Here is a 41,599-nt window from a genome sequence, read left to right as displayed (position 1 = left end):
TTCTCCTTTAAAAATTACGTGATTGCTGGATTAATAAATGGCAACAAACCCGACGCGCGCCGACCCGTCGGGTCGGCGCTCTTCGTGTACGGACGGGGACCGGCCCCGGCTGCTACTTCTCCTGCTGCTTGCGCCAGCGGATGCCGGCCTCCAGGAAGCCGTCGATCTCGCCGTCGAGGACCGACTGCGGGTTGCCGACCTCGAACTCGGTGCGGAGGTCCTTCACCATCTGGTAGGGGTGGAGGACGTACGAACGCATCTGGTTGCCCCAGGAGTTGCCGCCGTCGCCCTTGAGGGCGTCCATCTTGGCCTGCTCCTCCTGGCGGCGGCGCTCCAGGAGCTTGGCCTGGAGGACGTTCATCGCGCTCGCCTTGTTCTGGATCTGGGAGCGCTCGTTCTGGCAGGAGACGACGATGCCGGTCGGGATGTGCGTGATCCGGACGGCGGAGTCGGTGGTGTTGACGCCCTGGCCGCCGGGGCCGGAGGCGCGGTAGACGTCGATCCGGAGCTCGGACTCGTCGATCTCGACATGGTCGGACTGCTCGACGACCGGCAGCACCTCGACACCGGCGAACGACGTCTGGCGGCGGCCCTGGTTGTCGAAGGGCGAGATACGCACCAGGCGGTGGGTGCCCTGTTCGACGGAGAGGGTGCCGTAGGCGTAGGGGGCCTTGATGACGAAGGTGCTCGACTTGATGCCGGCCTCCTCCGCGTACGAGGTCTCGTAGATCTCGGTGGAGTAGCCGTGGCGCTCGGCCCAGCGCAGGTACATCCGCTGGAGGCGCTCCGCGAAGTCGGAGGCGTCGACGCCGCCCGCCTCGGCGCGGATGTTGACGAGGGCCTCGCGCTCGTCGTACTCGCCGGACAGGAGGGTGCGGACCTCCATCTCCTCGACGGCCCGGCGGACGGCCCCCAGCTCGGTCTCGGCCTCGGCGAGGGTGTCGGCGTCGTCCTCGGCCTCGGCCAGCTCGAAGAGGACCTCGAGGTCGTCGATCCGGCCGCGCAGGGCCTCGGCCTTGCGCAGCTCCGCCTGGAGGTGGGAGAGCCGGCTGGTGATCTTCTGCGCCGCCTCCGGGTCGTCCCACAGGGACGGGGCCGCGGCCTGCTCCTCGAGCACGGCGATGTCTGCCCTGATCCTGTCGAGGTCCAGAACGGACTCGATCGACCCCATGGTCGCGGAGAGGGACTTCAGCTCTTCGGATACATCGACGACTGCCACGCGTCCAAGCGTAACGGCTGGGCGCGCCGACCCGGGCCGCCAGGTCGGGCACCGGCCCGCCGGGCCGGTACCGGGGCGGGCCGCGGCAGGGGCGGGGGCGGGTCCGGGGACCGGCGCGGGCCGGCCGGGTGCGGGGTGTTCCGGGGCGGGTCCCGCGGGCTAGCGAGGTGTCCCGGGGGACGGGACCGGCGGGTGCGGCGTGGCGTCCGCGTCGGAGGTGGCGAGCCAGCCGCCGACGCCCAGGACCACCGCCAGCAGCAGCACGGCGACCCTGCGGCGGATCCGGACCGAGCGGCGGCTGCCCTTGTTCCGGGCGGAGCCGGGGCGGCGCTGGCCCGGTGTCCGGGGGGCGCGGGCGGTGCCGTGGGCGCCGCCGGAGAGTTCGTCGGGGCCGGGGACCCGCATGGAGGTGTGGGTGTCGCGGTTGGCGTCCGCGGGGGCGGCGCCCGGAACCAGCGGGACCGCTCCCCGGCGGCGGGGCGCGGCCGCGGCGGGCTCCGCCGTACCGTCCTCGTACCGCAGCGTGGCCGGACCGTCGCCTTCGGCGCCGTCGTCGGGGCCGTCGACGTCCCGGACGTCCAGCGGGGGCAGCCCGGCGAGGCCGGGCAGGATCTCACGGAGCCGGGTGCCCAGCTCGGACGCGCGGAGCCGGGACGCGGGGGCCTTGGCCAGGCACTGGACGATGAGCTGCCACAGCTCGTCCGGGATGCCCGGGAGCGGGACGACGGTCTCCGTGACATGGCGGCGCAGTACGGCCCCGGGGTGGCCGCCGCCGAAGGGGGTGAACCCGGCGAGCAGCTCGTAGAGCACGGTGGCGAGGGCGTAGATGTCGACGGCGGCGCGCGGCGGCAGCCCCTCGACGATCTCGGGCGCCAGATAGTCCGGAGTGCCGATGATCTTCGTGGACTTGGTGCGCCGGGCCGTGTCGATCAGCTTGGCCACACCGAAGTCGGTCAGCAGCGCCGGATGGGAACCCGCCGGGCCGAGCGGTCCCTGCATATCGAGGAGGATGTTCTCGGGTTTGACGTCCCGGTGGACCACCTGGGCGCGGTGGGCGGCCGCCAGCCCGTCGGCGACATCGGCGACGATCGCGACGGCGGCCTCGGGGGCCAGCCGGCGCTCCCGGTCGAGGCGGGTGCGGAGATCCGTACCGCGGACGAGGTCCATGACCAGTGCGAGGTCGTTGCCGTCGACGACGAGATCGCGGACGGAGACGATCCGGGGGTGGTCGAGTCCGAGCAGGGCCGTGCGCTCCTGGACGAAGCGGCCGACCAGCTCCTGATCGGCGGCGAGATCCTCGCGCAAGAGCTTGATGGCGACGGGCCCCTCGGGGCCCTCCCCGGCCCAGACCGTGCCCGCGCTGCCCCGTCCGAGAATCTGATGGGCCGTGTACCGGCTGCCGATATTCCGTGCCAAGACTGCTCCCAGAAGCTGGCGTTGCCCATAACGTACGCGGCTGACGGGGGCGGATGTGCCCCGGATGGCGCCCGGCAACGCCCTCCCGGGGGAAATTCGGCATCCATTACCGGACATACCGGGGAGAACCGCGGCTGATTTCACCCTTGGGGAAGTCGATAAAGAGATTCGGCGGTGATCGGGACGAGTCCCGGGGCAGCGGGGACGGGTCCTGGACCGCGCGCCGGCGGCCGGAACCCGCCCCCGTGCCGGGGCTATCCGCCGGTGCCCGGGTTCGACCCCGTACCGGAGCTGGTGCCGGTCTCGGTGCCCGAGCCCGAACCGCTGTCGGCGGCGCCCGCCAGATCGGAGATCCAGTCGGAGACCTTGGCGACGCCGTCGCCGATCGCCTCCCAGTAGCCCTTGCCCTGGGCCACCCAGTCCTGGAGCGGAGTCAGCTCCCAGACCAGCCAGCCCGCGACGAAGAGCATCACCACGGAGAAGAGGCAGCCCTTCAGACAACCCAGACCGGGGATCCGCATGGGGCTGGAGCTGCGCTGCCGCGGCGGGCGGGGCTCACGCGGCTGCCGTGCCGGGGGCTGGGGCTGCTGAGGCTGTTGCGGCTGCTGGGGCGGGGAGTACGGCTGCACCTGCTGCGGAGGGGGCGGCGGGGGCGCGTACTGCTGCCGCTGCGGCGGCTGGTGCTGCTGATACGGCTGCGGCGCGTACTGCTGCTGGTGCTGGGGCGGGCCCTGCGGGTGCCCCTGGTGCGGCGGGCCCTGCGGAGGCCGCTGAGGCTGCAGGGGCTGCCGCTGGGGCCTGCGGCGCAGCGGGTCCTCACCCGGGTCGAGGTACTGGACCTGCGTCTGCTCGTTGCGGTCGCGGGCGGCCCGCAACTGCGACTGCCAGGGGTGCGGGTCCTCCGGCCCCGGGGCGCCGGGCTGCCCGTCCGGGCGCGGCGGCACCGGCGGCATCACGGCCGTGGGGTCGGCGGCACCGGTGTGCGGCAGCACGCTCGTGGCATCGGCGGCGCCCGCCGGTCCCGAGGTGTGCGGCAGCACGCTGGTCGCCGCCGACGGGTCGTATCCGGCGGGGGCGCCGTTGTGCGGCAGCACCTGCGTGGGGTCGGCGGCGCCGGGAGTCTCCGGGACGGGAGTCGGCGACGGGTCGGGCGCCAGCAGCGCGCCGACGCCGAGGGCCGCGTCGATCTGGGCGGGGGTCGAGTGGACCCCGATTCCGGCCGCGACGACCCGCAGGCCACGGGCGAGGTTCTCGGCGCTGGGGCGGCGGCCGGGCTCCTTGCTCAGACACCGCTCGATGACGGTCCAGAGCGGCTCGGGCACGGTGCTGGGGCGCCGGGGCTCCTCGCTGAGGTGCCGGTGCAGCACTTCGAGGGCGGTACCGCCGGCGAACGGCGGACGGCCGGTGACCAGCTCGTAGAGGAGGATGCCCGCGCCGTACATGTCGACGGCGGAGGTCTGCGGGCGGCCCTCGGCGGATTCGGGCGCCACATAGGCCGGCGTACCGACGAACTCATGGGTACGGGTGAGGCCGGGCGAATCCGCGAGGCGGGCGATCCCGAAGTCGGTCAGCATCGGGTGCAGCTGCCCGTCGGGGTCGGTCCGCAGCAGGACGTTCGCGGGCTTCAGATCGCGGTGGACGACGCCGTCGGCGTGGCTGGCGGCCAGGGCATCGGCGATCTGGGCGGTCAGCAGGGCGGCGGCAACGGGGGTGAACGGACCGTTCTCCCGCAGCTGCCGGTGCAGGTCGGGGCCGTCGATCAGGTCCATCACCAGGGCGAGGAGATCACCCTCGACGACGAGGTCACGCGTCCGCACGATATTCGGGTGGGTCAGGCGGAGGAGCACGGAGCGCTCGCGCAGGAAGCGCATGACGATGTCCGCGTCGTTCGCCAGCTCCTCCTTCAGAACCTTGATGGCCACGGTCTCGCCGGGCTGGCCGGGCACGGCCGCTTCGGCCCCGGCGGTCTCCCGCTGCCGGGCGCGCCAGACGGTGCCCGTGGCTCCGCGCCCGAGCGGCTGCTCCAGGAGGTACTTGCTGCCTACAGGCCGCACGTCTTGCGCTCCCTGCTGATCGTGGTCCTTGCCCGGTCCGGCACCGGGTCCCCGGCTTCCCCGGGGTCCGGGCCGCCGGAAGGTCGGCGTTCCGACCCACTTTAGTGGGGCCGACCGATATGACGTTCGGTTGTCCACAGGCGTCGCGGGGCCGGTACGGGAACGGAATCCCCCGGCCGCGTACGCACGCCGTTCGAGTGCAAGACGCGACCGGGCCTCACGGGGTTGCGGCCACCCGCTGTGACCTCCCCCGCCGCGGCGCCGGACACGGCCCGTGGCCCGAAGGCACGGCCCGGGCCCGGAGCGGACCGGGAGCCCGCCGGGCCCGTGCGACCGGGGCTGCCCGCGCCGCCGCCGGTTCAGCCCCCGGTACTCCGTTCCACGGTGCCGGAAACTCCCCCGCGCCTGCGGCCGCGCGCCGCCGGGTCGGGCCACGGCCCGACCGGCCGGGGCGCAGGTGCCCGTACCGCCGCCGTGCAGGAACCCGCCCCGCACAGCCGCCCCGGGGCGACCGGCCCGGCGCGGCCGCGGCGAGCGTCCGGGCTCGCCCGGGCCCGTGCGGTCCCGTGCGGTCCCGTGCGACCGGACCGGTCCGCCCGCCGGGGCGCAAGGGCGCCCGCACCCCCGCCCAGGGGCGCCCCCGAGGCGCTCCGGGCCGGGTCGCGGCGGCCGGTTGAGTGCGTAACCACGCATTTTTCCGGCCGGAGCGGACCAATCATGATCACTTCTTGGCGATACCCGGGCGTGTTGTCAGTAGCAGGTGCGAGGATTCCCCCAGCACGCGTACGCGGGGCGGGGAGCCCCGGGCGTGCCGACCGGCCGGGTGGGGTGACGAGGCGGTTTCCCCGCCGGCATCCGTGCAGAAGGGATTGCTGACGGCGATGCAGATCCGGCTGACCGTTCTCGCGCCGCGCGGCGGGCAGGCCACGGGCGGGGCGCGGGCGTGCGACGTGCTGGTCACCGCTCCGGCGGGGACCGCGCTGGCCGCCGTGGCGTCGGGTCTGGCGGCGGCCGTCGCGGGGCCCGAGGCCTCCGGTCCCGCCGTGCTGTACGCGGGCGGGGAGAAGCTGGACGCCCAGCGCCGGACCCTGGGCGAGCCGCCCTTGGTGGACGGCGCGGTGCTGTCGCTCCAGTCGCCCGGTGCCGAGGGCCCGTCGGACGCCGGAGCGGAGCCGCAGCTCCATGTGGTCTCCGGGCCGGACGCGGGCGGGGTCCATCTGCTGCACGGCGGCCCCGTCGGTATCGGCCGCTCGGCGGACGCCGATGTCCCGCTGGACGATCCGGACGTCTCCCGGCTGCACTGCGCGGTCACCGTCGCGGACGACGGCCGGGTCACCGTCGCGGACCTCGGCTCGACCAACGGCACCACCCTCGACGGCCGGGCCGTCGGCGAGCGGCCGGTCGCCCTGCGCCCCGGCGCGCTGCTGCGGCTCGGCGAGTCCACGCTCCGGCTGACCGCCCCCGGCGCCCTGCCGGAGCCGCTGCCGACCTCCTCCGACGGGGAGGGCCACCTCCGGGTCCCGGCCCGTCCCCCCGGGGTGTACGCGGCGGTGCCCGGGGACCCGGTGCCCGCGGCGGAAGCCCCCGCCCCGGCGCCTCCGCCGACACCACCCGCGTTCGCGCCGGACCGTGAGCCCGAGCCGGAGCCGGAGCCCGCCGGTGCCGGAGCGCGCCGCAAGGGCGGCATAGGCGCCTGGGCCCGCCGCTTCAAGGACCGCGACCCGGGCGGCGAGCAGCCCCCGGCCGGGCCCGGCGCGGCGGACGCGCCGCCCGCCCGCGCCGTCTCCGAGAGCCGGCCGGACCCCGCCGCCCTGCTGCTGACCGCCCTGGGCCCCGGGCCGCGGCTGTGGGAGCGGGACCCGGGCCACCCGGAGTCCCTGGTGCTCCGGCTGGGCACCACCGACCGCGACGGTCTGCCGTCCGTGCCGGTCACGGTCGGGCTGCGGGAGGCCGGTTCACTGGGCCTCGCCGGTCCGCGGGCCCGGCTCTCCGGCGCCGCCCGCTGGGCCGTCGCCCAGGCGGCGGTGCTGCACGCGCCCGCCGATCTGGAGATCGTGCTGATCTCCGCCGACCGGAACCGCCCGCTGGAGGCCCGCCGTGCCGAGTGGGCATGGCTGGGCTGGCTGCCCCATCTGCGCCCGGGACACGGCCAGGACTGCCGTCTGCTGCTGGCGTACGACCGCGACCAGGCGGCCGCCCGTACCGCCGAGCTGACCCGCAGGCTGGACGACGGCCCGCTGGGCCCGGGCTGGCCGAGCGCCGACCCGGCCGCCCTGGCGTCGGCCGCCGCGCGGTACGAAGGACCGCGTTCGGTGGTGATCGTCGACGGCGACCCCGGGTCGGCCGCCCTGCGGGAGACCGCGGCCCGGCTGGCGGGCGCGGGCCGGGCCGCCGGGATCCATCTGATCGTGCTGGCGGAGACGCCCGCGGCCTCCCCGGCGGCGCCGGTCGCCGCGGTGTACGAGACGGCCTGCGCGGCCTCGCTGCCGTTCCGCGAGTGCGGGGCGGTCGGCATGCTCAGCGGGGATGTGGCGACCGCCCTGCGGGTACTGCGGACCTCCGGCGGGCTGCCCTCGGGGCAGGGTGTCTCCGCCGTGGTGGACGCGGTGTCGGCGGCCTGGGCCGAGCGGTTCGCCCGGGCTCTCGCCCCGCTGCGTACGGAGGAGACCGACGAGCCGGCGGGGGCCCGGGGCGCGGCCCGGGCGGTGGCGCTGCCCCGCTCCTCCCGGCTGCTGGACGAGCTGGGCCTGGCCCGGGCCACCCCCGCCTCGCTGATGGCCCGCTGGGCGGCCACCGGGGACGCGCCCGCGCCGGTCGCGGTGCTGGGCGCCGGGCCGCGCGGCCCGCTGGCGGTGGATCTGACGGCCGAGGGTCCGCATCTGCTGATCGAGGGACCGCCCGGCAGCGGCCGTACTGAGCTGCTGCGCTCGGTCGCCGCCTCGCTGGCCGCCGCCGGGCGCCCGGACCATCTGGGGCTGCTGCTCGTCGACGGCGCGGGCGGCGGGGAGCGCGGTGCCGGGCTCGCCGCCTGCACGGACCTGCCGCATGTCATGGACCATCTGCCGGCCAGCGACCCGGTGCGGATGCGGACCTTCGCCCAGTCGCTGGGCGCCGAGCTGAAGCGGCGGGCGGAGCTGCTGGCGGGCACCGACTTCGCCGACTGGCACGCCCGCCGGGCCGCCCCGGACCGTACCGCCGCGCCGCGGCAGACCGGTCGGGTGGTGGCCCCCCGGTCACCGAGCCCCGCCGAGCAGGGCGGCGGCTCCGCCGGAGCGCGTACGGCCGCCCGCACGCTCCACCCCGGGGCCGCGGCCGGCCGCGGCGATCTCGAATCCCCGCCGAGCAGTACGCTCCGGCTCCGCCCCGGCGGCCGTACGCGGCCCGCTCCCGTGCCCGGCCCGCTGCCCCGGCTGGTGGTGCTGGTGGACGATTTCGACGCCCTGGTCGCCCCGGCCCTCGGCAGCACGGGCCGCCCGGCGGCCGGTTCCGTCGTCCGGGCGCTGGAGGCGGTGGCACGGGACGGCGAGCGGCTGGGGGTTCATCTGGTCGCCGCCTCCGCCCGTCCGGACCGTACGGCCGATACGGCGCTGGCACGCTCCGCAGGGCTCCGTGCCGTCCTCGACCCGCCGCCGCCCGCGCAGGCCACCGGGCCGGACGCGGTGCTGCCGGGCCGCGGCAGACTCGGCCATCCGGACGGCCGGGTGACGGAGTTCCAGGGCGGCCGGGTCACCGGGCGTATTCCGCGGACGGCGACCCAGCGGCCCACCGTGGTCCCGCTGGAGTGGGAGCGGATGGGGGATCCGCCGACCCGCAGACCGGTCCGGGAGCTGGGCAACGGGCCGACGGACCTGGCGCTGCTGGCGAGTGCGCTGGAACGGGCGGCGGGCTCGGTGGACGCGGTCCCGCTGCCGCCGCTCTCCCCTGTGCCGTCGTGAGAAGCCGTGCCGTCGTGAGAAGCCGTCCATCGTGAGGGCCGGGGTGTCGTGAGGGGCCGGGGTGTCCTAAGGGGGCCGGGGAGGGGCGTGAAGACCCCGGCGTTTTGACGACTCGGCCGTCCTGTCGAGAACCCGGCCCGCTCCCGGGGCCGTCATGCCCCGGGCACCCGGCCCGCCCCTCGGGCCGTCGTGTCCCGGGACCGGCCCGCCCCGGGCGACCGTCCCTCACCGGACCGCTTTCCGCACGGAGTGCCCCGGCCCTCCCCCGTACCACCCGGCAGCCCCGAACCGCCGACCGCTCCCGCGCCGTTCCTTCGCCCCGACCCCACCCTTCCCGCCCCGGAACAACCCGCTTCCTTCACGGCGACGACGTTTGCCCTGACATCACGTCACAGAGGAATCACGAAAGGGGTGTCCGCTCCGCGCGACGGATTGCGGGCCCCCCGCCCCAGGCATAGACCTGACACGCAACGTGTCAGTGCCGAGCGAGAGAACGGGGCAGCGATGCATACACCTCTCCGCATGAGCAAGACCGTGAAAGCGACGGTGGCCTGCGCCGTCGTCCTCGCGTTCACCGTCGCGGGCTGCGGTGACGACAAGGGCGACGACGACGGCAAGGGCAAGGACACCGGAAAGAACACCGGCAGAAGCAGCGGCCCGGACTCCGCGGCCGCGCTCGAACTCCCCAGGCTGAACGGGCAGACCGTGCAGGTCGCCGCGGTCTGGAGCGGCAAGGAGCAGGAGAACTTCGTCAAGGTCCTCGACGAGTTCGAGAAGCGGACCGGCGCGGAGGTCACGTTCGTGCCCGCGCAGGACCCGATCGTCAACTTCCTCGGGACGAAGATAGCCGGGGGCAGCCCGCCGGACGTGGCGCTGCTCCCGCAGCCCGGCGCCATCCGCCAGGCCGTGGAGCGCAAGTGGGCCAAACCGGTCGGCCCGGCCGCAAAAGCCCAGCTGGCGAAGAACTACTCCGCGGGCTGGCAGCAGACGGGCCAGGTCGACGGCGTGCAGTACGGCGTCTACTACAAGGCCGCCAACAAGTCGCTGGTCTGGTACAACACGGCGGTGTTCGAGGCGGCGGGCGTCCGGCCGCCCGGCACCTGGAAGGAGTTCCTGGCCGCCGCCGAGACAGTGTCGGCGTCCGGCACCACCCCCGTCTCGGTCGCGGGCGCCGACGGCTGGACCCTCACCGACTGGTTCGAGAACATCTATCTCTCCCAGGCGGGCCCGGCGAAGTACGACCAGCTCGCCGAGCACGGCATCAAGTGGACCGACCCCACGGTCACCCGGGCCCTCACCACCCTCGCCGAGCTGTTCGGCAGGCCCGAGCTGATCGCGGGCGGTGCGGACGGCGCGCTGCAGACCGAGTTCCCGGCGTCGGTCAGCCAGACCTTCACCGGGGGCGACCGGGCCAAGGCGGCGATGGTCTTCGAGGGCGACTTCGTGGGCGTCGTCATCGGCGAGACCAAGGCGAAGATCGGCACGGACGCCAAGGTGTTCCCGTTCCCGGCGGCCGGGTCCGCGGCCCCGGTGGTGAGCGGCGGGGACGCGGCGGTGGCGCTGAAGGACAGTGCGGGCGCGCAGGCCCTGCTCACCTTCCTCGCCTCGCCGGACGCGGCCCGTATCCAGGCCGCGGCGGGCGGCTTCCTCTCGCCGAACAAGGCGCTGGACCCGGCGGCGTATCCGAGCGACGTCCAGCGCGATATCGCGAAGGCGCTGATCGCGGCGGGCGACGACGTCCGGTTCGATATGTCGGACCAGATGCCGCAGGCGTTCGGCGGCACCCCGGGCAAGGGGCTGTGGAAGCTGCTCCAGGACTTTCTGAAGAACCCGAAGGACATCGCGGGCATCCAGGCGAAACTGGAGTCCGACGCCGCGAAGGCGTACGCGGGCTGAGGCGGGTGTCCTCCGCAGTGCAGGCGGGGGGCCCGGCCCGGCCGGCGCCCCCCGCGGGTCCGCGCAAGAGCGTGACCGGCACCCGGAAGGCACTGGTGGCGGCGTTTCTGCTGCCGGCGCTGGTGCTGCTGGGCGCGCTCGTGGTCTACCCCATCGGGTACTCGGTGCACCGTTCCTTCTTCGACCGGGCGGGCACGGGTTTCGCCGGGTTCGCCAACTACCGGGAGATCTTCACCGACGAGGCGATCTTCACTGCCGTGCGGAACAACGCGGTCTGGGTGGTGGTCGCGCCGGCCGTGACCACCGCCCTCGGGCTGATCTTCGCGGTGCTCACCGAACGCGTCCGCTGGGGAACCGCGTTCAAACTGGTCGTCTTTATGCCGATGGCGATCTCGATGCTGGCCGCGGGCATCATCTTCCGGCTGGTGTACGAGCAGGATCCGGACCGCGGTCTGGCCAACGCGGTCTGGGTCGGGGTCCACGACACCTTCACGGAGTCCTCGGCCTTCCCCCGGGCCAGGCCGCTGCCGGTGCATCCGCTGGAGCCGGGCGGCGGCGGGGCGTTCGTCACCCGGGCTCCGGTGTCGGCGGGGACCCCCGTACTGCTGCCGCTGGTCGGGGTGCCGCCGGGGGACATGCCGCCGGACGCCCGGCCGGCCCGGACCCCGGCCCCGGCCGCGGACGGCGCGATCACCGGTACGGCGTGGCTCGACTTCACCCGGGGCGGCGGCGGGAAGCCCAATGTCGCCGACGCCCGGGAGCTGGGCCTGAAGGGCCTCCGGATCGAGGCGGTGAAGGACGGGAAGGTGGTGGCGTCGGCCCGGGCCGGGGCGGACGGGGTGTTCACCCTGCCGCCGGAGGCCGCGGGCGCGGTGCTGCGGCTGCCCGCGGCCAACTTCCGGGAGGCGTACAACGGGGTGAGCTGGCTGGGGCCCTCACTGGTCACCCCGGCGATCATCGGCAGCTATGTCTGGATGTGGGCCGGATTCGCGATGGTGCTGATCGCGGCCGGGCTGGCGAGCGTGCCGCGGGAGCTGCTGGAGGCCGCCCGGGTCGACGGGGCGGGCGAATGGCAGGTCTTCCGGCGGATCACCGTGCCGCTGCTGGCACCGGTCCTGGCGGTGGTACTGGTCACCCTGATGATCAACGTACTGAAGATCTTCGACCTGGTGTACGTCATCGCGCCCGGTTCGGCGCAGGACGACGCCAATGTGCTGGCGCTCCAGCTGTACCGGTCGTCCTTCGGTACGGCGGCCGATCCGGGCGTCGGCAGCGCCATCGCGGTACTGCTGCTGTTGCTGGTGGTGCCGGTGATGGTGGTCAATATCCGGCGGATGCGGAAGGAGGGCCGCCGATGACGGCGACGCGCCCGCGGACAGCGGGCACCACCGCCGGGAGCGCTCCGGCCCGGCGGCCGCTCGGGACCCGGATCGCGGCCCGGGCGGCCTCCGGCGGGGTCCGGGTGCTGCTGGTCCTGGCCGGTCTGTTCTGGCTGCTGCCGACCGTCGGGCTGCTGGTGTCCTCGCTGCGCAGTCCGGCCGATATCGCGGCCGACGGCTGGTGGTCGGTGTTCACCGCGCCCGCGCAGCTCACCACGGAGAACTACGGGAAGCTGCTGGAGAACGAGGTGATCACCGACTCCCTGCTCAGCAGTGTCATGATCACCGTGCCGTCGACGGTGCTGGTCGTGGCCGTCGGTTCGCTGGCGGGCTATGCCTTCGCCTGGCTGGACTTCCCCGGCCGTGACTGGTGTTTTCTGCTGGTCGTGGCGCTGCTGGTGGTACCGGTGCAGGTGGCGCTGGTCCCGGTCGCCGAACTGTTCGGGACGATCGGGATCTTCGAGACCACCCTCGGGGTGATCCTCTTCCACACCGCCTTCGGACTGCCGTTCGCGATCTTCCTGCTGCGGAACTTCTTCGCGGAGATCCCGCGCGAGCTGCTGGAGGCGGCCCGGCTGGACGGCGCGGGCGAGCTGCGGCTCTTCACCCGGGTGGTGCTCCCGCTGGGCGGGCCCGCCATCGCCTCGCTGGGGATCTTCCAGTTCCTGTGGGTGTGGAACGACATGCTGATCGCGCTGATCTTCGCGGACACCGACAGCGCGCCGGTGACGGTCGCCCTGCAGCGGCAGGTCCGCCAGTTCGGCAACAACATCGACGTACTCGCGTCGGGCGCGTTCCTGTCGATGGTCGTCCCGCTGGTGGTGTTCTTCGCCTTCCAGCGGCAGTTCGTGTCGGGGGTGATGGCCGGGGCGGTGAAGTAGCCGGCCGTACGCCTTCCGGGGCGGCGGCGGTACGTCTCCGGAGGCACCGTGCGTGTTCCGGGCCGTACGCCTCCGGGGGCGGCGGTACGGGGAACGGGTACGAGGGCGGCCGTACGAGGGCGGGCCGGGGCCGTACGGGCTCCGGGCCGCCCCGTACCCGTACCCCCCGGGCCGAAGCCGGGCTCCGCAGCCGGACGCGGACCCGCGTCAGACCTTCAGCGCCGCGACCGCCCCGCGCGCCAGCACGTCCAGATAGCCCTTGGGCAGCTTCTCCCGCACCACCACGAGCCGCCAGTACAGCGGGCCGACCGTCACATCGAGCAGCCGGTAGGCGTCGGTGCCGGGCGGCAGCTCGCCGCGGGCCACCGCCTCCCGCACGATCGCCGACGCCATGCCCCGCTGGCTGTCCACGAGCGCGGCCTTGATGGCGTCGGCGATCTCCGGGCTGCGGGCGGACTCGACGATCAGGTCCGGGATGATCTGCGAGGCCACCGGGTGGCGCATGGCGTGCGAGGCGACCTCCAGCAGCGCCCGTACGTCCCCGTACAGCGAACCCGTGGACGGTGCGGGCAGACCCTGTACGGCGAAGGCCGAAAGCAGGTCCACGACCAGGGAGAGCTTGGACTTCCAGCGGCGGTAGACGGCCGTCTTGCCGACTCCCGCGCGGCGCGCGATGCCTTCGATCGACATCCGGGCGAAGCCGACCGTGGCCAGCTCCTCGAAGACGGCGGCGCGGATCGCCTCCGTCACTTCCTCGCGGAGCACTGCGGCACCCGCGGGCGCGCGTCGTGGTCGCGGGTCCGGGTCGGTGGTCATGGCGAGGAGCATACCCGTCACGACGAAACGGTTGCGTTGCGACGCACATACGCCCTAGTCTCGCCGTAGCGACGAAACGGACCCGTCCCGTCGTCACGCAAACGGTTCCCCCGTCGCCCCCACCGGCGGGCGGACGGCAACCGGCGGAGCGGCGGTCCGTTCCGGGCCCGGCGGGCCCGGTCCGGCGCGTACCCGCCCGGTACGCCCGCGGTCCCGTCAGGTCCCCCCAGTCCCGCCCCCTGCGGCCAGTCCCCCTTCCCCACCACTCGGCCCCCGGCGAAAGCGACCAGAGTGAGCAGCCAGACGATCTCCCCACCGGTGCCGACGGGCATCGGGGGTCCTTCGCGAGCCCGTGCCGAATCCCCCAGTGAGCTGGCCCTGCGCCATGGGCTCACCGTCAGCGGGGAACGCCCGACGCTGCCCGGCTATGTACGGCAGCTCTGGGCCCGGCGCCACTTCATCACCGCGTTCGCCACCGCCAAGACGTCGGCCCAGTACAGCCAGGCCAAGCTGGGGCAGCTGTGGCAGGTGGTGACCCCGCTGCTGAACGCGGCGGTCTACTACTTCATCTTCGGCATCCTGCTGGGCACCAGCAAAAATGTCCCGGACTTCGTTCCGTTCCTGGTCACCGGGGTGTTCATCTGGACCTTCACCTCGAATTCGATCATGGCGGGCACCCGGGCCGTGACCGGGAACATCGGGCTGGTCCGGGCGCTGCACTTCCCCCGGGCGTCCCTGCCGATCGCGCTGGCCCTCCAGCAGTTCCAGCAGTTGCTGTTCTCCCTGGGCGTCCTGGCCGTGATCCTGCTGGGCTTCGGCCAGGTCCCGGGGGCCGCCTGGCTGCTGGCCGTGCCCGCGCTGGCGCTCCAGACCGTGTTCAATACGGGTATCGCGATGGTGGTGGCGCGGATCTCCGCGCACACGCCCGATGTGGCCCAGCTCATGCCTTTCATCCTGCGGACCTGGATGTACTCGTCGGGTGTGATGTGGAGCATCTCCACCGTCCTGAGGGGCCATGACCTGCCGGAGTGGGTCATGCTTGGCCTGCAGTACAACCCGGCGGCGGTCTACATCGACCTGGTGCGCTTCGCACTGATCGACAGCTACACCTCGGCCCAGTTGCCGCCGCACGTCTGGGCGGTCGCCCTCGGCTGGGCCGCGCTCTTCGGGGTGGGCGGATTCATGTACTTCTGGAAGGCGGAGGAGCGGTACGGCCGTGGCTGAGAACCTGATGACGACAGCGGACCGAGTGACCCAGGCCGGTTCGGTCCCGGAGCGGGTCCCGACGGTCGTGGTGGACGGGGTCCACATCAAGTACCGGGTGAACGGCGGCCGCGCGGGCCGGGGCAGTGCCACCGCCGCCCTGAGCCGGATGATCTCCCGCAAGGAGCGCAAGGCCCGCAAGGCCGGCAAGCCCTCGCCGGGCGTACGCGAGGTGCATGCGGTCAAGGGCGTGACCTTCACCGCGTACAAGGGCGAGGCCATCGGGCTGATCGGGTCCAACGGCTCCGGCAAGTCGACCCTTCTCAAGGCGATCGCCGGACTGCTGCCGACCGCCGAGGGCCGGGTCTACACCCAGGGGCAGCCGTCCCTCCTCGGGGTGAACGCGGCGCTGATGAGCGACCTCACCGGCGAGCGGAACGTCATCCTCGGCGGCCTCGCCATGGGGATGACCCGCGACGAGATCCAGCAGGCCTACGACGGCATCGTCGACTTCTCCGGGATCAACGACAAGGGCGACTTCATCTCGCTGCCGATGCGGACGTACTCCTCCGGCATGGGCGCCCGGCTGCGGTTCGCGATCGCGGCGGCCAAGAGCCACGACGTCCTGCTGATCGACGAGGCGCTGGCGACGGGTGACGCCAAGTTCCGCCGCCGCAGCCAGGCCCGGATCACCGAGCTGCGCAAGGAGGCCGGCACGGTCTTCCTGGTCAGCCACAGCAACAGCACCATCACGGAGACCTGCGAGCGGGCCCTCTGGCTGGAGGCCGGCACCCTGCGGATGGACGGTCCCGCCAAGGAGGTCGTCGCCGCGTACGAGGCCTTCACCAGCGGCAAGAAGTAGCCGCCCCGGAGGACGGGGGAGGCAGAAGCGACGGCCGGCCGGGAGACCGGTGGCCGGACCCGGGGCCGGGGACCGCATCGAGCGGACCCCGGCCCCGGGCGCGTCCGGCCCGGGGCGCAGGTCCGGCCCCCGGCCCGGCGGGCCGCCCGGCCGCCCCCCCAGGGTGGCGAACCTCACCAACCGCATCAAAGCGGACTAATGTACCGGGCGATGACTCCGCAACGGATCACCCCCCTGCCCGCCGGCCACCGGCTCTCCCCCCGGCCCTCCCTGCGCGCCCCGGACGACCACGACGCCCCCGGGCCCCGGGACACCGTCGCCCTGGCCGCAGTCTGGGCCGTCACCCGCGCCGGAATGCTCGCCCTGCTGGTCGTCGACCGGCTCGGGGACAGCGGGGTCGCGGGCGAGGTGCACACCCTCTACCGGGGCTGGTTCGAGCAGCTGGTGCACGGCACCTTCCCGCTGAACGACGTCACCTGGCAGTACCCGCCGGGCGCCGCGCTGGTGCTGCTCTCCCCCGCCGCCCTGCCGTGGCTGACGTACTTCCAGGCCTTCGTGGTGATCGTGCTGGCCGCCGACGCGACCATCACCCGCGCCCTGGCCCGCGCCGGACTCCCCGGCGCCTGGCTCTGGGTCTGCGCGCTGCCGCTGCTGCTGAACCTGCCCCTGGCCCGCTACGACGTCCCCGTCACCGCCGTCGCCGTCCTCGGGCTGCTCGCCCTGGCCCGGAGCCCGGGGACGGCCGGGGCGCTGGCCGGGCTCGGCGCCATGATCAAAGTGTGGCCGGCGCTGATCCTGCTGGGCACCCCCCGGGGCCCGCGCACCCGCGCCGCCTGGGGCTCGGCCGCCGCGACGGCCGTCGCGCTCCTCGCCGTACTCGTCCTCTGCTTCAGCCACACCCTCGGCTTCCTGCGGCAGCAGAGCGCCCGGGGCGTCCAGATCGAGTCGCTCGGCGGCACCGCGCTCCAGCTGGCCCGCGCGGTGGGCTGGCCCGGCGAGGTCGGATACCGGTACGGCGCCTTCGAGTTCACCGGGCCGTACGTCTCCTCCGTCGCCGCGCTCTCCCTGGCCCTGACGGCCGCCGCCTTCGGCTGGCTGCTGCTGTGGCGGATCCGGGCCCGGCGGTGGAGCCCGGCCACCCCGTACGACGCCGCCTTCACCGCCGTACTGCTGTTCACCGTCACCAGCCGGGTGATCAGCCCGCAGTATCTGATCTGGCTGCTGGGGCTGGCCGCGGTCTGTCTGACCGCCCGGACCACGGTGCAGCGCCCGGCGGCGCTGCTGATGGTCCCGGCGGCGGCCGTCAGCGCCCTGGCGTACCCCCTGCACTACGACGACGTGGTCGCCGGGACCCCGCTGGGCTGCGGCCTGATGCTGGTCCGCAACGCCCTGCTGCTGGCGGCCGCCTTCCTGGCCTGCCGGGCGCTCTGGCGGGCCGCGGTGTAACCGGCATCACCGGTACGACCGGTACGGCCCCCGGGGCCGGACGGCGGGACCCGCCCCGGCCGCCGTAGAACCCCCCGCGCGGACGGCGAGGGCCGTCGCCCGCCGCCGTGCACCCCCGCTCCCGCACGGCGAGAGCCCGCCCCCGGACGACCGGGAGCGGGCCCTCGTACCGCCGTGACGCGGTACCTCCGTGACGCCGACGCCGTACGTCAGCTGTGGGTACGCAGCAGCTGGCGCATCGTCCGCATGGCCACCGACAGGTTCGCCAGGTCGAAGGTGTCCGAACCCTGGATCTCGTCGAGCGTGGCCCGGGCCCGGCCCAGGATCGAGGCGTTCTCGATCTCCCAGTCCTTGAACCGCTCCTCGGGAGTCGAGCCGCCGTTGCCGACCGAGAGGACGTCCGCGGTGAGCATCGCGTGCGCCGCGTACAGGTCCTCCCGGATGGAGGCGCGCGCCATCGACTGCCAGCGGTCGGCCCGCGGCAGCTCGATGATCCGGTCCATCAGCTGGGTGATCCGCAGCCGGTCCGCGAGGTCGTAGTAGACCTCGGCGACCGCCAGCGGCTCCTGGCCGGTGCGGTCGGCGATGGCCACGATGTCCAGCGTCGGGAAGGCCGAGGAGAACCCGGCGACCCAGAGCGCCAGCTCCTCCGGCACGCCTTCGGACGTCAGCTCGTCCATGATGCCCTGGTACCACTCCAGGTCCGCGCCGCGCAGCAGCTTCGGCAGCTCACCGCGGACCAGCGCGACCCGCTCGGCGAAGAACTCGACGGTCTCGGCGAGCTGGAGCGGCTGCGGGCGGTTGCCCAGCAGCCAGCGCGTGCCGCGCTCGACCAGCCGGCGGGAGTGCAGCCGGATCCGGGTCTGGACGCTCGCCGCGACCTCGTTGTCCAGTGCCTCGACGGCGTCCCAGACGGTGGCCAGGCCGAAGATCTCCCGGGCCGCGGCCTGGGCCCGGACGACCTCTTCGGTGGAGGCCCCGGTCTCCTCCCGCAGCCGGTGCAGGAAGGTCGAGCCGCCGGTGTTGACGGTGTCGTTGACCAGGACGGTGGTGATGATCTCCCGGCGCAGCGGGTGCCCGTCGACGGCCTCGGCGAACTTCTTCCGCAGCGGCTTGGGGAAGTAGGCGTGCAGCAGCCGGGCGAGATACGGGTCGTCCGGCAGCCCGGTCGCGATCAGCTCCTCCGCCACCGTGATCTTGGTGTACGCGAGGAGGACCGCCAGCTCGGGCTGGCTCAGCCCGCGGCCGCCGTTCAGCAGCTCCCGGATCTGCCGGTCGTGCGGCAGGAACTCCAGCGACCGGTCCAGCGCCCCGTCCCGGCCGAGGCGGCGCATCAGCCGCTGGTGGGCCTGGAGCAGCGACGGTGCCTGGGCGACCGCGTTGGCCAGGGCGACGTTCTGGGCGTAGTTGTTCCGCAGCACCAGGACGCCGACCTCGTCGGTCATCCGGGCGAGCAGGGCGTTGCGCTGCTTGACGGTCATATCGCCGTCGGCGACCAGCCCGTTGAGCAGGATCTTGATGTTGACCTCGTGGTCGGAGGTGTCGACCCCGGCGCTGTTGTCGATGGCGTCGGTGTTGATCCGGCCGCCGGTGCCCTCGGGCCCGCCGGAGCGGGCGAACTCGATCCGGCCCAGCTGGGTGAGGCCGAGGTTGCCGCCCTCGCCGACGACCTGGACCCGCAGTGCGTCGCCGTTGACCCGGATGGCGTCGTTGGCCTTGTCGCCGACGTCCGCGTCGGTCTCGCCGGACGCCTTGACATAGGTGCCGATACCGCCGTTCCAGAGCAGGTCCACCGGGGCCTGGAGGACCGCCTTCATGAGTTCGGCGGGCGTCATCTTGCCGATCCCCGCGTCGATGCCGAGGGCGGCCCGCATCTGCGCGTTCACCGGGATCGACTTGGCGGTACGGGGGTGGATGCCGCCGCCCGCGGAGAGCAGCTTGGTGTCGTAGTCGGCCCAGCTCGACCGGGGCAGCTCGAACAGCCGGCGGCGCTCCGCGTAGGAGACGGCGGCGTCCGGGTCCGGGTCGATGAAGATATGCCGGTGGTCGAAGGCGGCGACCAGCCGGATGTGCTCGCTGAGCAGCATGCCGTTGCCGAAGACGTCACCGGACATGTCGCCGACGCCGACGACGGTGAAGTCCTCGGTCTGGGTGTCGTGGCCCAGCTCCCGGAAGTGCCGCTTCACTGACTCCCAGGCGCCGCGGGCGGTGATGCCCATGCCCTTGTGGTCGTAGCCCGCGGAGCCGCCGGAGGCGAAGGCGTCGCCCAGCCAGAAGTCGTAGGCGACGGCGACCTCGTTGGCGATGTCGGAGAAGGACGCGGTGCCCTTGTCGGCGGCGACGACGAGATAGGTGTCGTCCTCGTCGTGCCGGACGACGTCGGCGGGCGGCACGACCTCCCCGGCCACCAGATTGTCGGTGATGTCGAGGAGCGCCGAGATGAAGGTCCGGTAGGAGGCGATGCCCTCGGCCAGCCAGGCGTCGCGGTCGGCGGCCGGGTCGGGGAGCTGCTTGGCGACGAAGCCGCCCTTGGCGCCGACCGGGACGATGACGGTGTTCTTCACCATCTGCGCCTTCACCAGGCCGAGGATCTCCGTACGGAAGTCCTCGCGCCGGTCGGACCAGCGCAGCCCGCCGCGGGCGACCTTGCCGAATCGCAGATGGACGCCCTCGACGCGGGGCGAGTAGACCCAGATCTCGAAGGCCGGGCGGGGCGCGGGCAGGTCCGGGATGGCCTGGGGGTCGAATTTCATCGACACATAGCCGTGGTGGCCGCCGTCACCGGTCCGCTGGAAGAAGTTCGTCCGCAGGGTGGCCTTGATGACGGTGAGGAAGGAGCGGAGGATGCGGTCCTCGTCGAGGCTGGCGACCTGGTCCAGGGCGCCGTCCAGCTCCTCCAGGAGTCCGTCGGTCAGCTCGGTGCCCGCGCTCTGGCGGCCGGGCGACATCCGGGCCTCGAAGAGCGACACCAGCAGCCGGGTGGTGTGGACGTTGGTGCGGAGGGTGTTCTCCATGTACTCCTGGGAGAACGTCGACCCGGCCTGCCGCAGGTACTTGGCGTAGGCGCGCAGCACCATGGCCTGCCGCCAGTTCAGCCCGGCGCGCAGGACGAGGGCGTTGAAGCCGTCGTTCTCCGCCTCGCCGGTCCAGACCGCGGCGAAGGCGTCCTGGAAGCGTTCGCGGGCGTCGTCGGCGAGATAGTCGCCGTTGCCGCCGCCGTTGCCGCCGTTGCCGAGGACGGGCATCCGCAGACCGAAGTCGTAGATCCACGCGTTCTTGCGGTCGGTGGCGCGCAGCTCGTACGGCCGCTCGTCGACGACCTCGCAGCCCAGCTGCTGGAGGACGGGCAGGACGGCGGAGAGGGAGACCTGCTCGCCGGTGCGGTAGATCTTGAAGCGGCGCTCGCCGGGGCCAGCGCCGACGGGCTCGTAGAGGGAGAGCGAGAAGTCCCGGCCGGAGCTGGTCAGATCGTCGAGGTGGACCAGGTCGGCGACGGCGGCGCGCGGCGAGTGGTCGGCCTTGTAGCCCTCGGAGAAGGCGGAGCCGTAGCTGCGGAGCAGTTCGGCGGCGCGCTCCTCGCCGAGTTCGGCGGTGAGGGCCTCGGCGAAGCCGTCGGCCCAGGAGCGGGCGGCCTCCACCAGCCGGGCCTCGATGCGCTCGGTGTCGGCGTCGGTGAGGTGCGGCAGCTCGGTACCCGGGGGCACCCGGACGACGAAGTGGATCCGGGAGAGGATCGATTCGGTGTTCCAGGCGGTGAAGTCGACGCTGGTGCCGCCCAGCTCCTCCTTGAGGATGTCGATCAGCCGCAGCCGGACGCCGGTGGTGTAGCGGTCGCGGGGCAGGTAGACGAGGGCCGAGTAGTAGCGGCCGTACTCGTCCTGGCGGAGGTAGAGCCGCAGCCGGCGGCGCTCCTGGAGGTAGAGGACGCTGGTGACGATGGACCGGAGCTGGTCGACCGGGGTCTGGAACAGCTCGTCGCGGGGGTACGTCTCCAGGATCTGGAGCAGGTCGCGGCCGTCGTGGCTGTTGGGCGAGAACCCGGCGCCGTCGAGGACCTCGGCGACCTTGCGGCGGATCACCGGCACCCGGCGCACCGACTCGGTGTAGGCGGCCGAGGAGAAGAGCCCGAGGAAGCGGCGCTCGCCGATCACATTGCCGTCGACGTCGAACTTCTTCACCCCGACGTAGTCGAGATAGCTCGGCCGGTGGACGGTGGAGCGGCTGTTGGCCTTGGTGAGGACGAGGAGCTTGTGCTCGCGGGCCTTGGCCCGGGCGTCGGCGGGCAGCCGGCTGAAGGAGGGGCTGACGGGGTGGGCCTCGTCCTCGCTGTGGTGCGGGTCGGAGCGGAGGATGCCGAGACCGGTACCGGCGACGGCGGCCAGCGCGTCGCCGTCGGTCAGCTCGTACTCCCGGAAGCCGAGGAAGGTGAAGTGGTCCGCGGCGAGCCAGCGCAGCAGCTCCCGGGCCTCGTCGACCTCCTGGCCCGCGATATCGCCGGCGACCGGCTCGGCGGTCAGGTCCTCGGCGATGCGCAGCGCGGCGTCGCGCATCTTCTCCCAGTCCTCGACGGCCTCGCGGACGTCGGACAGGACGCGCTGCAGATCGGCGGCGATCTGCTTGAGGTCGGCGCGGTCGGTCTCCCGGTCGATCTCGACATGGATCCAGGACTCGACGAGCGCGTCGTGCGGCCGGTCCCGGCCGGAGCGGGCCTCGGCGGAGAGCACTTCCAGCAGCTTGCCCGTGACATCGCGGCGGACGACGACCTGGGGGTGGATCACGACATGGATGCCGCGGCCCTGGCGGGACAGCTCGTTGGTGACGGAGTCCACGAGGAAGGGCATGTCGTCGGTGACGACCTCGACGACGGAGTGGCTGCACGTCCAGCCGTTCTCCTCGACCGTCGGGGTGTGCACCCGGACGCTCGCGGTGCCCTGGGGACGGTTCTCGGCCAGCCGGTAGTGGGAGAGCGCGGCACCGAAGACGTCGACCGGGTCGCGGTCGGTGAGGTCCTCCGGCGCGGTGTGCAGGTAGTAGCGCTGGAGGTACGCGAGGAGGGTCGCCTGGTCGGGACGCCCGCCCTGCTCCGGCCCGGCCTGGTGGTGACCCCCGCCCGGACCGTTCCCCGCTACCCGTGCCGCCCGTGCGAGCAGCTCGGCCTTGGCTTCGTCCAGCTTGGTCTGCATGTCCTCTGGCTCCTGTCGCGCGCCGTTGCGTGACGTAGGGGAAAGAAGCGACGCAACGCCACGGCCCGGGGTGTCCGGTCGGGTTCGACGTTATGCCGCGATGAGAGTGCTCCGAGCCGCAATCGAAAGAATTCGGCAGAACTCGACGAACTCGACGAACGGGCCGGTACGCGGGGACCAGCGATCGCCCGGGCGCGGTGGCGCTCCGGGCGAGTACCGGGGGCTGCTCTGCCCCCAGGGCATATCGCGCTGATCACGGCTCCAGGCTATCTCCCCCGCCCCGGGTGCCGTCATGGTCCTTATGTGTACAAAAGCGGGGTCGGAAGTTTGACACTCTGCACAGCGACAGGGGGCGGGCCGCGCCCGGGGGGTAGGTAGCCGGGGAGGCCCCGTCCCGGTGTCTCGTACCGCCCCACCACGGGAGCAGCAGAGATGGCTACGAAGGTCCTGATCGTCACGGGCGACGCCGCCGAGTCCCTGGAGGTCCTCTACCCCTACCAGCGGCTGCTGGAGGAGGGCTACGAGGTGCATATCGCGGCGCCCAGCAGGAAGAAGCTGCGGTTCGTCGTCCACGACTTCGAGGAGGGCTACGACACCTACACCGAGAAGCCCGGCTACACCTGGCCCGCGGACCTGGCCTTCTCCGAGGTCGACCCCGGGGAGTACGCCGCTGTGGTGATTCCGGGCGGGCGGGCGCCCGAGTATCTGCGGAACGACCCCGAGCTGCGGAAGCTCGTCAAGGCGTTCTTCGACTCCGACAAGCCGGTGGCGCAGATCTGCCACGGCCCGCTGCTGACGGCGGCCGTCGGCGGTCTCGAGGGGCGGCGGGTGACCGCCTATCCGGCGCTGGAGCCGGATATGCAGTCGGCGGGCGCGGCCTTCCAGGACACGGAGGCGGTCGTCGACGGCACCCTGGTCTCGTCGCGCGCCTGGCCGGACCATCCGGCGTGGATGCGCGAGTTCCTGAAGGTACTGCGCGCGGCGGGCTGACGGGCGGGAGGCCGCGGCAGGGCGGGCGGGCCGGGGCAGGCGGCCCTGCGGCCGGGCGCGGTCCGGCCGGGCGGCTGCGGCCTCGCAGAGCCCCGGGCCCGGGCGGTGCCGGGCCCGGTGCGTCCGGGGGCTGGGCCCGGTGCGGAGCACCGCGCGGGTCCGGGAAACCGCGGGGGCGGCCCGCCGCGTCCTTCCCGGTGATCCGGCCCGGCGTCCCGCGGGGCCGCCGACCGGTGGAGGCCCTCCGTGCTGCGTTTCCTGAAGTGGGCCGGCGGTATCGCCGCGGCGTTGTTCACCGTGCTGCTGCTGATCGTCTTCGTGCCCGCGATCCGGACGGAGCTGCTGATCGGCCTGGGGCTGGCCGCCCTGATCGGTTTCATCGTGTTCATGATGTGGTCCGAGCGGGACGCCCCGGTGCAAGAGGCCCCCACCCGCCCCCGCCGGGCCCGCGAGGTCCGCAGAGGCGACGGCCCGGACGGCATCTGACCCCGCCCGCGGGCACGAGGCGCCGGGACCGTTCACCGGGTACGGGCGTACGGACGCCGGGACCGGGCACCCCCGGCCCCGCTACCCCGCCCCGGAGGGGCTCAGGCCGTCAGCTCGGCGGCCAGGGCGACCGCCTCCGCCAGCGAGTCCACCACCGGCACACCCACCGGCTCCAGGTTCTCCCGGATATGCGAGCCACCCGTGTAGAGCACCGCGTGCGCGCCCACGTGCGCCGCCGCGAGGGCGTCGTCCGCCGCGTCACCGATGACCACGGTGCGCTCGGGCGAGACCGTCCTGGCGAGCGCCTCCAGATGGCGGGCCATGGACTCGGCCTTGGACACCCCCGACGGCCCCCGCCGCCCGTCCACCCGGACGAAGTGCGCCTCGATGCCCCGCTCCCGTACCGCCGGGACCAGCTCCTCGTGGCCGTACATGCTCAGCAGTGACTGGCTGCGCCCGGTGTCCCGCCACTCCACCAGCAGCTCCGCCGCGCCCGCGGTGAGCCCGCAGGAGCCCTCCCGCTCCAGATAGGCGGCGTGGAAGGCGACGTCCATCGCCAGCCACTCCGGGTCCGTCGGTGTCCGCCCCAGCATCCCCTCGTAGAAGCTGGGAATCGGTATCCGGTACCAGGAGCGGTACTGCTCGACCGTGATCGGCCCGAACTCGACGACCTCCAGTGCTGCGTTCGTCGCCGCGACGACGGCCGTCATGTCGTCCAGCAGCGTGCCGTTCCAGTCCCAGACGAGATGCGGCTCCTGCGCCACCATGTGCTTCCCCCTGTCCGTGCCCATGTTCAAAACCGTACCCGCCCCCACCGACAGTGCCCGCCCGACGGCGGACCGTGACCAGTACGCCTACGCCCCGCCGGTGATCGCGGGGATCTCCTGGACGCCGTACCAGAGCAGCTCGTGGTCCTCGGCACCGTCCACGGTGAAGCGCGCGTCCTCGTCGCCGTGGTCCGCGGCGCCCAGCGCGTCCGCGGCGGCGCGGACGTCGTCGAGCGCCTCGTCGGAGTCCACGTGCACGGCCGCGGCCAGCCGCAGCGGAACCGCCGTCGCGATCCTCAGCTCGCCGAGGGACGAGGCGTCCAGCGCGCGGCCGGGGTCGGCCGCGGCGTCGCGGTCCGGTACGTCGACGGCGACGACGACCCGGCGGCGGTCGGCGTCCGGGTCCCCCGCGATCAGCCGCAGTGAAGCGGCGGCGGCCCGGCTGAGGGCGGCGTACTCCAGCTCCTCCAGGTCGTCCGAGACGTACCACTCGCGGAGCGACGGCGTGACGCCGTACGCGGTCAGCGGCCCGGGGCCCAGCTCGCCCTTGGTGTGCGCCTCCGCGAGTCCGGCGAGGGTCAGGGGGACGTACACGCGCATGGCAGGCCGCTTTCGTAGTCGGAAGACGCACTTCAGAATACGTGCGCCGGTCGCCCGAGGTCCCCCTTCGGGCCGTCGGGGCCCACTGCGGAGCCGTCCACTCCGGACACCGGCTGTCACCACGGGCCAGCGCTCAGAACGCCGGAACTCACCCGGATAGGTGAATTCGCGGCCCACCGGCGGCCGGGCCGGTGACCCATTGCAACACCAGCGCGCCTCCCCGTAGAAGATCCCCAGCGTTGTTACTGCCCGGTATCGACGGAGCCGGGCCGACCGACGGGGGCGGTACGGATGGACGGCACGCGCACACCGACGGAGAACGGGCCCCAGCGGCCGGCCCCGGCACCCGGGGCAGGGCCCGGGGGCCTGCCTCGGGCCGCCCCGCAGCGGACGGCGACCGGGGCGGCCCGGCCGGGCGGCCGCCGGGACTCCCGGCGCCCGGGCGGACGCGGCCCGGGGCGGCGGCCCGGCACCGGCACCGGGCCCGCTTCGGCGGTCACCCGCCCGGACACGGGCGAGGGCACAGACGCGGGCACGGCCGGGGAAACGGGCTCGGGTACCGGCGTATCCGGCGGTACGGGCGCCGCCCCGGACGCGCCCGGCGGTACGGGGCCGGTCACCCCGGCGGACCGGGCCGTCGCGCCCGCTCCCGTGGTGCTGGACGCCCGGCGCCGCGATCTCCCCGCGCACTGGTTCGCCGAACGGCTGCTCGCGGTCCTCAGCGGCCGCAGGCCCGTCCACTGGATGCTCGGCCATGCCCTCGGGGAGGCCTACGACCAGTTGGTGCGGATCGCGGACGGCGCCCCGCTGTACGCCGCGAACCGGCGGACTCCGACGCTCCGCAAGTGCGGGGAGTTCCGTCCCCGGCCCGGGGTCATCGAAGCATTCGCCCTGATCGCCTGCGGCGACCGGCTCCGTGCGATGGCGTTCCGGCTGGAACAGAGCCCCGAGGACCGCCGCTGGCGCTGCGCCGCCCTCGACCTCGGCGACCGCGAACCCCCGCCGCCGGCCCCGGCCGACTGAGCCCCGGCCCCGGTGGCCGTCGGGCCGGGGCTCAGCCCACACCACCGCCGACGGCACACCGCAGGGCCGGACCCGACCGGTCCGGCCCTGCCGTGCGGGCCCTCACGGCCCGCCGTACGCCACGGGGGCGCGGCCCGGGCAAATGCCCGGCGCCGCGCCCCCGTCCTGCTTCGGCTACTTCCTGCCTCGGCTACTTCTTGCGGCGGCGGCCACCGCCGCCCCCGCCCTTCTGGGCCTTGCGCCGCTCCGCGCGGGTCAGCCCGTCACCGGCCGCGGCGGCCGTGGCCCGCGTCTCGCCGGTCTCGAAGTCGCCCTCGACGATGCCGCCCTCACCGTCCACCGTCGGCGCGGAGAAGTGCAGCCGGTCCGGACGCTGCGGCGCCTCCAGACCCTTGGCCCGGATCTCGGGGCGCGCCGCGGGGACCGCGTCCTTCTTCTCCAGGGACGGCCCGTCCGAGTCCTGCACCGGGACCTCCTCGACCTGCTGCTCGACCTGGACCTCCAGGTTGAACAGATAGCCGACGGACTCCTCCTTGATGCTCTCCATCATCGCGGTGAACATGTCGAAGCCCTCACGCTGGTACTCGACCAGGGGGTCCTTCTGCGCCATCGCGCGCAGCCCGATGCCGTCCTGGAGGTAGTCCATCTCGTAGAGGTGCTCACGCCACTTGCGGTCGAGCACCGAGAGCACCACGCGGCGCTCCAGCTCCCGCATGATCTCCGAGCCGAGCTGGTTCTCCCGGGCCTCGTACTGCTCGTGGATGTCGTCCTTGACGGACTCGGCGATGAAGTCGGCCGTGATGCCCACCCGGTCGCCCGCCGCCTCCTCCAGCTCGTCGATGGTGACCTTCACCGGGTAGAGCTGCTTGAACGCGCCCCACAGCCGGTCGAGGTCCCACTCCTCGGCGAAGCCCTCGACCGTCTCCGCCCGGATGTAGGCGTCGATGGTGTCGTCCATGAAGTGCCGGATCTGGTCGTGGAGGTCCTCGCCCTCCAGCACCCGGCGGCGCTCCCCGTAGATCACCTCGCGCTGGCGGCTGAGCACCTCGTCGTACTTCAGCACGTCCTTACGGGTGGTGAAGTTCTGCTGCTCGACCTGGGACTGCGCGGAGGCGATGGCGCGGGTGACCATCTTGTTCTCGATCGGCACGTCGTCGGGCACATTGGCCATGGCCATCACGCGCTCGACCATCTGCGCCTTGAAGAGCCGCATCAGATCGTCGCCGAGGGAGAGGTAGAACCGGGACTCGCCCGGGTCGCCCTGACGGCCGGAACGACCGCGCAGCTGGTTGTCGATCCGGCGCGACTCGTGGCGCTCGGTACCGAGGACGTACAGCCCGCCCAGCTCCCGGACCTCGTCGAACTCGGCCCGGACGGCCTCTTCGGCCGACTTCAGCGCGGCGGGCAGCGCGGCCGCCCACTCCTCGACGTGCTCCACCGGGTCCAGACCGCGCTGGCGCAGCTCGGCCTCCGCCAGGTCGTCCGGGTTGCCGCCGAGCTTGATGTCGGTACCGCGGCCGGCCATGTTCGTCGCGACGGTGACCGCGCCCCGGCGGCCGGCCTGGGCGACGATGCTCGCCTCCCGGTCGTGCTGCTTGGCGTTGAGCACCTCGTGCTGCACGCCGCGCTTGCTGAGCTGCTGCGACAGGTACTCGGACTTCTCGACCGAGGTGGTGCCGACCAGGATCGGCTGGCCCTTCTCGTGCTTCTCCGCGATGTCGTCGACGACGGCGGCGAACTTGGCGACCTCGGTGCGGTAGATCAGGTCCGACTGGTCCAGGCGGACCATCGGCTTGTTGGTCGGGATGGGCACCACGCCGAGCTTGTAGATCTGGTGGAACTCGGCGGCTTCGGTCATCGCCGTACCGGTCATGCCGGAGAGCTTGCCGTAGAGGCGGAAGAAGTTCTGGAGGGTGATCGTGGCAAGGGTCTGGTTCTCGTCCTTGATGTCCACCCCCTCCTTCGCCTCGATCGCCTGGTGCATGCCCTCGTTGTAGCGGCGGCCGGCGAGGATACGGCCGGTGTGCTCGTCGACGATCATGACTTCGCCGTCGATGACGACGTAGTCCTTGTCCTTCTTGAAGAGTTCCTTGGCCTTGATGGCGTTGTTGAGATAGCCGACCAGGGGGGTGTTCACGGACTCGTAGAGGTTGTCGATGCCGAGCCAGTCCTCGACCTTCGCCACACCCGACTCGTGGATGCCGACGGTGCGCTTCTTCTCGTCGACCTCGTAGTCGCCGGTCTCCTCGATGCCCTTGAGGTGGTTGCCCGGCTCGCCGCGGGTCAGCCGGGTGACCAGCTTGGCGAAGTCGCCGTACCACTTGGTGGCCTGGTCGGCCGGGCCGGAGATGATCAGCGGCGTACGGGCCTCGTCGACGAGGATGGAGTCGACCTCGTCGACGATGGCGAAGTTGTGACCGCGCTGGACCAGCTCGTCCTGCGACCACGCCATGTTGTCGCGGAGGTAGTCGAAGCCGAACTCGTTGTTCGTGCCGTAGGTGATGTCGCAGGCGTACTGCTCACGGCGCTGCGCGGGCGTCATGTTCGCCAGGATGCAGCCGACGCTCAGGCCCAGGAACTTGTGGACGCGCCCCATCATCTCGGAGTCGCGCTCGGCCAGGTAGTCGTTGACCGTGATCAGGTGGACGCCCTTGCCGGAGAGCGCGTTCAGATACGCGGGCAGGGTGCCGACGAGGGTCTTGCCCTCACCGGTCTTCATCTCGGCGACATAGCCGAGGTGCAGCGCGGCACCGCCCATCAGCTGGACGTCGTAGTGGCGCTGGCCGAGGACGCGCTTGGCGGCCTCACGGACCGTGGCGAAGGCCTCCGGCAGCAGGTCGTCGAGCGTGTTCTCACCGCTCTCGTACCGCGCCTTGTACTCTTCCGTGAGCGCCCGCAACTCGGCGTCGGAGAGGTCGGCGAAGTCCTCTTCGATGGAGTTGACCTGGCCCGCGATGCGGTGCAGTTTGCGCAGGATCTTGCCTTCGCCTGCACGCATGAGCTTGTTGAAGACGGACACTGGGCGAGGTCTCCTTGCCGGTTCGGGCCTGGGCTGGGTCATGGGACTCTGGCGCGGGCACGGCAGGCGGACCCCACCGCAACGGCCATCGTAAGCGAGGACCCCACCGGGTCGGGAGGTCCGCACTCAGCCCGGCCGCCTGTTACCGCCCTGTCAACGCTCGGGACACGCGGAAGGTGCCGGTGCGGGACGAAAAGTGCTCGCTTCCTGGTCCGGGGCCGTAAAGAATCCGGACATGGAGCCGATCACACTCACCACCGGTCGTCTGCTGCTGCGCACTTTCACGGCGGAGGACACCGAGGAGGTCTTCCGCCTCTGCCAGGACGCCGCGGTCCAGCGGTGGACCACCATCCCCTCCCCTTACGAACGACGGCATGCCGAGGAGTTCACCGGCGAGATGGTCCCGGAGGGCTGGCGGACGTCGACGACGTTCACCTTCGCGGTCGTCCCGCTCGGCGACGGGCCGCCGATGGCCTCGGTCGCGGTCACGCTCCGCACTCTCTCCGGTACCTGGGAGATCGGCTTCTGGCTGGGCGCCGAGTACCGCGGCCGGGGGATCATGACGGAGGCGGTGGGCGAGCTGGCGCGCTGGTCCTTCACCCGGCTCGGCGCGACCCGCCTGGAGTGGCGGGCCGAGGTCGGCAACACGGCCTCCCGGGCGGTGGCGCTGCGGACCGGTTTCACCATGGAGGGCACCCTGCGGGCGGCCCTGGACAACAACGGCACCCTGCGGGACGCCTGGGTCGGTTCCCTGCTCCCCTCGGACCTGGGGCTGCCGGGCGCCCGGGCCTATCTGCCCGCGCCGGTACCGGCGGCTCCCTGAACCCGCCCGGGGTACCGGGGGCGACCGCGGTCCGTGGCACCGTACGGCCCCGGTGATCACGCGCAGACGGCCCGGTGATCAGGGCCCGGGCCGGTGATCGGTGTCAGTGCCACCGTCTATCGTGCGGTCCATGACGACGCAGCCGCCTCCCGTTGCCGAACTCTCCGCCGTCGAGGCCCGCCGGATCGCCCTGCGGGCGCAGGGGTTCCTCGGCGCCCCTGACCGGCGGGCCGGCGTCCGGGGTGTGCTGCGGCATCTGGGCGCGGTCCAGCTCGACACGATCTCGGTGCTGGCCCGCTCCCACGAGCTGGTTCCGTACGCGCGGCTGGGCGCGGTCGGCCGCCCCGCGGTGGACTCGGCGTACTGGACCGGGGGCCACAGCTTCGAGTACTGGTCGCATGCGGCGTGCATCCTGCCCGTCGAGGAGTGGCCGCACTTCGGCTTCCGCCGCCGCGCCTACCGCGCCCGGCCGCAGTGGTACCACGATCTGCCCGACGGGGCGTACGACAAGGTGATCGCCCAGCTGCGCGCCGAGGGCCCGCTGACCGCGACCGAACTGGGCGGCGCGAAGAACGGCGGGGAGTGGTGGGACTGGTCCGCCTCCAAGGTCGCCGTCGAGCGGGCCCTGATGTACGGCGAGGTGGTGTGCGTCGAGCGGCGGGGCTGGAAGCGGGTGTACGACCTGGCGGAGCGGGCGATCCCGGAGCCCCTGCTGGGCACCGAGCTGGACGACGCCGAATGCGTCCGGCGTCTGGTCCGGCTCGCGGGGCAGGCCCTGGGCGTCGGGACCCGGGCGGATATCGCGGACTACCACCGGCTGAAGGGCGAGCAGTTCGACGCGGTGGTCGCGGACTCCGGTCTGGTGCCGGTGAGCGTGGCGGGGTGGGCCAAGCCCGCCTGGGCCGATCCGGAGGCCCTGGCGACCGCGCCCCGCGGCCGTCACCGTACGACGCTGCTGTCGCCCTTCGACTCCCTGATCTGGGAGCGGGCCCGCACCGAGCGGATCTTCGGCTTCACGCACCGGCTGGAGGCGTATGTCCCCAAGCCCAAGCGGATACACGGCTACTTCGCCATGCCCCTGCTGTCCGGCGGGCGGCTGACCGGCCGGGTGGACCCGGCGCGCGAGGGGACGACCCTGGTCGCCCGGCAGGTGTCCCTGGAGTCGGCGAAGACGGTGGAGCCGATGGCGCGGGCCCTGCGGGAGGCGGCCGAGTGGGTCGGCTGCGACGCGGTGCGGGTGGAGCGGGTCGACCCTCCCGCGCTGGCCGGGCCCCTGACCGCCGCCGTCACGGCCGGCTGAACCCGCCCCCGCGAGCCCTCCCCCGCCGGGTACCGGCACGGGAGCGCCGCGCGCCCGGCAAGATCCGAAAGAGACGACCTGAGCGCGGGCACCGGGCCCGCGCCGCGAAGGGCTCAGCGGATCTCCAGGATCTTCTCCCGCATCGCGTAGACGACGGCCTCCATCCTGGAGTGCAGCTGGAGCTTCTCCAGGATGTTGCGGACGTGGTTCTTCACCGTGTTCTCGGAGATGAACAGTTCCTTGGCGATATCGCGGTTGTTCATTCCGGTGGCAACCAGCTTGAGGACCTCCAGCTCACGGTCGGTGAGCCGGGGCGCGGGCACCAGCCTGCGCTCGTCGGTGCGCTGGATCATCGACTTGAACTCGGTGAGCAGTTTCGACGCCATCGACGGGCTGATCTGCGACTGGCCGTCGGCGACGGCGCGGATCGCGGTGGCGACCTCGTCGGTGGAGATCTCCTTGAGGAGATAGCCGGTGGCGCCGGCCTTGATCGCGTCATAGAGGTCGGCCTCCTCGTCGCTGATCGTCAGCATGATGATCTTCGCGCTGGGGGCCACCTCCTTGATGGAGGTACAGGCTTCGATACCGCCGCGCCGGGGCATCCGGACATCCATCAGCACGATGTCGGGCAGCAGATCCGCGGCCTTGTCGACGGCCTCGGCGCCGTCCCCGGCCTCGCCGACGACCTGGATGTCCTCCTCATGGGCCAGCACGATCTCCAGCCCTCTGCGGAAGAGCGCATGGTCGTCGACCACCAGGACCCGGATCGGCTCGGCGCGGGGGCCGCCCGGCGCGGCCTCGGAGACCGTGTCCCGGGCGTCGGCGGTGTCCTGGTGAACCGGTCCGAAGCTGTCCGCCATCGTTCCTCCCCCTGAGATCAGGGTCCGAAGGGCATGTCCGTTCGACCAACGCCGGTGCAGGGGGCACCTGTTGGCTTGACGCCATGCTTTCATGCCGGACCGTCAACGCGGTGATCCTGCGGGGGCACGGTGGTGCCCCCGAGGGCGCACAGGGCGCTCCGGGGGCACCGTGCTCAGCGGTCCACGGCCGGCGGAACGGCCGCGGGGGCGGCGGGATCAGCCGCCGAGCGCCCCGCCCGCGCCGCTTCCCTCGGAGCCGGCCAGGGGGTCGGTCTCCAGGTGGATGACGCCGTAGTCGTAGGCGTGTCGCCGGTAGACGACGCTGGGCTGCTTCGTCTCGGAGTCGACGAAGAGATAGAAATCGTGCCCGACCAGCTCCATCTCGTAGAGAGCCTGGTCAAGGGGCATCGGGGCCGCGGTGTGGACCTTCTCCCGGACCACCAGCGGTCCGTCTCCCTGCACTTCCAGTGAACCGATTTTCGTGGTGGGAATGGATTCCGGTGTCTCTTCGGCGGGGGTGTAGCCGTTGACGTCGATCTCGGCGACGCCGGGCACCACGTCGGCCACTTCCGCCGCGGACAGCCGGCCGTTGCCACGGCGCGTGTTGCGCTTGTCGTGCTGCTTGCGCAGTCGTGCTTCCAGTTTGCCGGTGGCCAGGTCAAGCGCTGCGTACGGGTCGTTTGCCGATGCCTCCGCCCGGATCACCGGGCCTCGGGAGTGGAGCGTGATCTCCACGCGGTCAGAACGGTCGGCCTGCCGCGGGTTGTGCTCCTTGGACACCTCGACGTCCAGGCTGATCACCTTGGCGTCGAGCTTCTGGATCTTGTCCAGCTTCAGCTTCTCGGCCACGTGCTTGCGGAACCGCTCAGGTACCTCGGTCTTGCGGCCCTTGACGACGATGTCCACGCAGAACTCCGTTCCCGGATTGCCCCGCCCACCCTGCGGCTGCGGGGCGTCTCCCTCTTGCACCAGACCCCGGTGATGAACCGGAGCCTCGGACTAGGCGACTTTCACCTCCTCCTCCCCAGTCGACAAGATCCCCACCCCACCAACTTTCGAGGTTTTCACTGCCTCGTATCCGCGGCCATGGCACACGGCCGGGTGTTCGGTGAGGTACGGGACCTCGATCCGCCTATCCACACCACCGAACATAGCCCCATCGGACCGGTGTCGGCACCCGCTACCAGCGCGTACCTCCGTTCGGCGGTTTTTCTCCCTCACTGGCTGCAACGTTCACCGAAGTGATCGGGTTCCGCTTTCTTCGAAAAGAAGATCGAAGACGGCCCCGGGTGCGGCGACGACCGCGGCGGGAGCCACGACCGCGCCCCCGACCGCCTCCGCCAGCGCGCGGGCCGCCTCCGCCAGGGAGGCACCGGTCGTCATCAGATCGTCCACGGGCACCACTGTGGCGCCCGTCAGCAGCCTCGCGGCCCCTCCGGCGGCCCCGAGGGCCCCGGCCAGATTCGCCACCCGCTCCGGGGCCGTGAGCCCCGTCTGGTCGGCAACGGGCCGCCGCTGCCTCAGCACGGGAAGCACGCTCGCCCCGGTACCCGTGCGCCGCAGCTCACGGGCCGCGGCCAGGGCGATGCGCCGGGTGGCGTCGTGGCCCCGGGCCCGGACCGCCCGGCGCGCCGACGGCACCGGCACCAGCACCAGCGGCCGCCCCTCACCATCTGCCACCCCCACGCGGACCGCCGCCCGCACCGCCCCGGCAAGTGCTACCCCCAGAGGCCCGGCCAGCCCCAGGACGCCCCGCTCCTTGTGGGCCAGCAGCACCGCCCGTACGGCATCGGCGTACACCGCGGCCGCGTACACCACCGGCAGTCCCGGGGGCACGGGATCCGGTCGGGCGAGGCGCGCAGCGGAGCCGTACAGCTCATGCGCGCACTCGGTGCACAGCGGCGTGCGGGACGTCCCGCAGCCGCCGCATGCGGCCGGCAGCACCAGGCCGGAGATCTCCTGCCACCATCCCCGCACAGCACCTACTGTGCCCCTTCGCGGAAGAAGCCGCCAGGCCCTGTGGATAACTTGCCCGGGACGGCCCCGGCCTGCGGTTTTCCCGCCGGAACAGGGAGGGGACCGGAATCAGCCGGGGTAGCCGGGGTCAGCCCGGGTAGACGGGAGACGAGCCCTTGTCGACCACCATCTGCCAGGTCGCTCCCGCGGGCAGCCGGACGATGCCGTCGGTCTTCGAGTGCGCCACCAGCGGCTGCCCCTCGTCGATGGACGCGGCGATCGACTGCACCTGGTTCAGTCCCGGCAGCACGCTCGCCGCCGATGTGGAGCCGTCCGTGTGGATGAACCGGATCTGTTCCACCCCGCCGGACTCCCGGCCGACCACCACGAGCCTGCTCGGCCCGGCCCAGGAGACGGCCGTGACCTGCTCCATCTGGGGTGCCGTCGGCACCAGCCCGTCGACCGAGACCACCGGGTCGTCCTGGGTTCCGGTGCGCTCCACCCGGCCGATGTGCAGGGTCGTCCTGCCGCCCTTCTCCAGCAGCAGCGCGATCCTGGTGCCGTCCGCCGCGACCTTCACGGAGTGGATCCGCGCCCCGTCGAGGCCCGGCGCGATCTGCACCTTCTGCGGTACCTCCTGGCCCGCCGGCCGCCGCAGCAGCGCGGGCCCGTCCGGATCCCGGTCGGCGAACCAGAGATCGCCGCGGCCGTCCCAGCTCGGGGCCGTGAGCCGGTCGTGCAGCCCCTTGCCGCGGCTGATGTACACCGGCTGGACGAGCTCACCGGTCATGCTGGTGGGCTCGACGAACAGCTTGGCGGCGTCCGGAGTGACCGCGGCGGCCGTCCGTTCGTCCCGCGCGACGGCGACCGCGCCCACCGCGAGCTGACCACTGCCCAGCGGCCCGGGCACCGGCTCCGGTACGGCGCTCTCCTTGCCGTCGCCGACCAGCACGGCCAGTTGCTTCTTGTCGTTGACGAAGTACTGCTTCTCGCCCGCCGGGGGCCGGTTGGAGGCGTACTCCTCCTCCTCGCCGCTGGGGAGCACACAGAGCTGCGAGCCGTCGTGCCGCTGGATCTCGATCTCCCCGACCCGGACCGCCGAAAGGTCCTTGAGGGTGAACATGATCTGGGCCGCCATCTTGGTGCACTGGGCGCGCCCGGCGTTGGCCGCCTTCTCGTTCAGCGGCACCTTCAGCACGTCGCGGTCGTCGACCGTGAGGGACGTGACCCCCTTCGCCAGCGCCGTACCGCTGGGGAAACGCGATTCCACGACCGGCTTCAGCCAGTTCGTCGGCCCGTCGAGGAGCGCCTTCACGGACTGGGTGACCGGATCCATCCTGGTGACCGGGTCCATCCGCTGCTGGATGAAGACCGGGTCGGCGACCACCGTGTCCCGGCCGCTGGCGAAGTAGTACTTGTTCACGGGCCGGTAGTTGCGGTGGAAGTCCGACTGCCCGAGGACGAGTCCGTCCGGCAGCGCGTCGATCCGCCACTCCCCCTCGGCACCCTGCCGTGAGACATGGATGGGGAACCGGTACTCCTCGGGCGCGACCGCCGTGTACGCCTGCTGGGCGTCGATCTCCGCGATCTGCGTCCCGGACAGGAGGTAGTCCCGGCCCTGCTGGCCGGAGGAGCCGCTCGGCGGCTGGAAGCCCGTGGTGGGCGCCACTTCCAGAACGGTGGTGCCCTTCTGCGGCTGCCAGGTCCGCGACTTCTCCGGCGACAGATAGGCCCGTGCCGTGGCAAAGCCGGCGTCGTCGCTGGTCATCGCCTCCAGAAAGCCGTCGATGATCTCCTGGGGGTCGGCGCCCTTGCGCGGCGGCACGGGGTGGACCCGTACCTGCGCGTCGGCCCGCGGCGACGCCTTCACCACCTGGACGTCACCGCTGTCGGGCATCGAGGCACAGCCCGTGATCAGCACCATCCCGCCGCTGCCGAGCAGCGCACCGAGCCGGATCCCGCTCCGGCGGCGGTCCCGGCGAGAGTCAGCGCCCACGAATCGTGTCCTCCTGGTCCGAAGAAGCCGGTACTGCCGGGGCGGCGGGAGCGGAACGCTCCCCCGTGCCGTCCGCCGCCGGATCGTCCACACGCTCCCCGGTCCCGCGGGCCACCACCCTGGCACCGCTGCCGGGCAGCGCCGCCGGATCGACGCCGCGGGGAGCGACGGTTGCGGCGGACTGCCGCGGCGGCACGGACAGCGGGTTCCGCGCCGGATGCTGTACGGGTACGGAGGCGAGCAGCCGCCCTCCCGGACCGCCCTCCGGCGGGCCGGACGCGGCGCGCTCCCGGTTCTGGCGGGAGTCCTCGGGCTCCAGGGGTATCGGGGAGCCCCGCAGGGGTTCGTCGGCGGTACGCGGCAGGGTCAGCCGGAACTGCGAACCGCCGCCGGGTTCGCCCCAGGCCTGGAGCCAGCCGCCGTGCAGCCGGGCGTCCTCGACGGCGATGGAGAGTCCGAGGCCGGTGCCGCCGGTGGTCCTGGCCCGGGCCGGGTCGGCGCGCCAGAACCGGTTGAAGACCCGGGTGGCCTCGCCCGGCTTCAGCCCGACTCCGTAGTCCCGTACGGCCACGGCGACCGCGCCACCCGCGGCGGCCAGCCGCACCACGACATCGCGGCCCTCGCCGTGCTCCACGGCGTTGACCACCAGATTGCGCAGGACCCGCTCGACCCGGCGGGCGTCGGCCTCGGCGACGACGGGCTGGTCGTCACCGACGACCCGTATCCGGCTGCCCTTGCGCTCGGCGAGCGGCTCGGCACCGCCGATCACCCGCCGGACGACCTCGCGCAGGTCTATCGGCTCGGCCTCCAGGGCGGCCGCGCCCGCGTCGAAGCGGCTGATCTCCAGCAGATCGGAGAGGAGCGACTCGAAACGGTCGAGCTGGTCGCCGAGGAGTTCGGCGGAGCGCGCGGTCACCGGATCGAAGTCGCTGCGGGCCTCGTGGATGACGTCCGCGGCCATCCGTACGGTGGTCAGCGGGGTGCGCAGCTCGTGTGAGACGTCGGAGACGAAACGCCGCTGCATCCGCGACAGCTCCTCCAGCTGCTGGATCTTGAGCTGGAGATTCTGCGCCATCTTGTTGAAGGCCTCGCCCAGCCGGGCGATGTCGTCCTCGCCGGTGACCTTCATCCGTTCCTGGAGCCGGCCGGCGGAGAGCCGCTCGGCGATCCCGGCGGCCATCCGCACGGGTGTCACGATCTGCCGGACCACCAGCCAGGCGATGGCCCCGAGCAGCACCACGAGGAAGAGTCCCGCGGTGGCCAGGGTCCCCCGGACCAGGTTCAGCGACTGCTGTTCCTGGGCCAGCGGGAAGACGTAGTACAGCTCGTACGGCTTGTCCTCGGCGTCGTTGAGCTGGGTACCGACCGCAAGACCGGGTTCCGCGTTCCGGGCGTCCTCGGTGTAGACGATCGACATATAGGACCGGTGGGTACGGGAGTCCCGCTGGACATCGGTCCGCAGCGCCTCCGGGATGGACGCGGGGTCCACCTCGCCCGAGGTACGCGGTGCCCGGGCGCCGCCGCCCGCGTCGTCGGCGCTGAGGGCGACGACGTGGAACGCGCCCTGGCCTCCGCTGGCCAGCCGCTCCACCAGGTCCGTACGCCAGGACCGGGTGGCCGCCTGGCCGTCGGCGCCCCCGCGGCCGCCGGGGCCCAGGGGTGCGTTGGCGGCCTCCCGGGCGACCTGGAATCCGCCGGCGGCCTGGCTCTGGGCGGCTTTGATCTTGGCTTCGAGCAGCCCGTTGCGCACCTGCCCGACGACGACGAAGCCCAGCAGCACGACGACACCGACGGACATCAGCAGCGTCATCACCACGATGCGCAGCTGGATGTTGCGCCGCCACAGCCGGACCGCGGGCAGCAGGGGACGGCGCACCCAGCGCATCACGATCCGCAGCAGCAGCCTGCTGGGCTCTCCGTCCCGCCCCGGCCCACGGCCGCGCAGCACCCGGCCGAGCCGGCCGGGCAGGGCCGGACGCTTTCCGGGCACGGCGGCCCGCCCCCCACTGCCCCCCTGCTTCCCGGGCTGCGGAGCAGCGCTGCCGCCGGTCATGTCAGCTCGGTCCCGCCTTGTAACCGACCCCACGGACGGTCACCACGATCTCGGGGCGCTCCGGGTCCTTCTCGACCTTGGAGCGCAGCCGCTGGACATGCACATTGACCAGCCGGGTGTCCGCGGCGTGCCGGTACCCCCACACCTGTTCCAGCAGCACCTCTCGGGTGAAGACCTGCCACGGCTTACGGGCCAGCGCCACGAGCAGGTCGAACTCCAGCGGGGTGAGGGCGATGGACTGCCCGTCCCGCTTCACGGAGTGCCCGGCCACGTCGATCACCAGATCGCCGATGGTCAGCTGCTCCGGAGCCGGCTCCTCCGACCGCCGCAGCCGCGCCCTGATCCGGGCGACCAGTTCCTTCGGCTTGAACGGCTTGATGATGTAGTCGTCGGCCCCGGACTCCAGGCCCACCACGACGTCCACCGTGTCGCTCTTCGCGGTGAGCATCACGATCGGCACCCCGGACTCCGCCCGGATCTGCCGGCATACCTCGATGCCGTCCCGGCCGGGCAGCATCAGATCCAGCAGCACCAGATCCGGTTTGGCCTCACGGAAGGCGGCGAGCGCCTTGTCGCCGTCCGCGACGAACGACGGCTCGAAACCCTCACCACGCAGCACAATCCCGAGCATCTCGGCCAGTGCGGTGTCGTCGTCGACGACTAGGACTCGTCCCTTCATAATCGACATCATCCCATTACCCCACGGCTGGCATAGGTTCCGGTGAGATAGGTCACTGACCTGTGACAACGCACCGCGTGACCTGCGGTTACCCCTCCGTGTCCGGCACCGTGGGGCCGCTGGGCGGGCCGTTCAGCCCGCCGGCGGCCGCTGTGACCGGGCCCACAGCTCCCTCACCCCGTCCCCCGTCACCGGGGACACCGCTCCTTCCTCCGTGACGATCGCCGTGACCAGTTCCGGCGGTGTCACGTCGAAGGCGGGGTTGTACGCCGCCGTGCCCGCCGGGGCGAGCGGCCGTCCGCCGCCGGGAAAGAAGGTGACCTCCTCCGGGGCCCGCTGCTCCACTTCGATCGCCGGCCCGTCGGGAGTGGCCGGGTCGATGGTGGTGGTCGGCGCCACGACCACGAACGGCACATGGTGGTAGCGGGCCAGCACCGCCAGCGGATAGCTCCCGACCTTGTTGGCGACCGCCCCGTTCGCGGCGATCCGGTCGGCCCCGATGAGGACCGCGTCCACCTCCCCGGCGGCGAACAGGGAGCCCGCCGCGTTGTCGGTCAGCAGGGTGTACGGCATTCCCGAGCGCGCGGCCTCCCAGGCGGTCAGCCGGGCGCCCTGGAGCAGCGGACGGGTCTCGTCGACCCACAGCCTCCGCAGCCTGCCCGCCCGGTGGGCGGCGAGCGCCACCGCGAAAGCGGTGCCCTCGCCCCCGGAGACCAGCGATCCGGTGTTGCAGTGGGTGAGGATCCGGTGGGCGCCCCCGGAGAGCAGCTCGTCGAGGAGCGCAAGGCCGTGGCCGGCCATCCGCGCGCTGGCCGCCGCGTCCTCTCGGTGCAGTTCCCGGGCCGCCGCCAGCACCGCCCGGGCGGCCGGTCCGGGCCCCCCGGCCGCCGCCGCCCGGTATGCGCCGAGCGCCAGCTCGCTGCCGTACCGGAGGTTCACCGCGGTGGGCCGCGCCCCCGCCAGGGCTGCGGCCGCCGATTCCACGTCGTCGCCCCGGGCCGCGGCGAGCGCCACCCCGTAGGCGCCGGTGATACCCAGCAGCGGCGCACCCCGGACCGCCAGGCTCCGGATCGCCGCGACCACGGCAGGCACATCGGCGCAGACCATCTCGGTCTCCTCACCGGGCAGTCGGGTCTGGTCGAGCAGGACCAGCCGGGGTCCGTCCGCAGACTCTTCCCAGCGCAGTACCGGGAGCCGCGGCCGCTCGTCACCGGCTCGCTGTCGCGCGTCGTGATCAGCCATCCGCACAGTCTGCCCGCTCCCCGGTTGCGAAAGAAGGTGCGAGAGGGGCACAGCCGCCCACCCACGGCCGAGCCGTGCGTGACACGATGGCTGGCAGTCTGCCGCCGTCCTACGGGGGCGGGCCGCCAGAGAACACCGGTTCGCCGAACCGGTGCCGCAACCGACTCACGAGGTGGACGACCGTGAACGACACTCCGGGCTGGGTTCCGCCCGGATCCGCTTCTTCCGAGGGGCAGGACGCCCAGGCGTCCCGCCCCGCGCAGCCCGGCGACCCGAACGGGCCCGCCGCGAAGTGGTCCAGTGAGCAGCCGCCCGCCGGCCAGTGGTCCGCGCCGTCCGTGCCCGGCCCCCGCGGCGGTGGACAGGTGCCTCCGCCCGGACCGGGCTGGGGCGGATACCCCCACGGCGGCTGGGGGCGTCCCCCGGTGGCCAAGCCCGGTGTGATCCCGCTCCGCCCGCTGGGGGTCGGCGAGATCCTCGACGGAGCGGTGTCGACCCTGCGCACGCACTGGCGCACCGTCCTCGGCATCACCCTCACCGTCTCGGTGGTCGCGGAGATCGGGAACATCCTCGTCGCCCGCTATCTGCTGCCCGAACCGGTGGAGATCGCCCCCGACGCGGACCCCGAAGAGGCCCTGCGCCAGGCCGTGGACGCGATGCAGTCGCTGCTGGTGTCCCTGATCCCGGTCATGCTGATCGCGCTGCTGGCCACGTTGTTCACCACCGCCCTGCTGACCGTGGTCGTCAGCCGCTCGGTGCTCGGCCGCCCGGTGACGCTCGGCGAGGCCTGGCAGGAGGCCCGGCCCCGGCTGCCGCAGCTGCTGGCCCTGACCCTCCTGGTACCGCTGGCGGCCCTCGGCATCATGGCCGTGGGCATCCTGCCGGGAGCCCTCCTGGGCGGCCCTGAGGGCGCGGCGCTGATGGTGGTGGGCACGCTCGCCTCGGTACCGGTGGCCGTCTGGCTGGTGATCCGGTTCGCGCTGGCACCGCCCGCCCTGATGCTGGAGCACCAGGGCGTCGTCGCCGCCCTGCGCCGCTCCTCCAAGCTGGTCACGGGCGCCTGGTGGCGGACCTTCGGCATCGTGCTGCTGACGGGCATCATCACCGCGGTCGTCCAGATGATCATCTCGATACCGTTCGGTTTCGCCGCCGTCCTCGCCGACAGCGACGGCCTCAAGGACATCTTCACCGCGGACGGCACCCAGTTCGGCTGGTCCTATCTGATCATCGCCGGCATCGGTGCCGTGATCGCCTCGACGATCACCTTCCCGATCTCCGCGGGCGTCAATGTCCTCCTCTACATCGACCAGCGGATCCGCCGCGAGGCCCTCGACCTCGAACTGGGCCGCGCCGCGGGCCTCCCCGGCTACCCCACCGACCACTCCGGCGGCACCCCCGGGAGCGGATGAGGTGTTCTTCACGGGGGGACTGCCGTCGGCCGGCGACCTCGGGGCGATCCGCCAGTACGTGGCGCTGCAAGAGACCCACGACGCCTTCTACATGGTCGTCGACCTG

General features: G+C 72.8%; 28 protein-coding genes. 13 read left to right on the top strand and 15 right to left on the bottom strand.

Going from position 1 to position 41,599, the window contains the following annotated elements; translation table 11 throughout:
• Positions 1–112: 112 nt before the first annotated feature.
• The 3 genes from prfB to ACWDR0_RS26205 form a co-directional block, all read right to left on the bottom strand.
• Positions 113–1,219 (bottom strand): peptide chain release factor 2, encoded by a 1,107-nt coding sequence (gene prfB, locus ACWDR0_RS26215; protein ID WP_456354226.1) that lies wholly within the window; start codon positions 1,217–1,219, stop codon positions 113–115.
• A gap of 159 nt (positions 1,220–1,378) precedes the next feature.
• Positions 1,379–2,635 carry a serine/threonine-protein kinase gene (locus ACWDR0_RS26210; RefSeq protein WP_456354225.1) on the bottom strand — a complete coding sequence of 419 codons (1,257 nt, stop codon included), beginning with the start codon at positions 2,633–2,635 and terminating at the stop codon, positions 1,379–1,381.
• Positions 2,636–2,889: 254 nt separating this feature from the next.
• Entirely contained in the window at positions 2,890–4,689 is a 1,800-nt protein-coding gene (locus ACWDR0_RS26205) for a protein kinase domain-containing protein (protein ID WP_456354224.1), read from the bottom strand.
• Between the two features lie 881 nt (positions 4,690–5,570).
• On the opposite strand from ACWDR0_RS26205, the gene ACWDR0_RS26200 reads away from it, so the two are divergent.
• The 4 genes from ACWDR0_RS26200 (at position 5,571) to ACWDR0_RS26185 (ending at position 12,780) form a co-directional block, all read left to right on the top strand.
• Positions 5,571–8,624, top strand: coding sequence for an FtsK/SpoIIIE domain-containing protein (locus ACWDR0_RS26200; protein ID WP_456354223.1), 3,054 nt, complete (start codon positions 5,571–5,573; stop codon positions 8,622–8,624).
• A 522-nt stretch (positions 8,625–9,146) separates the two neighbouring features.
• A complete protein-coding gene (locus ACWDR0_RS26195) occupies positions 9,147–10,520 on the top strand; it encodes an ABC transporter substrate-binding protein (RefSeq protein ID WP_456354222.1) in 1,374 nt (457 codons plus the stop codon).
• A gap of 5 nt (positions 10,521–10,525) precedes the next feature.
• Complete coding sequence (locus tag ACWDR0_RS26190) at positions 10,526–11,878, top strand: carbohydrate ABC transporter permease (RefSeq protein WP_456354221.1); 1,353 nt, start codon at positions 10,526–10,528, stop codon at positions 11,876–11,878.
• The gene (locus ACWDR0_RS26185; RefSeq protein WP_456354220.1) at positions 11,875–12,780 is read left to right on the top strand and encodes a carbohydrate ABC transporter permease; all 906 of its coding nucleotides are present in this window, start codon (positions 11,875–11,877) and stop codon (positions 12,778–12,780) included. The genes ACWDR0_RS26190 and ACWDR0_RS26185 overlap by 4 nt, the downstream gene beginning before the upstream one ends.
• 207 nt (positions 12,781–12,987) lie before the next feature.
• Here ACWDR0_RS26185 and ACWDR0_RS26180 read toward each other — a convergent pair whose 3' ends face one another.
• Positions 12,988–13,608, bottom strand: coding sequence for a TetR/AcrR family transcriptional regulator (locus tag ACWDR0_RS26180; protein WP_456354228.1), 621 nt, complete (start codon positions 13,606–13,608; stop codon positions 12,988–12,990).
• A gap of 279 nt (positions 13,609–13,887) precedes the next feature.
• Between ACWDR0_RS26180 and ACWDR0_RS26175 the strand changes: the two genes are divergently transcribed.
• From ACWDR0_RS26175 to ACWDR0_RS26165, 3 genes are all read left to right on the top strand, one after another.
• Positions 13,888–14,820: an ABC transporter permease gene (locus ACWDR0_RS26175; RefSeq protein WP_456354219.1), complete on the top strand. Its 933-nt coding sequence runs from the start codon at positions 13,888–13,890 to the stop codon at positions 14,818–14,820.
• 7 nt (positions 14,821–14,827) lie between these two features.
• Positions 14,828–15,661, top strand: coding sequence for an ABC transporter ATP-binding protein (locus ACWDR0_RS26170; RefSeq protein ID WP_456354227.1), 834 nt, complete (start codon positions 14,828–14,830; stop codon positions 15,659–15,661).
• 210 nt (positions 15,662–15,871) lie between these two features.
• On the top strand, positions 15,872–17,107 hold the full coding sequence (locus tag ACWDR0_RS26165; protein WP_456354218.1) for a glycosyltransferase 87 family protein: 1,236 nt from the start codon (positions 15,872–15,874) through the stop codon (positions 17,105–17,107).
• Positions 17,108–17,316: 209 nt separating this feature from the next.
• Here the strand turns inward: ACWDR0_RS26165 and ACWDR0_RS26160 are convergent, their stop codons facing one another.
• A complete protein-coding gene (locus ACWDR0_RS26160; RefSeq protein ID WP_456354217.1) occupies positions 17,317–22,290 on the bottom strand; it encodes an NAD-glutamate dehydrogenase in 4,974 nt (1,657 codons plus the stop codon).
• A gap of 432 nt (positions 22,291–22,722) precedes the next feature.
• On the opposite strand from ACWDR0_RS26160, the gene ACWDR0_RS26155 reads away from it, so the two are divergent.
• Both ACWDR0_RS26155 and ACWDR0_RS26150 read left to right on the top strand, forming a co-directional pair.
• Positions 22,723–23,280 (top strand): DJ-1/PfpI family protein, encoded by a 558-nt coding sequence (locus ACWDR0_RS26155; protein WP_456354216.1) that lies wholly within the window; start codon positions 22,723–22,725, stop codon positions 23,278–23,280.
• 246 nt (positions 23,281–23,526) lie between these two features.
• The gene (locus ACWDR0_RS26150) at positions 23,527–23,766 is read left to right on the top strand and encodes a hypothetical protein (RefSeq protein WP_456354215.1); all 240 of its coding nucleotides are present in this window, start codon (positions 23,527–23,529) and stop codon (positions 23,764–23,766) included.
• A 101-nt stretch (positions 23,767–23,867) separates the two neighbouring features.
• Here ACWDR0_RS26150 and ACWDR0_RS26145 read toward each other — a convergent pair whose 3' ends face one another.
• Positions 23,868–24,557 carry an HAD family hydrolase gene (locus ACWDR0_RS26145; RefSeq protein ID WP_456354214.1) on the bottom strand — a complete coding sequence of 230 codons (690 nt, stop codon included), beginning with the start codon at positions 24,555–24,557 and terminating at the stop codon, positions 23,868–23,870.
• 63 nt (positions 24,558–24,620) lie between these two features.
• Positions 24,621–25,133 (bottom strand): DUF6912 family protein, encoded by a 513-nt coding sequence (locus tag ACWDR0_RS26140; protein ID WP_456354213.1) that lies wholly within the window; start codon positions 25,131–25,133, stop codon positions 24,621–24,623.
• 291 nt (positions 25,134–25,424) lie between these two features.
• Between ACWDR0_RS26140 and ACWDR0_RS26135 the strand changes: the two genes are divergently transcribed.
• Positions 25,425–26,156 (top strand): Rv3235 family protein, encoded by a 732-nt coding sequence (locus ACWDR0_RS26135; RefSeq protein ID WP_456354212.1) that lies wholly within the window; start codon positions 25,425–25,427, stop codon positions 26,154–26,156.
• A gap of 190 nt (positions 26,157–26,346) precedes the next feature.
• On the opposite strand, the gene secA is transcribed toward ACWDR0_RS26135, so the two are convergent.
• Positions 26,347–29,175, bottom strand: a complete 2,829-nt coding sequence (gene secA, locus ACWDR0_RS26130) for a preprotein translocase subunit SecA (protein ID WP_456354211.1) — start codon at positions 29,173–29,175, stop codon at positions 26,347–26,349.
• A 235-nt stretch (positions 29,176–29,410) separates the two neighbouring features.
• On the opposite strand from secA, the gene ACWDR0_RS26125 reads away from it, so the two are divergent.
• Both ACWDR0_RS26125 and ACWDR0_RS26120 read left to right on the top strand, forming a co-directional pair.
• On the top strand, positions 29,411–29,998 hold the full coding sequence (locus tag ACWDR0_RS26125) for a GNAT family N-acetyltransferase (protein ID WP_456354210.1): 588 nt from the start codon (positions 29,411–29,413) through the stop codon (positions 29,996–29,998).
• Positions 29,999–30,128: 130 nt separating this feature from the next.
• A complete protein-coding gene (locus ACWDR0_RS26120) occupies positions 30,129–31,298 on the top strand; it encodes a winged helix-turn-helix domain-containing protein (RefSeq protein WP_456354209.1) in 1,170 nt (389 codons plus the stop codon).
• A 113-nt stretch (positions 31,299–31,411) separates the two neighbouring features.
• Here ACWDR0_RS26120 and ACWDR0_RS26115 read toward each other — a convergent pair whose 3' ends face one another.
• From ACWDR0_RS26115 to mtnA, 7 genes are all read right to left on the bottom strand, one after another.
• On the bottom strand, positions 31,412–32,158 hold the full coding sequence (locus ACWDR0_RS26115) for a response regulator (RefSeq protein WP_456354208.1): 747 nt from the start codon (positions 32,156–32,158) through the stop codon (positions 31,412–31,414).
• 216 nt (positions 32,159–32,374) lie between these two features.
• Entirely contained in the window at positions 32,375–33,064 is a 690-nt protein-coding gene (gene hpf, locus ACWDR0_RS26110; protein ID WP_456354207.1) for a ribosome hibernation-promoting factor, HPF/YfiA family, read from the bottom strand.
• Between the two features lie 327 nt (positions 33,065–33,391).
• Complete coding sequence (locus ACWDR0_RS26105; protein WP_456354206.1) at positions 33,392–34,135, bottom strand: ComF family protein; 744 nt, start codon at positions 34,133–34,135, stop codon at positions 33,392–33,394.
• 127 nt (positions 34,136–34,262) lie between these two features.
• A complete protein-coding gene (locus ACWDR0_RS26100; RefSeq protein ID WP_456354205.1) occupies positions 34,263–36,110 on the bottom strand; it encodes an LpqB family beta-propeller domain-containing protein in 1,848 nt (615 codons plus the stop codon).
• Positions 36,100–38,163, bottom strand: coding sequence for an MtrAB system histidine kinase MtrB (gene mtrB, locus ACWDR0_RS26095; protein ID WP_456354204.1), 2,064 nt, complete (start codon positions 38,161–38,163; stop codon positions 36,100–36,102). The genes ACWDR0_RS26100 and mtrB overlap by 11 nt, the downstream gene beginning before the upstream one ends.
• A 1-nt stretch (position 38,164) precedes the next feature.
• The gene (gene mtrA, locus ACWDR0_RS26090) at positions 38,165–38,854 is read right to left on the bottom strand and encodes a two-component system response regulator MtrA (protein WP_187144562.1); all 690 of its coding nucleotides are present in this window, start codon (positions 38,852–38,854) and stop codon (positions 38,165–38,167) included.
• 120 nt (positions 38,855–38,974) lie between these two features.
• A complete protein-coding gene (gene mtnA, locus ACWDR0_RS26085; RefSeq protein WP_456354203.1) occupies positions 38,975–40,084 on the bottom strand; it encodes an S-methyl-5-thioribose-1-phosphate isomerase in 1,110 nt (369 codons plus the stop codon).
• A gap of 182 nt (positions 40,085–40,266) precedes the next feature.
• Here mtnA and ACWDR0_RS26080 point away from each other — a divergent pair, with 182 nt between their 5' ends.
• Entirely contained in the window at positions 40,267–41,493 is a 1,227-nt protein-coding gene (locus ACWDR0_RS26080) for a glycerophosphoryl diester phosphodiesterase membrane domain-containing protein (RefSeq protein WP_456354202.1), read from the top strand.
• Positions 41,494–41,599 lie beyond the last annotated feature (106 nt).

This window comes from Streptomyces sp. NPDC003691 (genome assembly GCF_053981115.1).
Note: the sequence above shows the minus strand (reverse complement) of the source record. Positions and strands in the feature narration are given on the sequence as shown.

Excerpts from the sequence above, each read along its gene's own strand:
- mtrA (WP_187144562.1), bottom strand. The coding sequence starts at position 38,854 with ATGATGTCGATTATGAAGGGACGAGTCCTAGTCGTCGACGACGACACC.
- ACWDR0_RS26140 (WP_456354213.1), bottom strand. The coding sequence starts at position 25,133 with ATGCGCGTGTACGTCCCCCTGACCCTCGCCGGACTCGCGGAGGCGCAC.
- ACWDR0_RS26155 (WP_456354216.1), top strand. The coding sequence starts at position 22,723 with ATGGCTACGAAGGTCCTGATCGTCACGGGCGACGCCGCCGAGTCCCTG.
- ACWDR0_RS26125 (WP_456354210.1), top strand. The coding sequence starts at position 29,411 with ATGGAGCCGATCACACTCACCACCGGTCGTCTGCTGCTGCGCACTTTC.
- ACWDR0_RS26160 (WP_456354217.1), bottom strand. The coding sequence starts at position 22,290 with ATGCAGACCAAGCTGGACGAAGCCAAGGCCGAGCTGCTCGCACGGGCG.
- ACWDR0_RS26115 (WP_456354208.1), bottom strand. The coding sequence starts at position 32,158 with ATGGCGGACAGCTTCGGACCGGTTCACCAGGACACCGCCGACGCCCGG.
- ACWDR0_RS26165 (WP_456354218.1), top strand. The coding sequence starts at position 15,872 with ATGACTCCGCAACGGATCACCCCCCTGCCCGCCGGCCACCGGCTCTCC.
- ACWDR0_RS26195 (WP_456354222.1), top strand. The coding sequence starts at position 9,147 with ATGAGCAAGACCGTGAAAGCGACGGTGGCCTGCGCCGTCGTCCTCGCG.
- ACWDR0_RS26145 (WP_456354214.1), bottom strand. The coding sequence starts at position 24,557 with ATGGGCACGGACAGGGGGAAGCACATGGTGGCGCAGGAGCCGCATCTC.
- ACWDR0_RS26185 (WP_456354220.1), top strand. The coding sequence starts at position 11,875 with ATGACGGCGACGCGCCCGCGGACAGCGGGCACCACCGCCGGGAGCGCT.
- mtnA (WP_456354203.1), bottom strand. The coding sequence starts at position 40,084 with ATGGCTGATCACGACGCGCGACAGCGAGCCGGTGACGAGCGGCCGCGG.
- ACWDR0_RS26200 (WP_456354223.1), top strand. The coding sequence starts at position 5,571 with ATGCAGATCCGGCTGACCGTTCTCGCGCCGCGCGGCGGGCAGGCCACG.
- ACWDR0_RS26180 (WP_456354228.1), bottom strand. The coding sequence starts at position 13,608 with ATGCTCCTCGCCATGACCACCGACCCGGACCCGCGACCACGACGCGCG.
- ACWDR0_RS26170 (WP_456354227.1), top strand. The coding sequence starts at position 14,828 with ATGACGACAGCGGACCGAGTGACCCAGGCCGGTTCGGTCCCGGAGCGG.
- mtrB (WP_456354204.1), bottom strand. The coding sequence starts at position 38,163 with ATGACCGGCGGCAGCGCTGCTCCGCAGCCCGGGAAGCAGGGGGGCAGT.
- ACWDR0_RS26135 (WP_456354212.1), top strand. The coding sequence starts at position 25,425 with ATGGACGGCACGCGCACACCGACGGAGAACGGGCCCCAGCGGCCGGCC.
- ACWDR0_RS26120 (WP_456354209.1), top strand. The coding sequence starts at position 30,129 with ATGACGACGCAGCCGCCTCCCGTTGCCGAACTCTCCGCCGTCGAGGCC.